At 58.3% G+C, this 56,212-nt stretch carries 55 protein-coding genes (1 of these 55 cut by a window edge); 30 read left to right on the plus strand and 25 right to left on the minus strand.

The genetic code is table 11. The annotated features are described in order from the left end of the window. The 3 genes from EAH74_RS22320 to EAH74_RS22330 all read left to right on the plus strand — a co-directional run. The coding region (locus EAH74_RS22320) for a carbohydrate ABC transporter permease (protein WP_140678727.1) at positions 1–545 on the plus strand (545 nt) is incomplete at its 5' end. A 116-nt stretch (positions 546–661) separates the two neighbouring features. Beyond that, positions 662–1,759, plus strand: a complete 1,098-nt coding sequence (locus EAH74_RS22325) for an ABC transporter ATP-binding protein (RefSeq protein WP_140681147.1) — start codon at positions 662–664, stop codon at positions 1,757–1,759. A gap of 64 nt (positions 1,760–1,823) precedes the next feature. Next, positions 1,824–2,597 carry an L-iditol 2-dehydrogenase gene (locus EAH74_RS22330; protein ID WP_140681148.1) on the plus strand — a complete coding sequence of 258 codons (774 nt, stop codon included), beginning with the start codon at positions 1,824–1,826 and terminating at the stop codon, positions 2,595–2,597. A 114-nt stretch (positions 2,598–2,711) separates the two neighbouring features. Here EAH74_RS22330 and EAH74_RS22335 read toward each other — a convergent pair whose 3' ends face one another. Then, on the minus strand, positions 2,712–2,912 hold the full coding sequence (locus EAH74_RS22335; RefSeq protein WP_140681149.1) for a hypothetical protein: 201 nt from the start codon (positions 2,910–2,912) through the stop codon (positions 2,712–2,714). A gap of 196 nt (positions 2,913–3,108) precedes the next feature. Between EAH74_RS22335 and EAH74_RS22340 the strand changes: the two genes are divergently transcribed. The 3 genes from EAH74_RS22340 (at position 3,109) to EAH74_RS22350 (ending at position 5,949) form a co-directional block, all read left to right on the plus strand. Further along, a complete protein-coding gene (locus EAH74_RS22340) occupies positions 3,109–3,339 on the plus strand; it encodes a hypothetical protein (RefSeq protein ID WP_140681150.1) in 231 nt (76 codons plus the stop codon). A 261-nt stretch (positions 3,340–3,600) separates the two neighbouring features. After that, the gene (locus tag EAH74_RS22345; RefSeq protein ID WP_140681151.1) at positions 3,601–4,755 is read left to right on the plus strand and encodes a hypothetical protein; all 1,155 of its coding nucleotides are present in this window, start codon (positions 3,601–3,603) and stop codon (positions 4,753–4,755) included. A 75-nt stretch (positions 4,756–4,830) separates the two neighbouring features. Next, positions 4,831–5,949 carry a glycosyltransferase family 61 protein gene (locus EAH74_RS22350; RefSeq protein WP_140681153.1) on the plus strand — a complete coding sequence of 373 codons (1,119 nt, stop codon included), beginning with the start codon at positions 4,831–4,833 and terminating at the stop codon, positions 5,947–5,949. Positions 5,950–5,981: 32 nt separating this feature from the next. Here EAH74_RS22350 and EAH74_RS22355 read toward each other — a convergent pair whose 3' ends face one another. Further along, positions 5,982–7,199, minus strand: a complete 1,218-nt coding sequence (locus EAH74_RS22355; protein ID WP_140681446.1) for a DUF3422 domain-containing protein — start codon at positions 7,197–7,199, stop codon at positions 5,982–5,984. Between the two features lie 256 nt (positions 7,200–7,455). Continuing rightward, positions 7,456–9,135, minus strand: a complete 1,680-nt coding sequence (locus EAH74_RS22360) for a thiamine pyrophosphate-binding protein (protein ID WP_140681448.1) — start codon at positions 9,133–9,135, stop codon at positions 7,456–7,458. Between the two features lie 300 nt (positions 9,136–9,435). On the opposite strand from EAH74_RS22360, the gene EAH74_RS22365 reads away from it, so the two are divergent. From EAH74_RS22365 to EAH74_RS22385, 5 genes are all read left to right on the plus strand, one after another. After that, a complete protein-coding gene (locus EAH74_RS22365) occupies positions 9,436–10,017 on the plus strand; it encodes a TetR/AcrR family transcriptional regulator (RefSeq protein ID WP_140681154.1) in 582 nt (193 codons plus the stop codon). A 225-nt stretch (positions 10,018–10,242) separates the two neighbouring features. Then, on the plus strand, positions 10,243–11,493 hold the full coding sequence (locus EAH74_RS22370; protein ID WP_140681450.1) for an MFS transporter: 1,251 nt from the start codon (positions 10,243–10,245) through the stop codon (positions 11,491–11,493). An 82-nt stretch (positions 11,494–11,575) separates the two neighbouring features. Further along, positions 11,576–11,842, plus strand: coding sequence for a ParD-like family protein (locus EAH74_RS22375; RefSeq protein ID WP_140681155.1), 267 nt, complete (start codon positions 11,576–11,578; stop codon positions 11,840–11,842). Next, positions 11,839–12,630, plus strand: a complete 792-nt coding sequence (map, locus tag EAH74_RS22380; RefSeq protein ID WP_140681156.1) for a type I methionyl aminopeptidase — start codon at positions 11,839–11,841, stop codon at positions 12,628–12,630. Before EAH74_RS22375 ends, map begins: the two co-directional genes overlap by 4 nt. A gap of 157 nt (positions 12,631–12,787) precedes the next feature. Next, entirely contained in the window at positions 12,788–13,801 is a 1,014-nt protein-coding gene (locus EAH74_RS22385; RefSeq protein ID WP_193560143.1) for a GlxA family transcriptional regulator, read from the plus strand. Positions 13,802–13,917: 116 nt separating this feature from the next. Here the strand turns inward: EAH74_RS22385 and EAH74_RS22390 are convergent, their stop codons facing one another. Continuing rightward, positions 13,918–14,358: a hypothetical protein gene (locus tag EAH74_RS22390; protein WP_240050541.1), complete on the minus strand. Its 441-nt coding sequence runs from the start codon at positions 14,356–14,358 to the stop codon at positions 13,918–13,920. 782 nt (positions 14,359–15,140) lie between these two features. On the opposite strand from EAH74_RS22390, the gene EAH74_RS22395 reads away from it, so the two are divergent. Continuing rightward, entirely contained in the window at positions 15,141–16,016 is an 876-nt protein-coding gene (locus EAH74_RS22395) for an alpha/beta fold hydrolase (RefSeq protein ID WP_140681157.1), read from the plus strand. Here the strand turns inward: EAH74_RS22395 and EAH74_RS22400 are convergent. Together EAH74_RS22400 and EAH74_RS22405 are read right to left on the minus strand one after the other, a co-directional pair. After that, positions 15,990–16,757, minus strand: a complete 768-nt coding sequence (locus EAH74_RS22400; protein ID WP_140681158.1) for a metallophosphoesterase — start codon at positions 16,755–16,757, stop codon at positions 15,990–15,992. The genes EAH74_RS22395 and EAH74_RS22400 overlap by 27 nt on opposite strands. A gap of 105 nt (positions 16,758–16,862) precedes the next feature. After that, entirely contained in the window at positions 16,863–17,780 is a 918-nt protein-coding gene (locus EAH74_RS22405) for a LysR family transcriptional regulator (RefSeq protein WP_140681159.1), read from the minus strand. A 109-nt stretch (positions 17,781–17,889) separates the two neighbouring features. Here EAH74_RS22405 and EAH74_RS22410 point away from each other — a divergent pair, with 109 nt between their 5' ends. From EAH74_RS22410 to EAH74_RS22425, 4 genes are all read left to right on the plus strand, one after another. Then, complete coding sequence (locus EAH74_RS22410) at positions 17,890–18,729, plus strand: HalD/BesD family halogenase (protein ID WP_140681161.1); 840 nt, start codon at positions 17,890–17,892, stop codon at positions 18,727–18,729. Positions 18,730–18,881: 152 nt separating this feature from the next. Further along, complete coding sequence (locus tag EAH74_RS22415; protein WP_140681162.1) at positions 18,882–19,850, plus strand: ABC transporter substrate-binding protein; 969 nt, start codon at positions 18,882–18,884, stop codon at positions 19,848–19,850. A gap of 131 nt (positions 19,851–19,981) precedes the next feature. After that, positions 19,982–21,100, plus strand: coding sequence for an S-(hydroxymethyl)glutathione dehydrogenase/class III alcohol dehydrogenase (locus EAH74_RS22420; protein WP_140681163.1), 1,119 nt, complete (start codon positions 19,982–19,984; stop codon positions 21,098–21,100). Positions 21,101–21,193: 93 nt separating this feature from the next. Further along, positions 21,194–21,577 carry a VOC family protein gene (locus EAH74_RS22425; RefSeq protein WP_140681164.1) on the plus strand — a complete coding sequence of 128 codons (384 nt, stop codon included), beginning with the start codon at positions 21,194–21,196 and terminating at the stop codon, positions 21,575–21,577. A gap of 21 nt (positions 21,578–21,598) precedes the next feature. Here the strand turns inward: EAH74_RS22425 and EAH74_RS22430 are convergent, their stop codons facing one another. The 4 genes from EAH74_RS22430 to EAH74_RS22445 all read right to left on the minus strand — a co-directional run bounded on the left by EAH74_RS22430 (position 21,599) and on the right by EAH74_RS22445 (position 24,038). Continuing rightward, positions 21,599–22,072, minus strand: coding sequence for a GNAT family N-acetyltransferase (locus EAH74_RS22430; protein ID WP_140681165.1), 474 nt, complete (start codon positions 22,070–22,072; stop codon positions 21,599–21,601). A gap of 89 nt (positions 22,073–22,161) precedes the next feature. After that, positions 22,162–22,548, minus strand: a complete 387-nt coding sequence (locus EAH74_RS22435) for a DUF488 domain-containing protein (RefSeq protein ID WP_140681166.1) — start codon at positions 22,546–22,548, stop codon at positions 22,162–22,164. A 100-nt stretch (positions 22,549–22,648) separates the two neighbouring features. Further along, positions 22,649–23,365 carry a phosphatidylcholine synthase gene (gene pcsA, locus EAH74_RS22440; protein ID WP_134104210.1) on the minus strand — a complete coding sequence of 239 codons (717 nt, stop codon included), beginning with the start codon at positions 23,363–23,365 and terminating at the stop codon, positions 22,649–22,651. Between the two features lie 247 nt (positions 23,366–23,612). After that, entirely contained in the window at positions 23,613–24,038 is a 426-nt protein-coding gene (locus EAH74_RS22445; protein WP_140681167.1) for a GNAT family N-acetyltransferase, read from the minus strand. Positions 24,039–24,204: 166 nt separating this feature from the next. On the opposite strand from EAH74_RS22445, the gene EAH74_RS22450 reads away from it, so the two are divergent. After that, positions 24,205–24,930 carry a tellurite resistance TerB family protein gene (locus tag EAH74_RS22450; RefSeq protein WP_140681169.1) on the plus strand — a complete coding sequence of 242 codons (726 nt, stop codon included), beginning with the start codon at positions 24,205–24,207 and terminating at the stop codon, positions 24,928–24,930. Positions 24,931–24,982: 52 nt separating this feature from the next. Here the strand turns inward: EAH74_RS22450 and EAH74_RS22455 are convergent, their stop codons facing one another. Next, complete coding sequence (locus EAH74_RS22455) at positions 24,983–25,435, minus strand: cupin domain-containing protein (RefSeq protein WP_140681170.1); 453 nt, start codon at positions 25,433–25,435, stop codon at positions 24,983–24,985. Positions 25,436–25,628: 193 nt separating this feature from the next. Between EAH74_RS22455 and EAH74_RS22460 the strand changes: the two genes are divergently transcribed. From EAH74_RS22460 to ligD, 3 genes are read left to right on the plus strand one after another with little or no spacing between them, the layout of a single operon-like run. After that, complete coding sequence (locus EAH74_RS22460) at positions 25,629–27,014, plus strand: iron-containing redox enzyme family protein (RefSeq protein WP_140681171.1); 1,386 nt, start codon at positions 25,629–25,631, stop codon at positions 27,012–27,014. A gap of 10 nt (positions 27,015–27,024) precedes the next feature. Then, positions 27,025–28,020, plus strand: coding sequence for a methyltransferase (locus EAH74_RS22465; protein WP_140681172.1), 996 nt, complete (start codon positions 27,025–27,027; stop codon positions 28,018–28,020). Continuing rightward, positions 28,017–30,608 carry a DNA ligase D gene (gene ligD / locus EAH74_RS22470; protein WP_140681173.1) on the plus strand — a complete coding sequence of 864 codons (2,592 nt, stop codon included), beginning with the start codon at positions 28,017–28,019 and terminating at the stop codon, positions 30,606–30,608. The genes EAH74_RS22465 and ligD overlap by 4 nt, the downstream gene beginning before the upstream one ends. On the opposite strand, the gene EAH74_RS22475 is transcribed toward ligD, so the two are convergent. The 6 genes from EAH74_RS22475 to EAH74_RS22500 all read right to left on the minus strand — a co-directional run bounded on the left by EAH74_RS22475 (position 30,609) and on the right by EAH74_RS22500 (position 36,033). Further along, positions 30,609–31,298 (minus strand): DUF3313 domain-containing protein, encoded by a 690-nt coding sequence (locus EAH74_RS22475; RefSeq protein ID WP_140681174.1) that lies wholly within the window; start codon positions 31,296–31,298, stop codon positions 30,609–30,611. A 48-nt stretch (positions 31,299–31,346) separates the two neighbouring features. After that, positions 31,347–32,615 (minus strand): OmpP1/FadL family transporter, encoded by a 1,269-nt coding sequence (locus EAH74_RS22480; protein WP_140681175.1) that lies wholly within the window; start codon positions 32,613–32,615, stop codon positions 31,347–31,349. 69 nt (positions 32,616–32,684) lie between these two features. Then, positions 32,685–34,301: an arylsulfatase gene (locus EAH74_RS22485; RefSeq protein WP_140681177.1), complete on the minus strand. Its 1,617-nt coding sequence runs from the start codon at positions 34,299–34,301 to the stop codon at positions 32,685–32,687. Between the two features lie 290 nt (positions 34,302–34,591). Next, positions 34,592–34,873, minus strand: a complete 282-nt coding sequence (locus EAH74_RS22490; RefSeq protein WP_140681178.1) for a DUF3303 domain-containing protein — start codon at positions 34,871–34,873, stop codon at positions 34,592–34,594. A gap of 208 nt (positions 34,874–35,081) precedes the next feature. Continuing rightward, on the minus strand, positions 35,082–35,639 hold the full coding sequence (locus tag EAH74_RS22495; protein ID WP_240050542.1) for an HD domain-containing protein: 558 nt from the start codon (positions 35,637–35,639) through the stop codon (positions 35,082–35,084). Next, entirely contained in the window at positions 35,632–36,033 is a 402-nt protein-coding gene (locus tag EAH74_RS22500; RefSeq protein WP_140681179.1) for a hypothetical protein, read from the minus strand. Before EAH74_RS22500 ends, EAH74_RS22495 begins: the two co-directional genes overlap by 8 nt. Positions 36,034–36,150: 117 nt before the next feature. On the opposite strand from EAH74_RS22500, the gene EAH74_RS22505 reads away from it, so the two are divergent. From EAH74_RS22505 to EAH74_RS22525, 5 genes are all read left to right on the plus strand, one after another. Next, positions 36,151–36,921 carry a DUF2092 domain-containing protein gene (locus EAH74_RS22505; RefSeq protein WP_140681180.1) on the plus strand — a complete coding sequence of 257 codons (771 nt, stop codon included), beginning with the start codon at positions 36,151–36,153 and terminating at the stop codon, positions 36,919–36,921. Between the two features lies 1 nt (position 36,922). After that, on the plus strand, positions 36,923–37,588 hold the full coding sequence (locus EAH74_RS22510; protein ID WP_140681181.1) for a hypothetical protein: 666 nt from the start codon (positions 36,923–36,925) through the stop codon (positions 37,586–37,588). 44 nt (positions 37,589–37,632) lie between these two features. Further along, positions 37,633–38,025, plus strand: coding sequence for a GFA family protein (locus EAH74_RS22515; RefSeq protein ID WP_140681182.1), 393 nt, complete (start codon positions 37,633–37,635; stop codon positions 38,023–38,025). A gap of 33 nt (positions 38,026–38,058) precedes the next feature. Continuing rightward, complete coding sequence (locus EAH74_RS22520) at positions 38,059–38,517, plus strand: metallophosphoesterase family protein (protein WP_123369203.1); 459 nt, start codon at positions 38,059–38,061, stop codon at positions 38,515–38,517. 85 nt (positions 38,518–38,602) lie between these two features. Beyond that, positions 38,603–38,983, plus strand: a complete 381-nt coding sequence (locus EAH74_RS22525) for a RidA family protein (protein ID WP_140681184.1) — start codon at positions 38,603–38,605, stop codon at positions 38,981–38,983. 81 nt (positions 38,984–39,064) lie between these two features. Here the strand turns inward: EAH74_RS22525 and EAH74_RS22530 are convergent, their stop codons facing one another. Beyond that, positions 39,065–40,630, minus strand: coding sequence for an aldehyde dehydrogenase (NADP(+)) (locus EAH74_RS22530; protein ID WP_140681185.1), 1,566 nt, complete (start codon positions 40,628–40,630; stop codon positions 39,065–39,067). Between the two features lie 6 nt (positions 40,631–40,636). Then, positions 40,637–41,266, minus strand: coding sequence for an isochorismatase family cysteine hydrolase (locus EAH74_RS22535; protein WP_140681186.1), 630 nt, complete (start codon positions 41,264–41,266; stop codon positions 40,637–40,639). Positions 41,267–41,366: 100 nt separating this feature from the next. Here EAH74_RS22535 and EAH74_RS22540 point away from each other — a divergent pair, with 100 nt between their 5' ends. After that, positions 41,367–41,876: a winged helix-turn-helix transcriptional regulator gene (locus EAH74_RS22540; protein ID WP_123369196.1), complete on the plus strand. Its 510-nt coding sequence runs from the start codon at positions 41,367–41,369 to the stop codon at positions 41,874–41,876. On the opposite strand, the gene lipA is transcribed toward EAH74_RS22540, so the two are convergent. The 6 genes from lipA to EAH74_RS22570 form a co-directional block, all read right to left on the minus strand. After that, complete coding sequence (lipA, locus tag EAH74_RS22545) at positions 41,851–42,867, minus strand: lipoyl synthase (RefSeq protein ID WP_140681187.1); 1,017 nt, start codon at positions 42,865–42,867, stop codon at positions 41,851–41,853. The genes EAH74_RS22540 and lipA overlap by 26 nt on opposite strands. Positions 42,868–43,076: 209 nt before the next feature. Further along, on the minus strand, positions 43,077–44,333 hold the full coding sequence (gene glyA / locus EAH74_RS22550; protein ID WP_140681188.1) for a serine hydroxymethyltransferase: 1,257 nt from the start codon (positions 44,331–44,333) through the stop codon (positions 43,077–43,079). 158 nt (positions 44,334–44,491) lie between these two features. Next, positions 44,492–47,347: an aminomethyl-transferring glycine dehydrogenase gene (gene gcvP / locus EAH74_RS22555; protein WP_140681189.1), complete on the minus strand. Its 2,856-nt coding sequence runs from the start codon at positions 47,345–47,347 to the stop codon at positions 44,492–44,494. Positions 47,348–47,357: 10 nt separating this feature from the next. Beyond that, positions 47,358–47,735 carry a glycine cleavage system protein GcvH gene (gcvH, locus tag EAH74_RS22560; protein ID WP_140681190.1) on the minus strand — a complete coding sequence of 126 codons (378 nt, stop codon included), beginning with the start codon at positions 47,733–47,735 and terminating at the stop codon, positions 47,358–47,360. Between the two features lie 418 nt (positions 47,736–48,153). Next, positions 48,154–49,662 (minus strand): sigma-54-dependent transcriptional regulator, encoded by a 1,509-nt coding sequence (locus EAH74_RS22565; protein ID WP_140681192.1) that lies wholly within the window; start codon positions 49,660–49,662, stop codon positions 48,154–48,156. Between the two features lie 56 nt (positions 49,663–49,718). Beyond that, positions 49,719–50,633, minus strand: a complete 915-nt coding sequence (locus tag EAH74_RS22570) for a LysR family transcriptional regulator (RefSeq protein WP_140681193.1) — start codon at positions 50,631–50,633, stop codon at positions 49,719–49,721. 151 nt (positions 50,634–50,784) lie between these two features. On the opposite strand from EAH74_RS22570, the gene speB reads away from it, so the two are divergent. The 4 genes from speB to betA form a co-directional block, all read left to right on the plus strand. Continuing rightward, positions 50,785–51,789 (plus strand): agmatinase, encoded by a 1,005-nt coding sequence (gene speB / locus EAH74_RS22575; protein WP_123368824.1) that lies wholly within the window; start codon positions 50,785–50,787, stop codon positions 51,787–51,789. A gap of 27 nt (positions 51,790–51,816) precedes the next feature. Next, on the plus strand, positions 51,817–53,325 hold the full coding sequence (locus tag EAH74_RS22580; protein WP_140681194.1) for an aldehyde dehydrogenase family protein: 1,509 nt from the start codon (positions 51,817–51,819) through the stop codon (positions 53,323–53,325). A gap of 173 nt (positions 53,326–53,498) precedes the next feature. Further along, complete coding sequence (locus EAH74_RS22585; RefSeq protein ID WP_140681195.1) at positions 53,499–55,067, plus strand: purine-cytosine permease family protein; 1,569 nt, start codon at positions 53,499–53,501, stop codon at positions 55,065–55,067. Between the two features lie 2 nt (positions 55,068–55,069). Next, positions 55,070–56,212, plus strand: the 5' portion of a protein-coding gene (gene betA / locus EAH74_RS22590) for a choline dehydrogenase (RefSeq protein WP_140681196.1). Its footprint extends 546 nt past the window's final position; the window shows 1,143 of its 1,689 coding nt (coding positions 1–1,143); its start codon is at positions 55,070–55,072; its stop codon lies off the right edge, out of view.

The raw sequence follows: 56,212 nt of genomic DNA on the forward strand, positions 1-56,212 counted from the left end.
CGATGGCGTTCTACGAAACCAAGCGCACCAAAGGCACGTTGCTGTGGATGCTCTCCACCAAGATGCTGCCGCCGGTGGGCGTACTGATGCCGATCTACCTGCTGGCCAAAAGTTTCGGCCTGCTCGATACGCGCATCGCGCTGATCGTGATCTACACGCTGATCAACCTGCCGATCGTGGTCTGGATGATTTACACCTACTTCAAAGACATCCCCAAGGACATCCTCGAAGCCGCGCGCCTCGACGGTGCCACGCTGTGGCAGGAAATGGTCCGGGTGCTGCTGCCGATCGCCAAGGGCGGCCTGGCGTCCACGGTGCTGTTGTCGCTGATCCTGTGCTGGAACGAGGCGTTCTGGTCCTTGAACCTGACTTCGTCGAAAGCCGCGCCGCTGACCGCGTTGATCGCCTCCTACTCCAGTCCCGAAGGTCTGTTCTGGGCCAAGTTGTCGGCGGTGTCGACGCTGGCCTGCGCGCCCATCCTGATCTTCGGCTGGATCAGCCAGAAACAATTGGTCCGCGGCCTGTCGTTCGGCGCCGTGAAATGAAGATCGCCGACTCAACGCGATCCACTGTGGGAGCGAGCCTCATCGCGAGCAGGCTCACTCCCACAAAAAAAGCCCGCACGGCTCAACTGAATAACAACAAGTGGAGGCCCATCATCATGGCCAACCTGAAAATCAAGAATCTGCAAAAAGGCTTCGAAGGTCTGTCCATCATCAAGGGCATTGATCTCGAAGTCCGTGATAAAGAATTCGTGGTGTTCGTCGGCCCGTCGGGCTGCGGCAAATCCACCTTGCTGCGACTGATCGCCGGCCTGGAGGAGGTCACCAGCGGCACCATCGAACTCGATGGCCGCGACATCACCGAAGTCAGCCCGGCCAAGCGTGACCTGGCGATGGTGTTCCAGACGTACGCCCTGTACCCGCACATGACGGTGCGCAAGAACATGTCCTTCGCGCTGGATCTGGCGGGTGATAACAAGCAGGACGTCGAGCGCAAGGTGACTGAGGCTGCACGGATCCTGGAGCTGGAACGCCTGCTGGAGCGCAAGCCGAAGCAACTGTCCGGCGGCCAGCGTCAACGCGTGGCTATCGGTCGCGCCATCGTACGTAACCCCAAGATTTTTTTGTTCGACGAGCCACTGTCCAACCTCGACGCCGCTCTACGGGTGCAGATGCGCCTGGAGCTATCCCGGCTGCATAAAGAACTGCAGGCCACGATGATCTACGTGACTCATGATCAGGTCGAAGCCATGACGCTCGCCACCAAGGTGGTGGTGCTCAACGGCGGTCGTATCGAGCAGATTGGCTCGCCGCTCGAGCTTTATCACCAACCGGCCAATCTGTTCGTAGCAGGTTTTTTGGGCACCCCGAAAATGGGCTTTCTCAAGGCCACCGTGGTTGCCAACAGCCATCAGGGCGTAGAGGTCGAACTGGCCTCCGGCCGACGTCTGCTGATCCCTCGTGACGGCAGCACGTTGGGCAAGGGCAACGAGGTCACCGTGGGAATACGTCCCGAACACCTCAGCCTGGATGATCAAGGGCAACTGCCCATCACCACGGACGTCACCGAACGCTTGGGCAGTGACACCTTCTGCCACGTCGTCGCCAAGTCCGGTGAAGCACTCACCGTGCGAGTCAATGGCGACTGCGACGTCGCTTATGGAGAGCAGCGGTGGGTCGCGCTGGACGTTGCGCATTGCCATTTGTTCGATGAACACGGCAAGGCTGTCGCCCCGATGGTGCGTCGCGCCGCCTGATCTTAATCCTCTCAATGCCCTCGGTTGGGCGTACCCGACATTCAAGAAAACGGATGAACACTCAATGAAACGACTAGAAGGTAAAAGCGCGCTTGTCACCGGATCCGCCCGAGGCATCGGCCGTTCTTTTGCTCAGGCCTATGTTAATGAAGGGGCGACGGTAGCCATCGCTGACATCAACCTTGAGCGCGCCCGGGCCACGGCTGCCGAACTCGGACCAAACGCTTACGCTGTCGAGATGGACGTGACCGACCAAGCGTCTATCGATGATGCGATTGCAGCTGTGATTTCACAGACAGGCAAGTTGGATATCCTGATCAACAACGCCGCATTATTCGATCTCGCGCCCATAGTCGACATCACCCGCGACAGCTTCCAGCGTTTGTTTTCGATCAATGTTGCAGGAACATTGTTCACCCTCCAGGCAGCGGCTCGTCAGATGATCAGGCAAGGGAATGGCGGCAAAATCATCAACATGGCCAGCCAGGCAGGTCGCAGAGGGGAAGCTCTGGTGGGTGTGTATTGCGCGACGAAAGCGGCAGTGATCAGCCTTACACAATCAGCAGGTCTGGATCTGATCAAGCACGGGATCAATGTGAATGCCATCGCGCCAGGCGTGGTAGACGGCGAGCACTGGGATGGCGTCGATGCGATGTTCGCTCAATACGAAAATCGGCCATTGGGCGAAAAGAAAAGGCTCGTGGGTCAAGAGGTGCCTTTCGGACGGATGGGGACTGCTGATGACCTGACGGGAATGGCCATATTCCTCGCGTCGTCCGAGAGTGAATACGTGGTGGCTCAGACCTACAACGTCGACGGTGGAAACTGGATGAGTTGACGTCAAAGCCTCACAGGCACTTGCAACGGTTACGCGCCCCAACAAGGTTAAAAAGCGGCCAACTCGACCCACGTCTATGGCCGCTTTTGACGCCAGCCAGCGTCAAGCATCGGGCTAGTTACCGTCTGCCACTTTGCGTTCTATCTCAGCTATTTTCCGACTGAGCTCCTCAGCTTCCTGCTCCCTGGTTTGAGTTGAAGAGGGCGTATTGGTCTGATCGACACCTTTGACGTCAGGGTCCTTGTCCTCAAGATCTCTTTCGGCATTTGACGCTGCATCTGAATCGACGTCGTTAACACTGTCATCGTTGTTCATATCGCTAACCTCCATTGACCTGAACATTGGATTCAATGCCATGGCTTGAGTTCGAGATTTTTTGTCGGCGTCGATCAGTTTGGGCAATGAAACGTACCGGTGGTCAGGCTGCCTGAATTTTCCCTCCTGGCGATACTCCATCGTCCGAGGAGCAGTCGCTCCTTAATAGCGGTGTAATCTGCCGGGGGAACATGTAATGCCATCGGTCGAAGACTTCAGAATCCAGTCTCACGCATTCCTGATCGAGCTGGACGCCGCAACGATAGGCATGATGACGCTGGTCTCCTCCAAATGTGTTTCAGGGCCAGAATGGGAAGAGGCGACCAAACGGCATCACGATGCTTACGAGCTCTGGAATGCCTTTCTTAATGTCTCTCCTTCAAACGCTGAAGTCGTCACTCCGTTAAATACTTCGTGCGCTGACTAAGGACGGCTGGACGAAAACACGACCACTCCATATTGACCGCGCTTCTACTGGGGCTGGAAGAAAAATTGGCGTCATGAAATAGATGACTGGCGTCACCCATGTCGCTTGCAAAGTCCCTACCTTGAACTTTACTCGTCACTGAACGAGGGAGCGTTCCTCATCAAATATGTCTTTTATATCAAGGTTTAAGCACTCCTCTTGAAGTTCCGCCTTGATCTTTTTCTGATCTACCCAAAAGAAAGCTCAAAGGATGACGAAGAAATGAAAGAGAACTTGGCGGCAGTTGTTCGCAAACTCATATCTCCTTCAACGCGGTATGAGATAAGAAACGCTTCAAACTGGTTGCGAGACATTCTTGGACGTGCGTGTTTCTGGCGCTGGGAGATTGCCAGGTTCAGAGTGCAGAACGAAAGTCCTTACGAAATCCTCTATATCGGAAGGAAAAAGAAGCGGGAGATGGCCAAGCTTCTCATAAGGGGAAAGCCCCAAGGTGATTCCCCCATGGTCGACGGCGAACCGGAACCTGGCGCGTCGAATCATGTGGTAGTGGTCAGTGAAATGCCGACCTCGGGGGCCTTGTATGTACCCTTGTATTTGAGCGCCGTCGTACCGCTAGGGCGATCCATCGAGGAGATCACCACAAAATACGATGGCGAATTGCGTCGAAATATACGCAAGAACCGACCGCGCTACCGAATGGTCCAGACGCAGTTGGATGAAGACATTGAAAAGGCAGACAGGGAAATGCTTCGACCTTATGCCAAGGCAAGGCAAGGCATCCACGCTGCGCAATTTGCCACGCAGGAGGTTTTCAGGATCGCCAAGACTGTCGGCCGGCTCGACCTGATCATGCTGGAGGATGAGGTTGTGGCCTGTCACCTTGGCTGCGTAATAACCCGGGGCGGAAAGCGCTACTGGCGCACGCTACGTTTCGGATATACCGAGGCGATTTTTTCAGATGCCAAAAGACTGCGTGAAGTGAACTCGATTACCACCTTCATGGCACTTGAATGGGCGATAGACAATGGCTTCGATTATTACGACATCGGTCTTTGCCTGGCGCGGCCAGATGACGGACTTCTGAAATGGAAAAGAAGGCGCGGCGGTGATATTGATTCCCTGGGAAACCACGCTTATATGTTTGTCCGGCTGCCCAAGACAGGGGCAGCCAAATTCCTTTGGGATACGCCGCTATTCGCTGTTGAAGGAAAGGAATTGACCCTTCACCTTGGCTTGCCGGATGGGCCAAGCGACGAGGAGGTCGCCAGCCGTTATCATGAAATGGTATTTGGCGGGCTGCACAAGATTTATCTTTATTGCGCCAAGAGCTCGGGCGAACAGTTTCTCGAAACCTTGCGTACTCGCTACGCCAATTTGCAGACCCCACCCATTATGAAAAGGATTGCATCCAGCTGAACAATTTCCAGGACTGAAATAAACAGAGCGCTTCGCGTCTGACTATTTGACCCTGTCCCGCAGGGAGGACTTTTCATGGAAAGCGATGTCTCGCAAATAAGCACTTCGACCACTGGCAATCGGAAAAAATGGACCCTTGCCGCCTACAGGTATATGGCAAGAAAAAGACTCGCACGAAACGCGGAGATCAACTTGAAAAGCCTGGCGGCGAAAACCTGGGATGTTGCTCCGGGTGGGACATCCTATTCTCCGCCTGCATTCTTCCTGCCCAATCAAATGGACCGCGTCACAGGATGGGAGGCGAAGCGCTTTTATCCTTTTGAGCATCCCGCTCGCACAATGGAAGGGCTGGGCAACGTAGTGCAAGGCCCGACACGTGGCTACCTGATCAAGGATGTCTGGCTGATTGATGGAGCACTCTACAAGAACAAGGCAAGTCACTGGTTGTCTCTCAAGCCTGGTTTGTTTCCGCGAATTATCGTGGAAAACGAGATTGAGCGCGGTGCCGCCTACTGCACGCAAAATGGAAATACATGGTTTGGTACATGGTTGATGGAAGACTGCCCGACCTATTCATTGGCCTGCGATGAAGGCGTACCGGTAACCACCGCGCCATCCGCCAGGTTTCCCTTATTTACCCAGGCCTCCGCTTACGAGGACTGGTTTGGCATGAAACCGGTTCGCTTGAACGGTGCGTTCTTTCGTGAGCTCGTGCTGTTCGACGATGTGAGCAACAATCAAAGCAGGCATTTACGTTTCCGTGCCATGGGCGAAAAGCTACTGTCGCACGTGAGCTATGAGTCTCACCCTGGCGTGTTCATTCTCCGGGGTGGCGACGGTGACTTGCGCTTTTTGCGCAATGAAATGGAGCTCGCTGAACATCTGCGCAAGACCAGGGGTTTTCGCATAATCAATCCTTTGAAAACCGATGTCCCGACCATCGTGGCGACGTGTGCCGGGGCGCGGACCGTGATGGGGGTCGAAGGGAGCCAGCTTGTACATGGTGTCAATGTACTGCCGCAGGGTGGTTCGTTGCTGGTACTGCAGCCACCGAACCGTTTCGTCAGCTACTTCAAGTACCTGACGGATCGCGACAACCAGAATTTTGGCTTTGTGGTCGGAACGCCAGAGGGTGATGGCTTCAATATCGACATTCAAGAGGTTGAACGCACATTGGACCTGTTCCCATCCTGATGGGTGATGGCGCCTCCCTGCGATTCACCGTATCAGTGCTCTTTGACTTTCTTGATGCGGAAAATAATCAGCGCAAGGATCGCGATCGCGAGGGGTGTCATGGCCAGCATGGCCTCTCGCGGAGCCACCTCGGCGCCGAGCAGGTGCAACCCTGAGTAGCCAAGCTTGAGCAGGTTCAGCAGGTAGTAAGTAATGGCGATAATCGACAGACCTTCCACGGCACGCTGGATCTTGATCTGGGCATCGGCGCGGGCGTTCAGGCTTTTGAGAATTTCCGAGTTCTGTTCTTCCATTTCCACCTGAACCCGGGCTTGCAACAGGTCGCCCAGGTTGGCCACGCTTTTGGCCAGGTGCTCAAGGCGTTGTTCGGTGGCGGTGCAGTACCTGACGGTGGGTTTGAAACGGCGTTCGATAAACACCCCGAGGCGCTGGCAATCGCCTACGTGACTTTCCCGCAATTCGCCCAGGCGCTCGTACACGAGTTGGGCATAGGCCTGGGTGGCACTGAAGCGGTGGCGGGTTTTCGCGGTACTGCTGACCACTTGGGCTGACAGGTTGGAGATGTCCGCCAGCAGGGCTTTCGCGTTGCCGCTGTCGGCGTCGGCGTTACGCTCGGAGAGGGTGACCAAGGTCTTGTCAAAGACATCAAGTTGCGCGCTCAAGGTCTTGGCTGTGGTCAACGACAGCGAGGCCATCATGCGATAGGTCTCGATTTCCAGCAGACGGCGGATCATCCGCCCTTGGCGGTAAGCGTTGAGGCGGCGGTTGATGAACAGGATGTGGTTGTTGCCATCCTCGCTGAGACGAAAATCGCTCCAGACCACCGCATCGCCACCACCCACGCAGGAACCGCACGGGTCCTTGAAACCGTAGCCGGCGAGGTCCAGGCCGGACTCTCCACGCACGACGATCTGCACCGAGTTGATCAGCTGCGGCAAATGCGCTTCGACCTTTTGCGCCAGCACTTCGGGCAGCGATGTCCAGGACAAGTCATCGCAGGACGAAGTGACCACCAGGGTCAGGGTGAAGAACTCGGCGTGGCGTTCCCATTTCAGGGCGTGGCCATTGAGTTGGGTGATGCCCTGGGCGGCTTGAGGATCGATCGGAGCAGGGCAGCAGTGCTCCAGCAGCGCATTGCACTCCGGTTCCCCGCCGAGAAAAGCCAGATGAAACACATGGGCCGGCTCGTCGAAATACAGTGACGGGCGCGCGTGCAGTTCGTTGTGCAGGGTTTGTCTTTGCGGATGCATGCTGTTCAGGCCCTGTTGGTATTGTTCTTGGCGTTTGCGATAAAAGGCCTTCAGGGCATTCATCGACTGCTGTTGTTGATGGGACAGGTCGATGAACTCACGAGTCACAAGCAGCAATCCATGGGTTTTCGCAGGGTGGTAACGCACTGCTGTCAATTCAGTAGCGGGCAGGCGAACCATTGTGTGGGAGGGAAGAACTAAAAAAAGGCGCCTTTTACAGCGTGAACCAGGCGCCCAAAACAGAAGAAATTACCGCTCACTTGTTGCTTGATTGTTCTCTGATCTGAGTCAGGCTAAGTCGAGGGGTCAATGCCTCAGGGTCGACTCTGACCTCAATCAAGGATGGCCGGGACATACCAAGGCAGCGTTCAAACGCTGGGGCAAATTCCGACGTGGCGGTGACCACCTCGCCATGCAGTCCATAGGCTTGGGCCAGTGCGGCGAAATCCGGGTTGTGCAATTCAGTGCCTGACACGCGTCCAGGGTAATTGCGTTCCTGATGCATTCTGATGGTTCCGTACATTCCGTTGTTGATCACAATGAAAATCACATTGGCGCCGTATTGCGCTGCGGTCGCTATCTCCTGACCGTTCATCAAGAAGCAGCCATCCCCGGAAAACGAAACCACCACTCTGTCCGGGCACGTCAGTTTGGCGGCCACCGCCGCAGGAACGCCGTAGCCCATGGAGCCATTGGTAGGGCCTAACTGAGTGCGGTATTGGCGGAACTGATAGAAGCGTTGAAGCCAGACGGCGTAGTTTCCGGCGCCATTGGTCAGGATCGCGTCGTCCGGAAGACTGCGATTCAACCACTCTATGATTTCGGCCATTTGCACATCGCCAGGGGAGGGCGAGTGTTGCAGATTTTCGCGGTAGTTTTTGTTCAGGGTGCGCGTCCATTCACTCTTTATTTGGCTGCTCACCGCCGGAAGTTTTGCGGCTGATTTGGCAAAGGTCGACATGCTGCTGTTTATCGCCAGCTCAGGTTGGTAAACCCGTCCCAATTCCTCGATGCCTTGGTGAACATGGATCAAGGTTTGCTTCGGTACAGGGATGTCCAAGGCCGCATATCCGCCCGTTGAAACCTCACCCATTCTGGAGCCCACGACCAACAACAGGTCGGCGTTTTTTACCGCTGAGGACAGCTGCGCTGACGCGGCGAAACCAAGATCACCGACATAGTTCGGGTGTCGATTGTCGAACAGGTCCTGGCAGCGAAAGGAGGCGGCAACCGGGATGTTTTGCTGTTCAGCAAAAAGCCGGATGTCGCGCACTGACTCGGTATCCCAACCGCTGCCACCCAGCACCATCAATGGACGCTCTGATTGCTCCAGCAGTTGCTGCATGGCGGCCATTTGCTCGGCTGCCGGGGTCATCAATACGCGATTGAAAGGCCCGGCATCACTGACTTCCGCCATTTCGGTCAGCATGTCTTCCGGCAGTGCAACCACTACAGGCCCAGGCCTGCCATTGACCGCTCGGTGGAACGCCTGGCTGATCAGTTCGGGAATTCTGCGGGTGTCGTCTATTTGCACGACCCATTTCGCCAAGGGGCCAAACATCTGGCGAAAATCAACTTCCTGAAAGGCTTCGCGATACTGCTGATCGCGAGCGACTTGGCCAATGAACAGAATCATCGGCGATGAATCCTGGAACGCGGTGTGAACGCCAACCGAGGCGTTTGTAGCACCCGGGCCTCGGGTCACGAAGCAGATGCCCGGCTCTCCAGTGAGCTTGCCGTAGGCTTCTGCCATATAGGCAGCCCCACCTTCCTGGCGGCACACCACCAGATCGATTTCTTCTTGCACGTCATGCAATGCATCGAGAACCGCGAGGTAGCTTTCTCCCGGAACACAAAAAGCTCTTTTGACGCCATGGATGCGTAAGGCATCCACCAAAATCTGACCTCCGCTACGACGAGAAATGGTTTTATTCATTGTTATCTCCTGAGTCGAATGGTGCGGTGTGAAAGGGTGAATCGCTCTCTTTCTGACAGGTACTGACTCGATCAATTGGAAGAACAACGGCTAACGTCTGCGCCACGAATTCTGAGCATCATCGAGTGGGGGTACAAACGATGATTGCTCAGCACTTCATTCCCTCAGCTATTGAAGTCGGACTTCAAGTCGCCAGGTTTTCCCGGTGAGACGGAGTAAGTGGGGGGACTCATACCATCCTTGACTGGCGAAAAGGAAGTCCGTACCTTTCTGGAATGATCATTCCAGAGTAGTAATCCGATGCGTCCCAAGGAATTTGAGCATGACGAAATTGTCGACGCTGCCATGCAGGTTTTTTGGCAACTCGGCTATTGCGCCACGTCGATACAGCATCTGGTTGACGGTACCGGGTTGTCTCGAAGCAGCCTGTACAACGCCTTTGAGAACAAGCATGGATTGTACGAGCATGCACTGCGCCGGTATCACGACCTGACTGTCACGAACGTAGCGCTGCTCCAGGAGTCCGGCTCGGTCAAAGGACTGATCCAGCAATTGCTGATGAGGATCGTGAATGATGAACTCAGCGATACCGGGCAACGTGGCTGCCTTGCCGCCAATGCCACACTGGAACTGGCCGGCCAGGACGAGTCCATTGCCGAGTTGGTCTCACGTAACTTCCTGCGTCTGGAGAAAGCGCTGGAGCGCGCGCTCATCCGTGGTCAGGCAGAAGGAGAAATCGCCATGCATAAGAACCCTCGCGCGCTTGCACGTTTTATCGTGAACACGATCCAGGGCTTGCGGGTATTGAGTAAAGGCAGCGCTCACCAGAATCGTCGGCAGCGCTTGCTGGATGTGGTCGATGTCGCGCTAGATTCGTTATAGCGCGCAAGCGATTGTTCTGGCGTCGTGAGCGCGATGCCTGGCATCGGCCAGGATTTTTTTGTCCAGTACTGGAACGATCATTCCAAGTAAGTTGAATGCAGTTTTGTTCATGTTGCAAGAAGCTTTGAAGATCAACAGAAGCACCGCCGCCGCTGCCTGAATTTACCTCAGGCGGCCGATCAGGAAACAGGAAATGAAGTCTTTATCAGGGATACCAGGATGACCATGCATCGCGACAATGGATTGATAACAACGGGGCTCGATGAAACGTCTTCTGCGAAAAGGCTGCCTGTGTGGAGACTGTTGGCATTTACGATGGCTGGCTTCATCACCATCATGACGGAAACCATGCCTGCCGGCCTGCTGCCCCTGATCGGGCAGGGGCTGGGCGTTTCGCAGGCCATGGCGGGTCAGTTGATTACGCTCTACGCCTTGGGCTCGGTGATGGCGGCGATTCCGGTCGTTGCTGCTACGCGAAAATGGCGCAGGAGGCCGTTGTTCCTGATGGCGATCGGCGGGTTGCTGGTCTTCAACACCGTGACGGCATTGTCCTCCCACTATGTACTGACCCTGGTCGCGCGCTTCATCGCCGGAATGGCGGCGGGCGTGATATGGGGACTGTTGGCCGGTTATGCACGCCGCATGGTGCCACATGATTTGCAGGGACGGGCCCTGGCGGTGGTCGGTATCGGTCAACCCGTTGCTTTGTGTCTCGGTGTGCCCCTGGGCACTTGGCTGGGTACTCTGTTTGATTGGCGTGGCGTGTTCTGGATCATGTCAGCCCTCGCGTTACTGCTGTTCGTGTGGGTGCGGTTTGGCGTACCTGACTACGCGGGACAAACTGACCGTCAGCGTCAGCCGATCCGCAGCATTCTTCTGACCCCAGGACTGCGTTCGATACTCTTTGTGATTTTCGTTTGGATACTTGCGCACAACATCCTTTATACCTACATAGCGCCATTCCTGGTTTCCGTCGGACTTGGCCAGCGAATAGACCTCGTGCTTCTACTCTTTGGTTTTGCCTCTATCGTCGGCATCGCAGTCACAGGAATGTGGGTGGATCGCGGGTTGCGCGCGCTGACGCTTCTTAGTCTGGCCGTCTTCGCGATGGTGGCGCTGGTGTTGGGAATGGCAAGCACCTCGCCCGGCCTTGTGCTCCTGAGCATTGCGATCTGGGGTCTGACGTTCGGTGGCGCGCCAACGCTGCTACAGACGGCCATTGCCGATACCGCCGGTGACGGCGCCGATGTCGCGCAGTCGATGCTGGTCACCATTTTCAATCTGGCAGTGGCAGCGGGTGGCATCGTTGGTGGGCTGTTGCTGGAGAAGGAGGGACCCAGTTCTTTTCCTCCCATACTGCTGATTTTGGCGCTGTTCGGTCTGGCCGTGGTTTGGCGAGCCAGAAACGATGGCTTCAAGTCTGGCCATCGAGCAAACTCGCTCGGATCTCTTATACCGAAAGCCGGAAAAATCTGAGTCGCTGTCAGTCGTGAAATTGCATTTTCACACGACTGCCGATTAATATACGATCCATATACATTTCATATTGGATTGATCAGTGGGTATCGTAAAAATTTCAGAAGCCATGCACGAGAATCTGCGCGTCGCCAGCGATGCGTTGAGTCGCTCGATCAACGCACAAGCCGAGCACTGGATGCGCATCGGGATGCTTGCGGAGTTACATCCCGACCTGGATCACAGCGACATCTGCCGCTTGCTGATTCGTGCCGAACTGGCGGGCGGCCTCGATGTAAAACAGCTGTGCGCATTCGCCGATTTTTCGCAAAGCGCCCAGGTTGACGCCGTACCAGGAGCCAAGCAATGAAGGCCAACGTCAAGCTCAATACCCAGGCAGAAATAGCCCTGTCTCGTGCTGCGGGCACGCTGGCCGCCGAGGTCCTGGCCATGATTGCTCCGCATGTCAAAGCGGGGGTCACCACCGACGAACTCGATCAGCTCTGTCACGACTACATCGTCAACGTGCAGAAAGCCATTCCGGGCAATGTCGGCTATCACGGTTTCCCGAAAACCGTATGTGCATCGGTCAACCAAGTGGTCTGCCATGGCATTCCTTCGGTCACGCCACTAAAGGATGGCGACATCTTGAATATCGACATTGCCGTTATCAAGGAGGGTTGGTACGGCGACACCAGCCGCATGTATTTCGTGGGTGAGCCCGGCCCGGATGCCCGACGTCTGGCAGAGACGACCTTTGAAGCGATGTGCGCCGGTATTCGCGTCGTCCGCCCCGGCGCTACGCTGGGTGATATTGGCCATGCCATTCAGAAGGTGGCCGAAAGAGACGGTTTCAGCGTCGTGCGTGAATACTGCGGTCACGGTATCGGCAAGATTTATCACGATGAACCGCAGGTCCTTCACTACGGCTACCCAGGCCAGGGCCTGAAACTGAAAGCCGGCATGATCTTCACCATTGAACCCATGTTGAACGCTGGCAAACGCCATGTGAAAACCCTGGCTGATGGCTGGACCGTGGTCACCAAGGACCACTCACTCTCGGCTCAGTGGGAGCACATGGTCGCAGTCACTGACGACGGCTTCGAGGTTCTGACCCGTTGGCCCGATAGTGTCGATGGGTATCCCGCCATCGTTTAGGCGCAGTTTGCGAGTGACACAAAGCCACGTCACGGCTTTCAGCTGGCCTGATCAATCGCAAAATGGCGCTAGTGGTTTTGAAACTTCTACAGTTAGCATTGGGGTTTATCAACGCACCCAACGACCTGTTGGGTAACGTAACCGAGTAGGTCGAACATTGATCGAACGACGCCAATTTAGCGGAGGCATGAAGGGGAAAAATCTCCGCTATCTGAATGAGAACCCCAACGAGAAGGCTCAAATGGTCCGGGCAGGATTTCTGCTGCTTGAGCATTTCTCGCTGCCCGCATTCACGCAAGCACTGGATACGATTGTCACCGCGAATCTTCTGCGCCCCGGGTTGTTCTCTTCCCGAACGTTCGGCTTGACCGAAGAAGAGGTCATCAGTGACCTGGGCCTGGTCATTCGGCCGGATACCCGTTTCGATGGCTCAACAATCCAGGACCTGGACCTTCTGGTCATTTGCGGCGGCTACAGGACAGAACTCAAAGCGACGGATGAACTCATCTCCCTATTGAGGGCTGCATCAGACCAGGGCGTCATTCTGGCCGGGTTGTGGAATGGCGCATGGTTCCTGGGAAGGGCAGGCTTGCTTGACGGGTATCGTTGCGCGATTCATCCCGAACATCGCCCCGCGCTCGCGGAAATCTCCAAGGCGACGCATGTCACCAGTGAGCCCTACGTCATCGATCGAGACCGGCTTACAGCGTCCAGTCCCTCGGGGGCATTCCACATGGCGCTGGACTGGATCAAAGGACTGCACGACAAAGCACTTGTCGAGGGTATCGAGGACATCCTGGCGTTCGAGGAGTCGCGTTATCGGCGTATAAAACCGACTGAAAATATCTGTGTAAGCGCGCCATTACGCGAGGTGGTGAAGCTGATGGATGCCAACCTCGAAGAGCCTCTGGAACTGGAGCAGTTGGCGGTTTACGCCGGCCGTTCGCGTCGACAACTCGAGCGCTTGTTCAAGGAGCAGCTGGGCACAACACCGCAACGGTATTACATGGAATTGCGGATTACCGAAGCGCGTCGGCTGCTCCAGCACACAGAGCTGTCCCAGGTGGACGTGCTGGTTGCGTGTGGCTTTGTATCGCCCAGCCACTTCAGCAAGTGCTATAGCTCGTACTTCGGATACAGGCCTTCCAAGGAAACGCGACTCGTCAAATAGAACGGCTTTTTGAGTCGGTGCTTACTCGTGATTTGCGCAGATTTACGCCGTCATCATTCAGTAGTTTTGAGGAAGCAAAAACGTCTGTTTTCGACCCTTTGCCTATCATGTTTTGGTTACGGACGGCGGCTTGCCCGATAGGTATATCGCAAACCGATCAACAGAAGCAGGGTGATCAGGCCGAGGGCTAGCCCACGAGTAATCGCCGGTTTAACCAATGGCACAGGGTTATCTTGTTTGCAGGCTGCGCTATCGACTTCCGCGACGGTGATTTGCCCGTAGTCTGTCAGGTGCCGCTTTTCGCCATTCAGGATCGCCGCCTGTTGTTCCAGATCCAAAGCCTGATACTTCCAGAGCGTTGGCGATCCTTCTCGGCAATAGGTGAACGTTTTCGGGTTTGAAGCGGCAATAATACAAGCGTCATTGATACCCCGTTTTTTCAGCGTTTCAGCAGCCGACCTTGTGAAGTCCAGGTCGAAGGCGGGAATAATCCCTGTAGCAGAAGCCGCGACTGAAACCAAAAGGCTGCCCGCAACGCAGATTGTTGAAATTTTCAAGGTAGGGTTTCCCTTGTTGTTCATTTATTTTTTGATTAACGCGCGGAGCGTGGCCAGTCTGCCTTTAATGAAGTTTGGCAATTAATAAGCCTGCCAGCTTTGGCGGGCGAAAGTCCCCAGCCTGGGGGGAATTCCTGAAAGTGGGGCGGCCTGTCGTCTAGATGCTTACCACAATCCACACCCTGTTCAGGTCCTGCATAAACGCCATGATCGTCGCCAGGCTTGCGGTCTGCATCAGCACCAGCGGTCGTCTACTCAGCCCTATCAGGCATGGACACACGAAATTCCGCAAAGATGACCAGGTGTCGCAAAAGATGCCAAAGCAAGGCCTGGGCCAATAGCCAAGTATTTCGACGGGACCGATGACTCGGGGGCGTCACCGAGGAAGTGATCCCCGAACATGGGATAGCGGCCCGTGGAGCTTTCGCGCGTCGCCTCGTCTTGGGTGACATCGTTCGACCATCACGCCGTCTTCGACGCAATAACTCGTCTTCGTTCTTGCAGACGGGGAAATCCCTGCTTAACTCTGAACATATGGTCAGTCAGTGACTAATTGGTCACGGATGGCCATCCGAGCACCCTCGCGCGTTTGTTGCTTGTCCGTGTTATCAGATTCAGCCCGAGGAGGCCTATGCGTTGACGCTTGAAAACCACCCTGAGTTATTAATGTATTGGCCTGACACTTCACTGTCAGGTCCACGTGTACTGTTTTCTGCGATAGGGCCCTGTGGGCATCCCAAACGCTGTGTGCTTAGTCCAATGGGTTCAAGGAAGTAAATGTCATGATGCCGAAAACTGCCATCGTCGAGATCTGCGGGAAGTACAAGGTTTATACCGAGCACTATCTCAACACAGCCGCTGACAAGACCATCATTCTGGTCAATGGCTCACTGGCAACGACCGCATCTTTTGCCCAAACGGTGCGTTACCTGCAGCCGCGATTCAATGTGGTTCTCTACGACCAGCCCTACGCCGGTCAGTCGAAGCAACACAACCTCCACGGCCAACCGATCCGAAAGGAAGACGAGGCCGCGATATTGCTGGATTTAATCGAACACTTTGGTGCGCACCACGTGCTGTCCTTTTCCTGGGGCGGTGCGGCCACTTTGCTGGCGCTGGCCCAGCGGCCTCGACGAATCGAGAAGGCGGTGATCAATTCATTCGCAGCGCGGATCAATACACCGATGCGCGATTACCTGGAGAGCGGCCTGAACCATCTCCAGGCTTGCGACCGCCTCAATGTCGGTCGCTTGATCAACAGCACAATCGGCAAGCACCTGCCATCGCTGTTCAAACGCTTTAATGATCGCCATGTCAGAAGCCTGGCCGAGCACGAGTACAGGCAGATGCATTTCCACGTCAATGAGGTGCTGACCCAAGACACCCATTGCTATGTCGCCTGTGCCGCTGCCATCGAAATACCGCTGCTGTTTATCAACGGCGAATGGGATGAGTACACCTCGGTCGAAGACGCCCGGCTGTTCGCCGATCATGCGTCTCAGTCCCGGTTCCATACCATCAAGAATGCCGGGCACTTCCTCGATATGGAACATCCGGCGGCCTGGCATGACACCCGGCAGGCCTTGCTCGGTTTTCTGGACCCGGCTTCCAGGAGGCAAGGCCGTGTTGCCTCAGATATCCAGGTCAATCACGTATGAGCCATTAAATTCCGGATTTTCACTAATGCCATTTTTTGCATAGCCGCGGGCGTTGCAAATGACGCGGGTTTTGCCCACCGGGTAGTCAAAGCTCCCGTGGGTATGGCCATGTAGCCAAAGTGCCGGCTGCCAGTCGTTGATCCGGTCTTCGAGGTCTGAAACAAAACTCGCGTTAATCGGCGAATTCTCAAACAGCGGGCCTATGCTCAACCGTGTCGGTGCAAAATGCGAAACCACCACCGTGGGAGTGGTTCTGTCGCGGGTGAAGCAGTCCTCCAGCCAGGCGACGGTCTGTAAAAAAATCAGTTGGGAAACTGCCGGGCTGAACAGATCTGGAAAATCTGGCGAGATTTTTATGTGGGTGAAGTCCCGCATGAGCTTCGTAGCCAGATCAACACCCTGTGCCCGATCCTCTGCAGAATCGAAAAGACGATAGTCAGACCATAGGGTGCAACCCAAAAACCGCACGCCGTTGTGGAGATACTCCGAGCGTTCCAATACGTGGATCTGTGTGCCTTCCGACAACCTGTTCAAATGTTCGTAGGTAGAGATCAAGTCACTGCCATAAAACTCGTGATTCCCTGCCACGTACACGATCGGAACAGGGCACGATTTTGCCCACTCAATGGCCGTGGCCGGTCGGGAGATGTCTCCGGCGAGGACGACAACATCGGCATCCATATCGGGAAAAGGTAACGCGTTGACGGACAAATGGATGTCTGACAGCAAGGCGATGCGCATCGATCAACTCCTACCTGTTTTGAATGGCCGCCCATTCTAATGACAAGTTGATAACGTCCTGCCAGGCGACGAGTGACGACGTCGAACAGCACGTGCAAGGTCTAGCTATGCATAGCCATTCTCGGATTTCCCAGCATGTTTAATCCAGCTGGTCAGCTCTGTGACCAGTTGATTGACTTCACTGCCTTCGGGCTCGGAGGGGCGAATAATCGCGTTCCAGGCGATATCCAGGCCGTCATTCAGGGCTGCCCATGCAAGCTCTCCGCGCTCAAGGCTGGGCGTCACCAAGTCGCGTTGCAATATGCTGATTCCGTATCCCGAACGCACCAGTTCGACGATGGCTTCAATCAACTCCACGGTAATCATTCGGCGCGGCAAAATACTCGCGGGCGCGAAGAACCGGTCATATTCCCAGCCGCTTGCGCGGTCCGTTGAATACGTCACCAGGTTGTAAGTTTTGAAGTCTTCGGCATAAATGTTTTTCCGCTGCGCCAGTGGGTGATCCGTTGCCATGATCGCAATCAGGTCGTCACGGAAAAGCGGCAACTTGGCGACGCCGCTCGGCACCATACCGTCATCAATAATCGATACATCGAGCCTGCCTTGCATCAGGCGGGCATACACGTCGTTACGGGGCACGGTCACCAGTGTTATTTCGATGTCTGGACGAAGACTGGAGTAATGCTTGATAAATTTTGGAATCCAGCGAAACGGCCCGTATGAGGTGACACCCATACGTACAAAGGCTGTGACCCCACCTGCCATGGATCTGGCCTCCGCCTCCGCTTCGTTAAGAATCGCGATGATGTCTCTTGCTGCTCGCTCCAGGCGCACCCCCGCAGGGCTGAGGCGCAACTTTCCCCCTGAGCGCTCTGTCAGGGTCACGCCAAGCCGGCGTTCCGCCTCCCGCATGCGATGACTGACGGCTGAAGGGGTCAGCCATAGACGCTCGGCCACAGCGGTCACCGAATCGACTTCCGACAGGGTTTGCAGCATCACAAGGTGATCCAGGGTGAGTCTCATAGGGCGCGACCTGAAAATAATTCACAAAATAGCGTAAAAATATGAGCGTGACTTGTTTTTGCCTCCGATGCAATCTGACTCCAGCAAGAGCCAACGGAGACCAATAATCATGCCTATGCTGCCTCTCACACCCGCTGTAACCCTGGGCGATGTCATCGACCTTGAGCGTTATCCCATTACCGATCGAACCCACCCCGCTTACCGGGCGCTGGTCACTCATAGCCAATCATTGCTCGGGCAGGAAGGCGTCGCGATCTTCCCGGGATTTGTCCGTGATGAGTCGGTTGCGACGATGGCGGATCAAACGCTTGCACTGCACCCGCGCATGTTTCATTTCCGGGAAAACCACACGGTTTATTTCAAACCTCAAGAGGAAAGCGTCGATTCAGGGCATCCTCTGCGGCGTTTGATGAAAACCGAAAAAGATACCGTCGCCTACGCGGATATTCCTGCCGACAACTTGATCAGGCAGATCTATGAATCGGACGAAGTGCTTTCTTTCATCAAAGACGTGTTGGGTCTGGACACGCTCTATCGCCATGCAGATCCGTTAGCAGCGCTTAACTTGCAGGGCTTTACGACGGGACAGCAATTGGGTTGGCACTTTGATCGCTCCGACTTCAGCGTCACGCTGTCACTCCAGGCCGCAAGTGCCGGCGGGGATTTTGAATATGTACGCATGCTTCGCAATGAGGACGACGACTGTTATGACGCGGTCAGGCAATTCCTTGATAACCCCGAAACCCAGCAAATAGAGGTTCTGCCTCAAGTGCCTGGAACACTGACATTGTTTCGCGGCCGCTATTCACTGCATCGTGTTACGCCGGTGGTGGGCGACAGGTTAAGACTCAACGCTGTATTTGCTTACGTGGATCAGCCAAATGTCGAGTTCAGCGCTTATGCCCGTCAATTGTTTTACGGGCGTACCACGGTAGAGCCTTTGAATTAAGTTACCCAATCAACAATAAAACTATTCACTCACTCCATCGCTTCACGTGTATGCACAGGCACCTGTCCACGTTAGATCTGATGGCACTCGCTTGCCTCTTTTGTAGCAAGCAAGAGCTCCTTGCCCCCAATAATGTTTCGGAGCGTCTGATCATGAAATACAAGAAGAACTTGCTGGCCTCGTTACTTACCCTTGGCTTACTCGTCGGTAGCGCTTCAAGTCAGGCTTCAGGGTGGTGTGAGTCAGGCAAATCGGTGAAATTTGCCGGTCTGAATTGGGAGAGCGGGATGCTCCTCACCGACATCATGATGATCGTTCTCAAGGAGGGCTACGGTTGTGCAACTGACCAGTTGGTGGGGAATACCATCATTCTTGAGACCGCCTTGGCCAGCAACGATATTCAGGTATTTGGCGAAGAGTGGATGGAGCGTAGCGAAGTCTGGAAGAAGGCAGCGGCAGCCGGAAAGGTCGTCGGGGTCGGCGCTCCGATCATTGGTGCGACTCAGGGCTGGTATGTGCCGCGTTATGTCGTGGAGGGAGACGCCAAACGCAACAGGCCAGCACAAGCACCCGGCCTCAAGACCGTTGCCGACCTGAGCAAATACCCGGGCATTTTTAAAGATTCGGAGGAACCGTCCAAAGGCCGTTTCTACAACTGTCCCGCTGGTTGGATTTGTGAGCAGGACAATACCGAGATGCTGAAAGAGTACGGTCTTGAAAATACCTTCACGAATTTCCGTCCAGGCACCGGTGCGGCATTGGATGCAGCAGTCCTGTCCAGCTATAAACGCGGTGAGCCGGTACTGTTTTACTACTGGTCACCGACACCGCTGATGGGCCAGATTGACGCGATAAGGCTCGAAGAAAAGACCGGAGCCAACAAAGACGTCATTACCATGGTCGGACTCTCCAAGGCTTTTCATGAGCAGGCTCCTGAACTGGTCGCGGTTCTGGAGAAGGTCAACATTCCCATCGGTCTATTGAATCAGAACCTGGCGAGGATGACCCGGGAGCGCATCGAATCTCCGAAGCTGGCCAGGATTTTTCTCAAGGAACACCCGGAAGTCTGGCACGCCTGGGTCGATGAAGCCGTCGCAAAAAAAATCGACGCAACGCTCTAATCGGTTCTTGGGGCAAGGAAGCCCTGACCCTTGACATGTCACTAGCGCGACCTGCGTAAACACTATCTCACTTCTGATTTTTCTTGTTTCTACAAAGAGGCGGCCCCTCTTTGCGCCCGGGAATTATGAATATGATCAAATCACGAGCTGCCGTAGCTTTTGCAGCCAATCAACCCCTGCAAATTGTCGAAGTCGATGTGGCTGCACCACAAGCCGGGGAGGTGCTGGTACGCATCATCGCAACCGGTGTCTGCCATACCGATGCGTTTACCCTGTCCGGCGCTGATCCTGAAGGCCTCTTTCCGGTCATTCTCGGTCACGAAGGCGGCGGTATCGTCGAGGCAATCGGCGAGGGTGTCACTTCAGTGGTGGTGGGCGATCACGTGATCCCGCTTTACACCCCGGAATGCGGAGAGTGCAAATTCTGCACGTCCGGCAAGACCAACCTCTGCCAGAAAATTCGCGCGACTCAAGGCAAAGGCCTGATGCCGGACGGCACCAGCCGCTTTTCCTACAAGGGCCAACCCATCTTTCACTACATGGGCACTTCGACGTTCTCCGAGTACACGGTACTGCCAGAAATCTCGCTGGCCAAAATCCCGAAGGAAGCTCCGCTAGAGAAGGTTTGCCTGCTCGGTTGCGGTGTAACGACCGGTATTGGCGCGGTGCTCAACACGGCCAAGGTAGAGGGGGGCGCCAGCGTGGCCATCTTCGGGCTTGGAGGTATCGGCCTGGCAGCCATTATCGGCGCCACCATGGCCAAGGCGGGTCGAATAATCGCGATCGATATCAACCCGGCCAAGTTCGACATCGCCAGGCAACTGGGCGCCACCGACTTCATCAATCCGAAGGATTACGACAAGCCGATCCAGGACGTGATAGTCGAGATGACCGAGGGGGGTGTGGATTACTCTTTCGAATGCATCGGCAACGTCAACCTGATGCGTGCGGCCCTCGAGTGCTGCCATAAGGGCTGGGGCGAGTCGGTCATTATCGGGGTCGCCGGCGCCGGCCAGGAAATCAGTACCCGACCGTTCCAGCTGGTGACCGGCCGTGTTTGGCGCGGTTCGGCCTTTGGCGGTGTGAAAGGTCGCAGCGAACTGCCCAGCTATGTCGAGAAAGCTCAACAGGGTGAGATTCCGCTGGATACCTTCATCACTCACACCATGGGTCTGGATGACATCAACAAGGCCTTCGACCTGATGCACGAAGGCAAGAGCATTCGCACCGTTATCCATTTCGATCGCTGACTCAACCGGCTTGGCGATGGCCGCCGGGGCGAGTCTCGCCCTGACGAAACTGCAATACCCACCCACTGCGTTTCTACCAAAGAGAACATTAAGATGACCATCTTCACTCACGTCACCGTCGGTACCAACAATCTGCAAAAAGCCCGCAGCTTTTACGACAATGTGCTCGGAGCGCTAGGCCAGAAGCGTATCGCTGACCTGGATGACAATGGCTCGATCTGGGGGCAGAACGCCCCGTCCTTCTTCGTGCTGAAACCGGCCAACGGCGCCCCGGCCAGTGTGGGTAACGGCGTCACCGTCAGCTTTGAAGCACCGGATCGAGCCGCCATTGACGCGTTCCACGCCGCCGCTCTGGCCAACGGCGGCACTGACGAAGGTGCGCCGGGGCCACGAGGCTGGGCCCCTAATGCCTATGCCGCTTACGCCCGCGACCTCGACGGTAACAAGCTGGCCGCGTACTGTTTCAAGCCAGCCTAAGCTTCAGGAGCGACGCTGGCGTTAGTTTGAGTCGTCGACAACGGGCGTCGGACGCCGCTCCATAATGATCGTGCGCTCGGCACCGTGAAATTCGTCGCGGACCTTTCGATAGCCCAGCTTGAAGTAAAAGGCTTCTGCGGTGATGGAGGAGGGGACGCGCAGTACTTCGATTCTTGCGTCTTGGGCGACAGATTGAAGGGTTGCCATCAACTGCCTGCCGAATCCGACACCCTGATGGCTGGGCTCGACGAATACGCTGCGCACAACGTCTTGATCAAGGCTGGCCGTGGCGACTACACGATTATCGATGGTCGCGACAAAGACCTGGCGTTGGTTCAACAAAGTGCGGATGGCCTCGGCAGAAAAACTCTTCTCTACCTGCGTGATGACTTCGGGAGGGTAATCTAGGGCATTGGACTGGCGCAGCGACTGAATGATGACCTGGCTGATGGCTGCCGCATCCTTAGGCGTTGCGAGTCGAATCCGGTTATTCATTTCAAGACCTTAATCCTTGTGTCTTATATCTATCTCAAATCCTTTAGCCCGATCTTGAGGGTCAATGTCGGAGTAGCCTGCGCCAGCGTCTATGTGATCTGCGCACCGCGAGCCTCTAACAACGCCCGCAATACCGACCGATGGCAATGCGCTTCATCTTCGCAATAACAGCCAATGGCCAGTGACGTTTGATGGGACAACGCCGCCAACAAATCGAGCAATTGGCTGGGCGCCGGATGGTTCATTTCGGTCTTGAACTTGCGCTTGAAGACTTCCCACGCCTTGGCATCTTCCGCCGCTTTGGCTTCTGCGACCAGTTCTGCACTGGGAGACAGCAGCGGCTGCCACACGTCATAAAAATCCCGACTGGCAAACTCGGCTTTCGGCACGCCACGCGGCGGGCGACGCACCGTGCCCAGGCGCAGGCCTTCATTGGCTGCGCGCGGCGAACCGAGGCGCACGATATGGATGGGCATGGTCGAGATGTTCCCCCTCAAACCTGGCAACCACAGAGCCGGCGGGATATGGCCGATTTCTGCAGTTGTTGGAGAAATCGGCCACGTTCTGGGTCCTTTATTACCGCGAGTTTTCGAACCACTCCAGCGCCGTGCGCCAGATGCAGATCCCCAGGAAGTAAGCCGACATCAGCAGCCAAAGCCCCATCACCAGTGGGTTGATCACCGGATGGTTGACCACCAGCGACAAGCTGCACAGCAGCCAGATGGCCGTTACCGCGATGTTGATCGGCATGAATTTGCGCACGCGGAACGGGTGGAGGAATTTCATCCGGGTCACGGTCAACAGCGCCAGGCCGATGATGGTGAGAAAGGTGATCCACGGTGACGGGGCGATAATGTACAGGCACAGGGCTACCACGTTCCAGGCGGCGGGGAAGCCCTGGAAGTAGTTGTCCTTGCTCTTCATGTTGACGTTGCAGAAGCAAAACAGTGACGAGACCAGAATCAGCGACACGGACAGCAGCAGCGTGTAGTCCGGCAAGGGGATGTAACGATAAATGAACAGCGCGGGGATAAATACGTACGTCAAGTAGTCGATGACCAGATCGAGGATCGAGCCATCGAAACTTGGCAGTACCGACTGGACATTGACCTTGCGTGCCAACGCGCCATCCAGCCCATCGACGATCAGGGCGACGCCCAGCCACAGCAGGCAGTTTGTGGCCTGGTTTTCCAGCAGGGCGAGGGTCGCGAGGAAGGCAGTGACCACGCCGGTGGCGGTAAAACCATGGGCGCCCCATGCTTTGAGCCTGGCGATGTGTAGGGTCGATATCACGGGGGCGTTCTCCAGAAAGTGAAGCAAGCCTGTTATCACCCCTTCAATGGGGGGTGTCGGCAAACCAAGTCAGGTTGCATGTATCGACCGGGTATCCGGGGATAAGGTTCACCATCTGTAAATCTTAGCTGGGCCGCAAAAAAATACCCCGGATAAATCCGGGGTATTAAATGAAACATCGGCGCAGGGCGATACGTTTTACTCAAGCGCAGTGATCGGCGGATTGATCGGCTGCAGACAGGCTCATTCACAGTGCCTTGCTCATGAACACTCGACTCGTGCCTGGCGGGTCGCAAGGCACTTCGCCGAAGCGCTGCCAGCCGTGTTTTTCATAGAACTGCGGGGCCTGGAAACTGAGGGTATAGAGCACCGCCGAGCGGCAACCGCGACGACGGCCTTCGTCCTCGTACGCTTTTAGCAGTCGAGACCCAAGCCCGGAGCCGCGCAGGGACTCGGGCAAGTAGAACAGATCAAGAAACAGCAGACCGAGCGACGTACGCCCGGTAATACCGCCCAGCACCTGACGGGTATCCGGATCGCGGACCGTGACCGCCAGCGACTGGCGGTCGTTGATACCGGTCATCTGATCATTGAAGGCACTCAGCCCGGCGCTGAGTACGTGCTCGACTTCAGGTTCGATGACGTCGCTGACGACAATCAGATGGCGGTCCATGTGTTCGTTGATCCTGTGGAGGTTAGCGAGGGTGGAACACTCGCAGCCGAGGGTCATCGGGGTCAAGTGCGATAAGGGTTTCACGTCAGCCAAACGGTGGTGGCGCATTTGCCGGCGAGGACTATCGTTGCCTGACTGGATCACTCCAACCGATGAGGACATCGTCATGAACACCAGCGATCTGCTCGAACAACTTCTGCGGGCCGGCCAGGGCTCAATGTCGCAACAGGGTGGCGGAGGCTCGTCGGCCCAAGGTGGTCTCGGCGGTCTCGGTGGATTGCTCGGCGGCCTGTTGGGCGGTGGTGCCGGGTCAAGTGCCGGGGGCGGTGGCCTGGGTGGTTTGCTCGGTGGTCTGCTGGGCGGTGGCTCAACCATGGGCGGTTCGACCCAGACCCGCTCGGGAGGCGGCACCAACTACGCGGCGCTGGCTTCGCTCGGGATGATGGCATTCCAGGCCTATCAAGCCTGGCAACGCAGCCAGGCCTCGGCGCCGCAACAGGCACCGCGTACCGTCGATCTGTTGTCTGGCCCGGAAGTCGAGGACCACAGCCACGCGATCCTTCGTGCATTGATTGCGGCGGCGAAGGCCGACGGACGGATTGATGACGCCGAGAAGCAGATGATCAGCACCGAAATCGGCCGTCACACGGATGACCCAGAGCTCCAGCAATGGCTGGATGACGAAGTTGCACGGCCACTGGACGCCGCCGATGTGGCGCAGTCGGCCACGGATTCCGGCATGGCGGCGGAGATGTACCTGGCCAGTGTGATGCTGGTCGACGATCAGCAGGACGCCGAGCGTAGCTATCTGGATGAGCTGGCTGCGGCGCTGAGTATCGATCCGCAGCTGCAAGTGCATCTGGAGCAACAGGCCAAAGGTGGTGTGGCCTGATGATCGTTCCCAGTTCACTCTGCGTGGGTACGATCAGCGAGGGTGCTGGCCTCTACCGGGTTTCAGGGGTTTTCGGCACCAGAAACGTAACGCCGAAGCTCTCGGCGATTGCCAGTATCCGCGGCAAATCCTGCGGCACTTTGAGCTGATCCACCGCGGCAAAGAACTGACCACCGCGCGGATCAGACACCACGCCGATCATCTTCGCCGTCGCGCTGACGTTCTTGTAAGCATGAATAGTCCCACCGGGAATATGCACATAACCCCCGGGGAAAACGGTGGTGGCCTTGCCCGCAACCGTCACTTCCACCTGCCCGTCAATCACGTAGAACGCTTCATCCCACGGGTGAAAGTGCAGGGGTGGCCCGCCGCCTTGCACGCCTTCCTGGATATGCACTTCAAAAGGTTTGCTCAGATCCCCGCCCGCGAGAATGGTGATGGTCTCACCCACGACGTTGACCGGGTCGGGTTTTTTTTCGGGCTCGATGACATGAACCGTTCGCATGATTGCTCTCCGAAGGATGAGTCCACACCCGTTGAGTATATTCACTCGAACCTACGCAAGAGCCTCGCCACAAGCCCGTCTGTCCGGGCAATTTCAATGCCGATTGAATTATTTTCCGGGCGTGTCGCTCTGCTGATGTAGAGACGTGCTGATTCAGCGTCCTGCCACTGGCCTCAGACCGAGAGACGACCCCATGACTGCCCTGACACGACTTGAATCCCAGCCGGCCCACGAACGCGCGATCCTGACCGCCGGCAGCCTGAAACCTATCTACGAACAGTTATTGCTGAGCGACGATATCGAACACCAGCGCGCACTCGGCCAAACCTTCCTCGAGGCTCAACTTGCGCAAGCAAGGGACCTGCCGGAAGACATGCCACGAGACCTGTCGGCGCTGCCAACCTTTGTCGAACAGCACTGCGCCGACGTGGCATGCCAATACGCCGATTACCTGCAACAGCGCAAGGACGGCGGGCCGCGGCAGTTCTTCACCAACAAGGCGCACGCATTGTTTTTCCTGCAAGCCGTTGCCCCGACCAAACTGGTGGACGGCGCGTGGCTATATGGCCTGCTGCGGCACTGGCATGACCCTCGTTTTGAAGGGCTGATTTGCACCTACCTGGAAGAGCTGGGCGACGGCAACCCGGCGCAAAATCATGTGGTGATTTACCGCAAGTTGCTGGCCGAACATGGCTTACTGGACAACGCGTTCATCCCGGACGAGCGTTACTTGCAAGGCACGGTGCAATTGGCGCTGGGTTATTGCAGCAACGATTTTTTGCCGGAAGTGATTGGCTACAACCTCGGTTATGAACAACTGCCGCTGCATTTGCTGATCAGCGCCTATGAACTCAGCGAGCTGGGCATCGATCCGTATTACTTCACCTTGCACGTGACCATCGACAATGCCAGCACCGGCCACGCGCAAAAGGCCGTGCAGTCGGTGCTGCAATTGCTGCCGGTGGAAGCCGACCGCGAAGACTTTCTGCGCAGGGTTGCGTTGGGTTATCGGCTCAACGATCTGGGGCAGGGCAGTCGCGCGATCATCGAGTCGTTCGACCTGCACGGCGAGTTGCTGAGCATGCTTGAGCGCAAGCGCCCGTTTGGTCAGCACATGCATTCTGACTATTGCCGGTTTGAAGGCAAGACCGTCAATCAATGGCTGTCGTCGCCGGAGCAGTTGCCACGCTTCCTCATCGCCATGGAAAACAAGGGCTGGATCAAGCGTCACCAGGACCCGCAAGCCAGCCGTTTCTGGCAATTGGTCGAGGGCGACGGCGCGGCCATGTTCGGGGTGTTCAGCCCCTACGAAAAACAACTGCTGCACGACTGGATTGCCGGGGACTGGCGACCTGAGCGAGCGCCGGCCGCGGTTCGACGCGGTAGCAGTGCCGCGACCGAACCACCAGTGCCCGTCAATGACCCGGATGTCCAAAGCCTGCACGCTACACTTAAAGGGCTTGCCGCCGACGAGCAAATGCAGGTCTTGATTCCATGGATGTCTGCCCATCGGCACGCCCACCCCGCTGGCCTGATGGCCACGCGACGGTTCATCGAACTCAAATCCGGTTTTCGATAGGGAGCCCTTCATGAATCAGGAAGAACACCTTAGCGCCCCCGATCTGGCCTTACTGCAACTGGGGCGCCGCTTGCAGGCCGACGGTTATCGTTTCATCACGCCAACGCCGCTGACCCATCAGCGGGTCAATGATCGCTCCTTTGGGCAAAGCGCCCGGACCCTGCGCGAGGTCTTCGGCTGGTCGCGGCCGTTTGAGCCGGGTCTGTTGTCGGTGGATGAGCAGCGGCAGTTGCAACAGGCCGGCGTCCTCGAGGAATGCAATGGTCGACTGAAAAGTCATGTGCGCTGGTCAAGCCTCGATGACCTGTTGTTCGTGCATTCGGGTTACCCCACTGATGCCGCTGACGCGGTGTTCTTCGGTCCGGACACCTACCGTTTTGCTCAGCTGATTCACACCCATCTGCAACAGAGCTTCGCGCCAATCAGGCGCGCCGTGGACATTGGTTGCGGCGCCGGCGTCGGAGCGATTGTGATTGCCCGCGCGCGCCGTGAAGCCGAGGTTCTGGCCGTGGACATCAACCCGTTGGCATTACGCATGACGGCGGTCAACGTCGCGCTCGCCGAGGTGGCCAACGTCAGCATCGAGGCCAGCGACGTGCTGCAGGACGTCGACGGCCACTTCGACCTGATCGTCGCCAATCCGCCCTACATGGCCGACCCGGCCGAGCGTGCTTACCGGCATGGCGGCGGCGCGCTTGGCGCGCAATTGTCGTTGCGCATTGTCGAGCAAGCCTTGTATCGGTTGGCCCCCGGTGGGTCGCTGGTGCTGTACACCGGCGTGGCGATGATCGATGGCCTCGACCCGTTTCTGGATGCGGTGACTCCGTATCTGGAATCGCCGATGTTCGGCTGGACTTACCGCGAACTCGACCCTGATGTGTTCGGTGAAGAACTGTTGACCCCTGGCTATCAGCGGGTGGAACGAATTGCCGTCGTCGCCTTGATCGTCACGCGGATCGGCCCGGGCATCGGGGGCACCGTTACGTCGTCAGCCGGTGCGCCATGAGCAGGAGCCTGGACGATTACAATCGCATGCGCGATTTCTCGGCGACCTCTGAACCGGCCGCCGGTAAACGTTCGGGCAAAAAAACCGCGAAAGACCATGCCTTGCAGTTCTGCATCCAGAAGCACGACGCTTCGCGCCTGCATTACGACTTTCGCCTGGAGCTCGATGGCGCACTGAAAAGCTGGGCAGTGCCCAAAGGCCCGTCACTGGACCCCAAGGTCAAGCGCCTGGCGGTCCACGTCGAAGACCATCCGATTGATTACGCAACGTTCGAGGGCAGCATTCCCGAAGGGCATTACGGTGCCGGCGACGTGATTGTCTGGGACCGTGGAGTGTGGATTCCTCAGGACGATCCGGCCGAGGCGTATGCCAAGGGCAAGCTTAAATTCGAGTTAAAAGGCGAGAAGCTCGGCGGTCTGTGGAACCTGGTGCGTACGCACATGCCAGGCAAGCAGGAGCAATGGTTTCTGATCAAGCATCAGGACGGCGCGGCCAAACCCGAAAGCGATTACGACGTGGTCGTCGCCGAGCCCGACAGCGTGCTCAGTGACCGGACCATTGTTGCCAAAAAGCCGAAGACCGCTGCCAAACCCAAACCCGTCAAAAAACCCGCCGCCCCGGCGCGAAAGGAGAAGTCGACGCCATTGACGGGCGCCCGCAAAGCCAAATTGCCGGAGCTGCTCAAACCGGAACTGGCGACGCTGGTCGAAAAGGTCCCGGGCGGCGAGTGGAGCTATGAGATCAAGTTCGATGGCTATCGGATCATGGCCCGCATCGACCACGACGAAGTCAAACTGTTCACCCGCAACGGCCACGACTGGACCCACAAACTGCCCAGGCAAGCCGAGGCGTTGGCGGCGCTAGGCCTCGAATCGGCCTGGCTCGATGGGGAAATGGTGGTCGCCGACGAGCAGGGTGTGCCGGACTTCCAGGCCTTGCAAAACGCCTTCGACTCGGGCCGCAGCGGCAACATCGTCTACTACCTGTTCGACATGCCTTACCTCAACGGCGTGGACCTGCGCGAGGTGCCGGTCGAGGAGAGAAGGGTTGCGCTGTCGACCGTGCTCAACCCCAACAAAGACCCGCTGCTGCGCTTCTCCGATGCGTTTAGTGAAGAACCGGAAGCCCTGCTCAACAGCGCCTGCCAAATGCAGATGGAAGGGCTGATCGGCAAGCGTCTGGGCTCGCCTTACGTGTCGCGGCGCAGCAGCGACTGGATCAAGCTCAAGTGCAAGCATCGGCAGGAATTTGTGGTTGTCGGCTTCACCGACCCGAAAGGCTCGCGCAATGCCTTCGGTGCGCTGCTGCTGGGGTTGCATGACCGCGACAGCGGTGAGTTGCGTTACGCGGGCAAGGTCGGCACCGGGTTCAACGAGATGACGCTCAAGCGCGTCTACGAGCAACTGAAACCGCTGCAAAGCAAAAAGATTTCGGTGGTCAACCCGCCGAGCGGTTTTGACGCCAAGGGTGTGCACTGGCTCAAGCCGACGCTGCTGGCTGAGGTTGCTTTTGCCGAAATGACCAAAGAAGGTTCAGTCCGTCATGCGGTGTTCCATGGCTTGCGTGACGACAAACCTGCCGAAGACATTACCGAGGAGCGTCCGAAAGCCGTGAAGACTTCAGCCGCGAAAAAAACCACTGCCGAAAAACCTTCCACCCCTGCCAACAAAAAGGCCGCGCCCGCGCCCTCACAAATCGGCCTGGGCGAGGGCAAGGTCCGCATCACTCACCCGGACCGGGTGATTGACGCCAGCAGCGGCACCACCAAAGTGCAACTGGCGGAGTATTACGCCAGCGTCGCCGAATGGATTTTGCCCGAGCTCAAGAACCGGCCCGTGGCGCTGGTGCGCGCGCCGGACGGCATCGCCGGCGAACTGTTTTTCCAGAAGAACGCCGAGCACCTGGCCATTCCGGGGATCACCACCCTGGACAAGGCACTCACCGGCCAACCGGTGATGATCATCAACAACGCCGAAGCCCTGGTCGGCGCCGTGCAGATGAGCACCGTCGAGTTGCACACCTGGAACGCTACCTCGGACAACCTCGACAAACCCGACCGCTTCGTCCTCGACCTCGACCCGGACCCGGCGCTGCCCTGGAAAAGTATGGTCGAGGCGACTCAACTGACCCTCTCGGTGCTCGATGAACTGGGGCTCAAGGCGTTCCTCAAGACCAGCGGCGGCAAAGGGATTCACCTGGTGGTGCCACTGACTCGCAAGCTGGGCTGGGATGAGGTGAAAGACTTCAGCCACGCGATCGTCAGCCATATGGCCAAGTTGCTACCGGAGCGTTTTTCCGCCGTGTCGGGCCCGAAGAACCGGGTCGGGCGGATCTTCATCGATTACCTGCGCAACGGCCTCGGTGCCACGACCATCTGCGCCTACGCCGTGCGCACCCGCGAAGGGTTGCCGGTGTCGGTACCGATCTTTCGCGAGGAGGTGGGCGAGCTCAAGGGCGGCAATCAGTGGAATATCCACACTGTGCATGAACGCCTGGCCGAGGTCGGGGATGAGCCTTGGGCGGATCTTAAGAAAACCCGTCAAACCGTCACCGCCGACATGCGTCGGCGGGTTGGAATGAAGAAATAATCAATAGCCCTGGGGCTTGCTGATGAACGCCTGGAAGTCGACGCCCAGTTTATCGATCGCCGCTTTGAAATCCTTGGCGGTAACCTTCTGGCTTTCGTTCGAAAGCTGGGTGCCGAACACCTTGCGCACCACTTTGGCCACCGTCTGATTGGTTTTCGCGTCGATGAACTCGGCTTCGATGAACAGGTTGGTGTCCTGGTCGCGGTGACCGGTCGCTGCCTGTGTCGCCCCGACCACAGCCGCGATCGGTACCACTTCATACCACTTCATGCCTTCGTTGGAGGTACTCACGCCGGTGATTGCTGCGCGCATGATCAGGGTTTTTGAGCCTTTGGGCGCCGAGCCAGCGCTGGAGACCACGCGGTATTTCTGCCCCAGCGTACTTTTGGCTTTGCTGGTCATGTAGTTCTGAATGTCGCTGAGCGTCTGCTGGTTAACCTGCTCAGTGGGCTTGGGCGCCGGGTAGAGCTCCAGTTTGTTGAAAACCACCGTGTCATACGCATTCGGGTTCCACGACGGGCTCACCCAGCGCATCGCTGTTCCGCCGCTGGGGGTGGTCACTTCTTGCAGGTTGTTATAGCTGGACAGGTAGCCTGAATATTGCTCCTTATCCGTCACTTTCGAAGTGCAACCGCCGAGCAGCAGGCCGGCCATTGCAGCGCCAACGAACAATTTGCGGGACAGATTCATAGTGGTGTGTGCTCCATGGATTAAGTCGTTTTTTTCGGTCGCAGGGCATCAGAAACGCCAGGTCATATTGCCGGTCACGGCTTGAATCCAGGCATTGTCGAACTGACCTGAAATTCGATTACCGGATGTTGATTTGGTCTGGTCGACCGGCATATCACCGAGCCAGACCATCGCCCAACTGACGTTGACGTCGGTGTCCTTATTCAGAGCATAGGTGGCTCCTGTCGCAATGCGCCAGGATTCGGCCATTGGCACAGTTACAGTGCGATTACTGTCCGAGACGGCGCTGCTGTCGTAAGCCACTCCGAAGTTCCACAACAATTGTGGCGTGGCCTGGTATTGCGCGCCGAGCGCCAGTTGCCAGGTGTCTTTGTAGTTGGCATCAATCGTGGTCGATCGGGCATCGAGCGCTGTGGTGTCGACCTGGACCCCGACCTCGCCGAACTCTGACCAGTCCTGCCAATTGACCGAGGCGAGCAAGGCCCACTGCCGGTCGAGTTGCTGGAACAGGCTCAGGGTGACGGTTTGTGGCACGGTTATGTCGAGTTGGGTGTTCAGTCCGTTCAATCGATCCAGCGCCGGGCCATTACCTTTGACGTCTAGCCCGTCCTCAAACTGCAGATCGACCTTGCTGGTGTAAGCCAGGCCAATGCGCGTGCCGACTTGCGGAGCGTAGATCACCCCCACATTCGCGCCAAAACCCCAATCCTTGTCTTTGTACTTGAACTGGCCGTCGCTGCGGTCGGTAAGGCCGAACGGCGAGCGGTCAATCGCGGTGTCGGATTGCAGCATGCCGTACATGGCTTTCACGCCGACGCCCACCGACCATTGCTCGTTAAAGCGATAAGCCACGCTGGGTACAAAAGATAAACCGCCGAGGCTGGCGTTCTGCGCGAAATAGCGCCCGGACCAGTCGTTGTCGTAATTCTCCGCCAACCCGAAGTCAGCATACTGGCCGAAGCCAACGCTCCAGTGGTCATCGAGTTGGTGGCTGATGAAGAAACTACCGCCGGGAATGGGGTCGAGGGCGTTGCCACTGCCGCTACCCGGGACGTTGGTGTCGTCGTCGCGATTGAACTTGAGGTTGCCGTAGAGCACTTGCAAGCCTCCGGTGATTTGCGTGCCTGGCAGGTAACTCATGCCTGCCGGGTTACTGGCGATGGTCGAGGGGCCTTGAGCACGGGCCGCGGCGCCGGCGTTGGCCAGGCCGGCGTTATCAGTGCCGATTTCGTAGAGCATGAGACCGCCGGCACACGCTGGCTGACAACACAACGCAAGCAAGGTGAAGGCGGGCAGGGCGGATGTTTTTATCTGCATTGGGTTACCTCAGCAAATGTCCTTCCCGAACGCGGGTGGCCAGCGTTGGCCACCCGTTGACTCGACTGCTTACTTGGCCATTTCCGCCCGGGCGGCTGCGATCTTGGCTTTGACGGAATCGAGGTTGAAGCTCGCGCCTTTTTGCATCGGCGGGAACTCAATCGCAGTTTCAGCCAGCTTGGCGACCTGCTGCTGGACGAACACGAACCGCCAGAACTGGAACTTGAACCAGTCGAAGTATTGCTGGGACCCTTGCGCTGACTGGTTTTCCGGCCAGCCCATACGTTCGAACGGGTCGAGACGAAGGTTGGTCAGGATCGGTACATCGACCGCCAATTTGGCGCCCATCCAGCCACCTGGTTGTTCAATGAAGCGGTACTTGTAGTCATCGATCCGTACCGCACCGAGCGAACTCTCGCCAAAGTAGAAAATTTCATGCCGGTTCGACGGACCTTTGCCGGTGATCATCGGCGTCTGGTCGTAGCCGTCCAGATGCACCTTGTACGTGGTATCGCCCAATTGTTTACCCTTGAGCAGTTCGGCAGTGATGTTCGGGTTGCCGGCTGCCGCGACCAGGGTCGGGAACCAGTCCATACCGGACATGATGCCGTTTGCCACCGTATTGACCGGTACTTTGCCCGGCCAGCGAATGATCGCCGGTACCCGGAAACCACCTTCCATCACTGTACCCTTGCCCATGGCAAACGGGGTGGTGCCGCCATCCGGCCAGGTGAAGTTTTCCGCGCCGTTGTCGGTGGTGAAAATCACGATGGTGTTGTCATCCATGCCGTCTTTTTTCAGCTTGGCCGTCAGGTCGCCGACGATATCGTCGAGCTGTGCCATGCCTGCTTCCTGTTCTGACCAGCCATTTTGCGCATTGCGCATGGCCTCATATTTGTCGGAGAGGTGCGTGACGATGTGCATGCGGGTGGGGTTGAGCCAGAGGAAGAACGGTTTATTGTCCTGCTTGGCCTTGTCTACAAATGCAAATGCCTTGTCACGAATCTCTTCGTCGATGGTTTTCATCCGTTCCGGGTACAGCGTACCGGCGTCTTCGATCTTCTGTTTGCCGACCTTGCCCCAACGTGGCATCACCGTCGTATCGTCAGTCGCCGCGGCCCAACTGTGAACCATGTTGCGCGGCCCCACGGTGGCGAGCAGTTCCTGCGGATAGTTGGGGTGCGCCGGGTCTTCCATGGCGTCCAGGTGGTAGAGGTAGCCGAAGAACTCGTCGAAACCGTGGACGGTGGGCAGGAATTCGTTGAGGTCGCCCAAGTGATTCTTGCCAAACTGGCCGGTGGAATAACCCATGGCTTTCAGTGTGGTGGCAATGGTCACGGCTTCAGCAGGAATACCAACGGGGGAGCCGGCCTGGCCAACCGTGGTCATGCCGGTGCGGATCGGCAGTTCACCGGTAATGAAATTGGCGCGCCCGGCCGTGCAACTGGCCTCGGCGTAGTAGTCGGTGAAACGCATGCCTTCAGCAGCGAGCTGGTCGAGGTTGGGTGTTCGACCGGCCATCATGCCCTGGTTGTAGACACCGATATTGGACCAGCCGATATCGTCGCCCATGATGACGACAATGTTGGGGGCTGTTTTGTCGGCAGCTTGAGTGATGGCGGGGACAACCATTGCAGCCAACAGTACTGATACAGCGAACGCCGAGGATAACGTTGTCCGGTTCATGTCGAGCTCCTGCGCACTAGTGTTAGTACTCTGAGGCGAGCCCCCAACCGCCCACGAAAAAATTGGATCCCCCGCGATGAGCGTAGGTACGTATTGTGAAATATCCAATAATTGTTTTTCGGCCTCAGCCCCCTTGTTTCATGGGCTTTACAGCTTGTCGTGGATTCGGATGATTACTGACATCTCAACCAGACGAAGTCCTCAATCCGTGCCTGGGTCGGCCATAGGGGATGTGTTGTTCGAAATGCGGGAGGACATGAGGCGGCGAGCCCAACTCGCCGCCCCAACGACTATTGCTTGCCAACAGCGGCCGCCAGCAGCGGCCCCATCTGTTCATCGGTCAGTGCCGCCTGGACCTCCATGGTCATGAGGTCGCTCCATTCCAGCACCCACTTCTGAATGGCTGCCGGATCACTGGCCTCTGCCACGCCAAAACCGGCGGCACCACCAACGGCGTGCCAGCGTCCCAGCATCTTGACGCCAGCGGGTGGAGCACCCCCGGTCTTGAGGAAACGCTCGATCGCGCTGTTACGATTTGCCGAACTGATAGACCAACTGACTATGAATAACATTTGCCACCTCCTGCTACGGATTGGCACCTGTTGCTCTTCGCGCACCTGGCGGGTGCCGGGACCACGGTCACGCTTTGAGTGTCCAGCTTCATCCTGACTGGCTTGAAACCATTGCTCCCATGAGAAGGCATAGCAGCGGGCCAGACTCTGCGTATGACCGCTGATCCTGTTTCGTTGCCTTTGTATCAGTCCGTGGATGATGCCTGTTTCACCAACGAAACATTGGCAGTGGGCGGAGCGGGGAGCGAAGGAGTTGTCGCGCAGTCAGCCTGATCAGCATCCCGTGAAACCCACGATTGGGAAACGTCGACTTCACCGTTTTGATGAAGTCCCGTGGCAGGCCGAATGTCACCGCGCCGAGGGATACATCGATGACATCGGCTCGCCGGAAGGGCTCGACGCTCAGTGCATGGGCGGCACCATAGGGCCGCACTTTGTGGTGTTCCAGGATCAGTGCCCTCACTTCGCTGTTCAGGTGCGACAGTTGCCGGTCGGCGAGATAACCCTCAGCCAGGCGAACCGACGGTTCCAGGTAGTCGAGGGTCCGGTCGGTCCAGATGCCCAGATCATGAAAGGCCGCCGCGATCTGCACGGTTTCGGACGGCAGACCGGCGATGCCGCTGATTGCGATATAGAAGTTCAACACCCGATAAATGTGATTGCGATAGCCCGGCAGATCAGCGCCGATCACCAGAGCGAATGACGTCAGTATGTCGTCCGTGACGGGGAATTCGAGGACGATGTTCATGGGGCTGATTTCACGCATCGCGCAACAGGTCGTTGGCGTTGAGCAACTCGTAGGCAATCTCCGGGCGCTTCTCCAGTGCGCGACGAATCGCGGCCGGGATCGACTGACGTGTTTTGCGGCATAGCCCCGGTTGTTCGCCGAGGTTAATACCGATACCACGCATGGTGCGTACTTCGTTGTAACTGGGGACGATGTCGACGCGGATGCCCAACTGTTCGTACATTCGCTGTTGCAGGCGTTCCAGATCACTCAGGCTCTGGAGGTTTTCCAGGCGTTCAACCAGGCGCTTTTCTTCCGAACGGGTCAAAAACAGGATGCGCACGTCCGCCCCCGGTGTTTCCAGCAGCGGGTCACGCCCGCAGTCGCAGGCGCCGGGTGGGCAGGGTTGGCGGATCGGAGGCGTGGTGGTCATGGGGTTCAATCATAGAGTGCTGCAATCGGGTTTGCCCATAGGGTTTTTGCCCTTCTGGCGAACGGGTCACGCCGGGTCTAGGCTTAAGAGTCGTGCACAGGCCCAGGAGCGGGATCAATGAAAGCCAACGCGAGTGTTTTCTGCCTGCTGTTCACCCTGGCGCTGATCCCCGGGGCTCGTGCCGACGATCCGCCAACCCCGGACGCCACCCCGACGATCAACCCGCAAGTGGTCGATAAACTCATCGATATGGGCACTTACCTACGCAGTCTGCCGACGTTTCAGGTCGACGCCGAAGTGTCCCGGGATACCGTTCTGGAGTCTGGCCAGAAGATCAAGACCGAAGCCTCGACTGTCTTGAAAGTGGTGGGTCGCGATCGGATGTATGCCAAAACGGAAGGCGATGTTCGAACGCGAGAGTTCTTCTACAACGGCAAGAAACTGACCCAGTATTCACCGTTTCTCAAGTACTACACCACCGTGGATGCACCGCCTGAAGTCTCCGATACGCTGCACTTGATAGAAAACCATTACGGGATTCAGGTGCCCATGGAGGACCTGTTTCTGTTTGGCAGCGATCAGGCACAGATCGATGCGCTGAAAGAGGCGCTGTACGTCGGCCCGTCGACGATCAAGGGGCAGTTGTGTGATCACCTGGCCTTTCGGCAGGAGGGCGTTGACTGGCAGTTGTGGATCACCCGATCCGACAAGCCACTGCCGTGCAAACTGGTGATCACCACCACCGATGAACCGGGTTTTCCGGAATACAGCGCGGTGTATCGCTGGAACCTGAAGCCGGGCATCAAGAACTCGATCTTCACCTTCGCGCCGGCTAAAGGCGACGTGGCGATTCCGTTGAAGAAAGCCAGTGATCAGGGAGGGGAATGACATGAACAGGACGATGTCGTGGAGCCTGTTGTTATCGCTCGCAACCACTTCGGTACTGACGCTGAGCCTGGTCACTTATGTGGATGCCCGACCCCAGCGCGCCCAAGGGCAAGCCAGGGCATCGGTCAATCGTGCGCCGCCGCCCAGTGCCCAAAGGGCTCAGCGCGTCAACACCGGCAATACCGCGCAACGCGCTACCAACGTCAATGCGGGCAATCGGGTCAATGCCGGCAATAGAGTCAACTCTGGGAATCGGGCGAATGCCGGTAACACAGTCAACTCTGGAAATCGGGCGAATGCCGGTAACACAGTCAACTCTGGAAATCGGGCCAATACCGGCAACACGGTCGGCAACCGAACCAACATCAACAACAGCACCCGTAACGTCAACATCGACAACAGCCGCGACGTGGACATCGACGTAGACGGCCAAGGCCGCTATGGCTACGACGATCACTACCATCCGATTGCCGCGGCGGTGGCCGTCACCGCAACGGTCGCGGTGACAGCGGCGGTGGTCGGGTCGATCTTCACGCCAGCGCAATTGCCCCCCAGTTGCGTGCAAGTCATCCAGTACAACACGGCTTACATGCAGTGCGGTTCAACCTGGTATCAACCGCAGTATCAGGGCAGCGATGTGACTTATGTCGTGGTTAATGCGCCTTGAGTCGGGGGGGCGTTCCGGCTGCTTGATTTTAGAGGAGACGCAGCATGGAACGATTCACGGGGGGTTGCCTGTGCGGCAACGTCCGAATTGAGGCGTCAGGACTCCCGTATCGGGTCGGCCTTTGTCACTGTCTCGACTGCCGCAAGCATCATGGGGCGCTTTTTCATGCTAGCGCGATATTCCCTCAGAGCGCGGTGGCGATCGAAGGCGAAACACGCGACTACGCCGGGCGGTTTTTCTGTCCCCGCTGCGGCTCGTCCGTTTTTGCACGCACCGACGACGAAATCGAAGTGAACCTGGGGTCCCTGGATGCCCCTGACCAACTGATGCCAACCTACGAAAGCTGGATCATGCGTCGTGAGTCCTGGTTGCCGCCGTTTCCGCTCACAAAACGATACGAGCGCGATCGTGATGCCACGGGTCGCTTTGAGGAATAGGTGCCAATACATGAACCGGACCTGGAGCGCTGCGTGAAAGTGGGCGTGATTTCCGATACCCATGGCTTGCTCCGCGCCGAAGCCCTTGCTGCACTGCAGGGGTGTGAGCGGATTATTCATGCGGGCGACATCGGCAATCCCGACATTCTCGATCAACTGGCGTCAATAGCCCCGCTGCACGTGGTCCGCGGGAACAATGATCTGGACGCCATTTGGGCGGAAAATCTCGCCGACTGCCTATGTTTCGACCTGAACGGATGGCAGACCTTGCTGGTACATGACAGTGCCGATGTCCCCGCCGTGCTTGATGCAGGCATCAAGCTGGTGATCACCGGCCATTCGCACAAGCCCCGCATAGAATGGCGCGGCGAACAGCTCTACCTCAATCCCGGCAGCGCGGGACGCCGGCGTTTCAAGCTGCCGGTGACGCTGGCTCTGCTTGAGGTGTTTGAGACCTCAATTGAGCCGCGCCTGGTCTCGCTACTGGAATGACTTTTCCCTGGATGGTAGTTTTTTCTGAGTTTTCCAGCCGCTATATACTCGACGGCCCCTTTACCACCCCATGCATGAGATCCCCATGGCAAACCACGACCTCACCTTTGTCCCCGACCCCGATCCGCAATCCATCTCCTCGGATGTCGCCGGTTTCGGCGGCCTACTGGTCTCCACTCAGATCCCCACCCGCGCCGACGGCAGTCTGGAATTGGGCGACATCGCCCTGCAAAGCGAGTGCGCGCTGCAGGCGCTCAAAGTTGCGCTGGAGCACGCCGGCAGTTCCATGGACCGGGTTCTGCATCTGACCATCTACCTCACCGACATGGCCGACCGCGCCGCCTTCAACGAGGTCTACCAGCGCTTCTTCGCCAAGCCCTGGCCGGTTCGGGCCGCCGTTGGCGTGGCCTCCCTGGCGGTTGAAGGCATGCGCGTGGAAGTCACCGCGATGGCGGCCAAGGGCTGAGTCCGCGGGCTTGACCGGCGGCCTCGCTCAACGAGCGGGCGCCGCCGGGCGGGTTGGCAAAGACTGCTTCAAGGATGGCTTTTATTGGCCGTCTACGAGGCGAGGCAGCCCCAAGGGATCAAACTCGCGCAATGACTCAGGCAATAGCTCATCAGGAAAACCCTGGTACGACACCGGGCGCAAAAAGCGTTCAATCGACGTCATGCCAACCGAGGTGAAGCGGCTGTCCGACGTTGCAGGAAACGGTCCACCGTGGATGGTGGCGAAAGACACCTCCTGAGGATGCGCGAAGGCGTTGACAACGATTCGCCCGGTGCGCCGCTCCAGGACCGGCAGCAAGCGATGAGCCAATGGCATATCGCGCTCATCAAGATGCATGGCGGCGCTGAGCTGGCCCTTGAGCGAGCGAGCGACGGCGATCAGTTCATCCTCATCCTTGACGTTCACCAGCAGTGCTGAAGGACCGAATACTTCTTGCGCAAGTACCGTCTCGGTCAGGAAGCGTTGACCGTCGACCTCATGCAACACCGATTGGCCATCAACATCAGCGTTGGATAGCGAGCCTTCGGCGACGCGACTTGCACCAACGCTCTCCATTGTGGCTAGGCCGTTCAAGTAGGAGGCATGAATACCCGGCGTCAGCATGGTGCGCGCCGATGCTTCGGTGACGCGCTTGATCATGGCGGCGCGCAGCGCTTCAAAGCCAGCCCCTTTGATGGCGAAGAGGATGGCAGGTCTGAGGCAGGCTTGCCCCACATTGACCAGCATGCGCTCGACAAAGCCATCACCGATTTGCGCGCCACGCGCGGCCAGCGCATAGGGCAGGATGAACGTGGGGTTGACGCTGGTCATCTCGGTGAATACGGGAATGGGGTCGGGGCGTTGCTGCGCACGCCGGTACAGCGCCATGCCGCCATGCTCCGAGCCGGTGAACGTCACAGCCTTGATCAACGGATGATCGACCAAGGCTTCGCCGATCGTGTTGCCGCTGCCACGTACCATCGAGAAAACACCCTCTGGCAGTCCGTTCTCTTGCACCGCCTTGCGGATGGCACGCGCCTGAATTTCTGATGCGCCGGGATGAGCGTTATGCGCCTTCACGATGACGGTCGCGCCGGCTGCCAACGCTGAAGCGGTATCGCCACCTGCGACCGAATATGAAATGGGAAAGTTGCTCGCACCGAAAATAGCCACAGGGCCGATCGCCATTTTCTGAAGTCGATGATCCATGCGTGGGCGGGGTTGACGATGAGGCTGTGCCGGATCGATGGCCAACTGGAGGAAGCGTCCTTTGCGTACGACATCCGCAAATTGGCGAAACTGGGTGGCGGCTTTTGCCGCTTCGCCCTCAAGCTGAGTCTCAGGCAGGCCCGTTTCGAGCGCGGCCCGTGCGGCAAGCTCATGGCGGACAGCGTCGAGATTGTCGGCAATGCTTTCCAGGAACGCCGCGCGCCGGGTGAGCGAGGTATGGCTGTAACGGTCAAATGCTTCGTCGGCGAGCGTCGCAGCCTGGTCGACTTCCGCCACGCCACCGAATGCGAAATCCGGTTCGATCAACTGGTTGGATGCGGGGTTGAGTGCCTTCATGGTCCCTTCAGTGGCCGAGACTTCGTTTGCACCAATGATGAGGTTTCCAGTCAATTTCATGGCGTGTTACCCCTGCTGTGCCAGAGACGCGATCAGCTCGTCCGTCGCCACAATGGCGTGGGCGAACGTGGGGCCGTTGAGTTCATGCGCGGCCTGCATCATTTCCGGCTTGAAGGCAGCGGTCGCATCACGCACCAGTGTGACGTGGTAACCGAGTTCCACGGCGTAGCGCGCTGTTGCCTCGATGCAGGTATTCGCCAGCAGGCCAACGATGATCACGTGCGTGATGCCTTTCTGCTTGAGGCGAAAATCAAGGTCGGTATTGGCAAATCCGCTCGAGCCCCAATGTTCCTGAACGACGATGTCGCCATCCTTTGGCGCGAAATCGGGGTGCCATTCGCCACCCCATTCCCCGCGTGCGAAGTGATGCATGTGCATGACCTTGCATTGTGTGGGGCTTGGATGATCCCAGCCTTCGTAGTCGCCTTGCTCCCAACGGCGGTGCGGTACGATGACCACCGGAATATCGAGTGCACGGACGGCGCGGTCGAGGGCGCGCAGATTGTCGAGCAGGCCGACTTGCTCGGCAATCGGCTCGATCAAGGGGTAGACCTTTCCGCCTTCCGACAGGAAATCATTGTAAGGATCGACCAGCAGATATGCGGTTCTGTTGAGGGGATAAATGGCTTTGGACATGGCGATTTTCTCCAGGGATTTGGGATGACCCGTGCCGAGGGCTTGCTCTGGCATGCTGTTGATATGATAATCATAGCAACTGTAGAAGAGGCAAGTCCTTATGTCGGTAAACACAAGTGCTGTTCAAACCCTGTGCCCGATTGCACGGGCTGAGGCGGTCGTGGGGGACCGCTGGACCGTATTGGTCCTGCGTGAGTTGTTCATGGGGAGCCATCGATTCGACGAGATCCAGGCGCAGACCGGAGGAACCCCGCAAATGGTCGCCGCACGTCTGAAAAATATGGAGGCTGACGGGCTCGTCGCACGCCGTCCTTACAACGAGCGGCCGCCACGCTACGAATATCACCTCACCCCGAAAGGGCAGGCGTTCTATTCGGTGGTCCTTGCGCTGCGGGCGTGGGGAGAAACCTGGTGCAAGTCGCCGGAAGAGGCGTTGGCGGTCGTTTATACCCACAAAACCTGTGGCCAACCCGCAGGGCTAGGGCCGCTTTGCGAACATTGCGGCGAACTCTTGCGCCGTGAAGAGCTGATCAGCGAGCCGAGCGCCGCCTATATCGAAGAACGCAACGCACGGCGCGAGGCTTTCAAGGGGAATCGAATCCAGCAGTAAGGAGGGAATCCACAGTACTCGTTGCCCGCTGAACTTGTTGGTCAGCATGGTAGGACGAGCGCACCAGAGGACCGGACGCAACGTTCTTGAAGCCCATCCGCGTACCTTCCTCGGCGAACCAGGCGAACACGTCGGGGTGGACGAAACGCTGGACCGGCAAGTGACTGCGCGACGGTTGCAGGTATTGGCCGAGGGTGAGCATGTCGACATCGTGCTCACGCATGCGCTGCATGACTTCGATGACTTCCTCGTCGGTCTCGCCAAGGCCCAGCATCAGGCCGGATTTGGTCGGTACATGCGGGACCATTAGCTTGAACTTCTGCAGCAGATCCAGTGACCACTCGAAATCCGAACCCGGCCGCGCGGCTTTGTACAGGCGCGGGACGGTCTCCAGATTATGGTTGAACACATCGGGTGGCTCAGTGGCGGTGATCGCCAGGGCGACGTCCATGCGGCCGCGGTAATCCGGCACCAAAGTTTCCAGTTGCACACCCGGCGACAGCTTGCGGATTTCGCGCAGGCAATCGACGAAATGCTGGGCGCCGCCGTCGCGCAAGTCGTCGCGGTCCACCGAGGTGATCACCACGTACTTCAAGCGCAGATCCGCGATGGCCACGGCGAGGTTCATCGGCTCGTCGGCGTCCAGCGGTTTCGGCCGGCCGTGGCCGACGTCGCAGAACGGGCAACGGCGGGTGCAGATGTCACCCATGATCATGAAGGTCGCCGTGCCACCGGAAAAACACTCACCGAGGTTCGGGCAGGAGGCTTCTTCACAGACGCTGTGCAGTTTGTGTTTGCGCAGCAACTGTTTGATCCGGTCGACCTCGGGGGAGATCGGAATGCGTACGCGAATCCAGTCGGGTTTGCGTGGGAACTCATCGGTCGGGATGATCTTCACCGGAATTCGCGCAACCTTTTTTGCACCGCGCAGTTTTACGCCGATTTCCATTTTTACCGGCACTTTGCCGGTCGTTTCCACAAGAGTACTCATGTCGTTTTTCCTTTAGCGCGAGCGGGGGGGCGGCCGGCACTTTGTAGCAGCTGTCGAGCTTGCGAGGCTGCGTTCGGCTGCGCAGCAGTCGTAAAACCTGAGTGCGAGGTTTTTCTGAAACACCGCATCGTCTGATTTCACGACTGCTTCGCAGCCGAACGCAGGCTTCGCCAGCTGCTACAAAGTGCGGGCCTGCCTCCCGCTGCGGATCAGTCGCGGTAGACAGGGAAATCAGAGCACATCGCGGCAGCCTGTCTGGCGACGTTGGCCTCGACATCGGCATCGCCGAGGTGATCGAGAATGTCGCAGATCCAGCCCGCCAGCTCGATGCTCTGGGCTTCCTTGAAACCACGGCTGGTGATCGCTGGCGTGCCGATGCGCAGGCCAGAGGTCACGAACGGCGATTGCGGATCGTTCGGTACGGCGTTCTTGTTCACGGTGATGCCGGCACGACCGAGGGCAGCGTCGGCGTCTTTGCCGGTCAGGCCCTGACGAATCAGGCTGACCAGGAACAGGTGGTTGTCGGTACCGCCCGACACGACGTCGTAGCCTCGATCAATAAAGACTTTTGCCATCGCCTGGGCGTTACGGATCACTTGCGCCTGATAGGACTTGAAGGCCGGCTCCAGCGCTTCTTTGAAGCACACAGCCTTGGCCGCGATGACATGCATCAACGGGCCACCCTGACCGCCGGGGAATACCGCAGCGTTGAGTTTTTTCTCCAGTTCCGGATTGGCCTTGGCCAGGATCAGGCCGCCGCGCGGACCGCGCAGAGTCTTATGGGTTGTGGTGGTGACGACATCGGCAAAGGGAATCGGGTTCGGGTACAGACCAGTCGCTACCAGCCCGGCAACGTGGGCCATATCAACAAACAGGTAAGCACCGACCTTGTCGGCAATCGCCCGGAAGCGTGGGAAGTCCAGGGTCTTCGAGTAAGCGGAGAAACCGGCGATGATCATTTTCGGCTGGTGCTCGACGGCCAGGCGTTCGACTTCGTCGTAATCGATCAGCCCGGTCGCGGTGTCGATGCCGTACTGAACGGCGTTATACAACTTGCCGGAAAAGCTGACTTTGGCGCCGTGGGTCAGGTGACCGCCGTGGGCCAGGCTCATGCCCAACACGGTGTCGCCGGCTTGCAGCAACGCCAGATAGACCGCCGCGTTGGCCTGGCTGCCGGAGTGCGGCTGGACGTTGGCGTAATCGGCGCCGAACAGCTGTTTGGCGCGGTCGATGGCCAATTGTTCGACCACGTCGACGTGTTCGCAGCCGCCGTAATAGCGCCTGCCCGGATAGCCTTCGGCGTACTTGTTGGTCAGGCCGCTGCCTTGCGCTTCCATCACCCGTTGACTGGTGTAGTTTTCCGAAGCGATCAGCTCGATGTGATGCTCTTGACGTGCGTCTTCGGCGTTCATCGCTGCCAGCAGTTCGTCGTCGTAGCCTTTGATCTGGTCGTGCTTGCTGAACATGGTGGAGTCCTCTGTTGTTCTTGGATGGATAGACGTACACCTGTAGGAGCTGCCGAGTGAAACGAGCTGCGATCTTTTGATTTTTAGAATCCAAGATCAAAAGATCGTCCGAACGCGGCCCGAACCTTCGGCAGCTCCTACAGGGTTAAGCGGTGTTTTCAGGCGTCCTGGTAGTCCGCAATCGACGGGCAGGCGCAGATCAGGTTGCGGTCGCCAAACACGTTGTCGACCCGACCTACAGGCGGCCAGTATTTGGCGTCGATCAAGGTTTCGAGTGGGTACACCGCTTGCTCACGGCTGTACGGATGCGTCCACTCGCCAACGATTTCCGCCGCGGTGTGCGGGGCGTTTTTCAGGGGGTTGTCGTCCTTGTCCAACGTGCCGTTTTCCACCGCGCGGATTTCTTCGCGGATGCGGATCATGGCGTCGCAGAAGCGGTCCAGTTCTTCCCTGGATTCGCTTTCGGTCGGCTCGATCATCAGCGTGCCGGCCACCGGGAACGACATGGTCGGGGCGTGGAAACCGAAGTCGATCAGGCGCTTGGCGACGTCATCGACGCTGATGCCGCTGCTGTCTTTCAGCGGACGCAGATCGAGGATGCATTCGTGTGCCACCAGGCCGTTGCTGCCGGTGTAGAGCACCGGGTAGTGCTCTTCGAGGCGACGGGAAATGTAGTTGGCATTGAGGATCGCCAGTTGCGATGCGCGTTTCAGCCCGGCGCCACCCATCATCCGAATGTACATCCAGGTAATCGGCAAAATGCTCGCGCTGCCGAACGGTGCCGCGCAGACCGCGCCTTCTTTGCGCTCCATGGTCCCGTGACCCGGGAGGAAAGGCGTCAGGTGCGATTTGACGCCAATCGGGCCAACGCCCGGGCCGCCACCGCCGTGGGGAATGCAGAAGGTTTTGTGCAGGTTCAGGTGCGACACGTCGCCGCCGAACTTGCCCGGCGCGCAGAGGCCGACCATCGCGTTCATGTTGGCGCCGTCGATGTACACCTGGCCGCCGTTGTCGTGAATGATGCCGCAGATTTCGCGGATGCCTTCTTCGAACACGCCGTGGGTCGACGGGTAGGTGATCATCAGCGCGGCGAGGTGTTCTCGGTGCTCGATGGCCTTGGCGCGCAGGTCTTCGATGTCGACGTTGCCGCGGGCATCGCAGGCGGTCACCACCACGCGCATGCCGGCCATGTTGGCGGTGGCCGGGTTGGTGCCGTGGGCCGAGGACGGGATCAGGCAGATGTCGCGACGGTCTTCGCCACGGCTCTGGTGATAAGCGCGGATCGCCAGCAGACCGGCGTATTCACCTTGCGAACCGGCGTTCGGTTGCAGCGAGATCGCGTCGTAACCGGTGGCGGCGCAGAGCATCGCTTCCAGCTCGTCGGTCAGCTGCTGGTAGCCGGCGCTTTGCGCGGCCGGGGCGAACGGGTGCAGGGCGCCGAATTCAGCCCAGGTCACCGGGATCATTTCGCTGGCGGCGTTGAGTTTCATGGTGCAGGAACCCAGCGGGATCATGGTGCGATCCAGGGCCAGGTCCTTGTCGGCGAGCTTGCGCAGGTAGCGCATCAGCTCGGTTTCCGAGTGATAACGGTTGAACACCGGGTGGCTGAGGATTGGCGACTGGCGCACCAGGGCGGCCGGGATCGCGCTTTGCACGGTTGCAGCCAATGCCGCGAAGTCCGGCAGGGGCTTGCCGTCGGCCAGCAGGGCCCACAGGGTTTCCACGTCGGCTTGCGAAGTGGTTTCGTCGAGGGACAGGCCCAGACGCTCAGCATCGACCACGCGCAGATTGATCTGTTTTGTACGTGCTTTTTCGTGCAATGCGGCAGTGTTGGCGCCGGTCATGATCGTCAGGGTGTCGAAGAAGTTTTCCTGTTCGACGCTCAGGCCCAGTGCGCTCAAGCCTTGGGCCAGAATAGCGGTCAGGTGATGCACGCGGTTGGCGATCTGCGTCAGGCCTTTTGGCCCGTGGTACACGGCGTACATGCTGGCGATGTTGGCCAGCAAGACTTGCGCGGTGCAGATGTTGCTGGTGGCCTTCTCGCGACGGATGTGTTGCTCGCGGGTCTGCATCGCCAGGCGCAGGGCCGGCTTGCCGAAACGGTCCACGGAGACACCGACCAAACGGCCCGGCATGTCGCGCTTGAACGCATCCTTGGTGGAGAAATACGCTGCGTGTGGACCACCGAAGCCCAGCGGCACGCCGAAGCGTTGCGCGCTGCCGATGGCGACGTCGGCGCCGAATTCACCCGGCGGGGTGAGCACGGTCAGGGCCAGCAGGTCGGCGGCGACCGCGACCAGCGCATTGACGGCGTGGAAACGTTCGGTCAGTTCGCGGTAGTCGAATACATCACCGTTGCTCGCCGGGTATTGCAGCAGGGCGCCGAAGAACGGCGTCACGTCCGTCAGTTCGCGCTCGTCACCGACGACCACGTCGATGCCCAACGGCTCGGCACGGGTGCGCAGTACATCGAGGGTTTGCGGGTGGCAATGCACCGAGGCGAAGAACGCGTGGCTGCCCTTGTTCTTGCTCAGGCGTTTGCAGAAGGTCATCGCTTCGGCGGCGGCGGTGGCTTCATCCAGCAGCGAGGCGTTGGCGATCGGCAGGCCGGTGAGGTCGCTGATCAGGGTCTGGAAGTTCAGCAGCGCTTCGAGACGGCCTTGGGAAATCTCCGGTTGGTATGGGGTGTAGGCGGTGTACCAGGCCGGGTTTTCCAGCAGGTTGCGCAGGATCGGCGACGGCGTGTGCGTGCCGTAGTAGCCCTGGCCGATGTAGGTCTTGAACAGCTGGTTTTTGCCGGCGATGGATTTGATCAAGGCCAGGGCGTCGGCTTCACTCAGGCCGTCTTCGAGGCCGAGGACGCTGGTGCCCTTGATGCTGTCGGGGATGACGCTGGCGCTCAGGGCTTCCAGGGAGTCGAAGCCGAGGCTGTTGAGCATGGCTTGCTCGTCGCCAGCGCGCGGGCCAATGTGGCGGGCGATGAATTCGTTGCGGGTGTCGAGGAGGGTGGTCATACGCAAATCCTCAAGCGTCGTCGTTGGTCAGGCGCTCGTAAGCGGCCTGGTCGAGCAGGGCGTCCATTGCACGCGTGTCGCTGGGGCGCATACGGAAGAACCAGCCCTCACCCAGTGCGTCTTCGTTGATCAATTCGGGAGAGCTTTCCAGCGTCGAATTCACCTCGACCACTTCGCCGTCCAGCGGCATGTACACGCTGCTGGCAGCTTTCACCGACTCGAGCACCGCTACTTCATCGCCAGCGCCGAAGGTGCGCAGCTCAGGCATCTGAACGAAGACCACGTCACCCAGCGCCTGCTGGGCATAAGCGGTGATCCCCACAGTGATCAGGCCATCGCTCTCAAGACGCAGCCATTCGTGATCGACGGTAAAACGCAATTCGCTCATATCAACTCCTCATTGTTCAGACTCATCCACTGCTGGTGGCGGATGGCGATTGGCAGGCTCGTGCCGGGCAGCGAGCGTGGCTTGAGGGTTGAAAGCAAGGGCGGTGCCAATCTTATTTATTTATTAAAAATCAATGAGTTGAGATGTTTTTAGCAGGATTGGTGCGCAGCTTCCGTATTGAAATCAATACAGACATGCGCAGAGGAGGGAGCGAAGTCTATGGCAGACACGTCGAGAGGGTTTTGTCTTGATTTCGATACGCTGTATCGATTTTAAGACGCCTATCTCCGTGGGAGCGAGCCTGCTCGCGAAGAGGGAGTGTCAGTCGATATTTATGTCGCCTGTCACACCGCTTTCGCGAGCAGGCTCGCTCCCACAGGGTCAGTGTTGGTGGCGGGATTGTGTTCCGGTAGAGGCTTCACGGCTTGTTCGGAATGCCGTATTTACGCAGCCGGATAGCGATGGCACTGTGCGAGGTTTGCAGGCGTGCCGCCAGTAAACGGCTGGAGGGATAACTGCTGTAAAGCTGCTCCAGCAAATTCTTTTCAAACCCTTCGACGGCATCCTCCAGGCTGCCGACCTCGCCGTCGTTTTTGCGCTCGACGGCGGTGCGGGCGATGTCGAGGTCGTCGATGTCCACCAGCGGGTTTTCGCAAATGGCAGCGGCGCGGAAGATCACGTTTTGCAGTTGCCGCACATTGCCCGGCCAGCGGTTGCCGAGCAATGCCGGATAGGTCCCGGGCGCCAGGCGACAGACCGGACGCTGGATCTGCGCGCACGCCTGCTGCATGAAGTGGTTGGCCATCAACAGGATGTCGTGACCGCGCTCGCGCAACGGTGGCACTTGCAGGTTGAGCACATTGAGGCGGTAGAACAGGTCCTCGCGAAAGCTGCCTTCGCTGACCATTTTTTCCAGATCACGGTGGGTCGCGCTGAGGACCCGCACGTTGACCTTGACCTCACGATCGCCACCCACCCGACGGAAGCAGCCGTCGCTTAAAAAGCGCAGCAACTTGGCTTGCAGGTAGGGCGACATTTCGCCGACTTCGTCGAGGAACACCGTGCCCTGGTCGGCCAGTTCCAGCAGGCCGAGTTTGCCGCCGCGCTGGGCACCGGTGAAGGCGCCCGCGGCATAGCCGAACAGCTCGCTTTCGGCGAGGCTCTCCGGCAGTGCCGCGCAGTTCAGGGCCAGAAAGGGTGAGTCATGCCGTGCGCTGATCGCGTGGCAGGCGCGGGCGACCAACTCTTTCCCGGTGCCGGTTTCGCCCTGAATCAGCAGCGGTGCGTCGAGTGTTGCCACGCGCTGGGCACGGGCCTTGAGGGTCCGAATCGCCGGTGACTCGCCGAGCAGCGCGTCGAAACCTTCGGCATGGTCATGATGCAGCGCCGAGAGGCGTTCACCGATGCGGTTCGGTTGATACAGGGTCAGCAGGGCGCCAGCATCGGTGATCGGCATGGCGTCCAGCAGCAGCGTCTGGCCACCGAGGCTGACCTCATGCATGGGCAGGCGAAAACCGTGTTCGATCAATGTGCGTTGCAAGGCGGGATCATCGAAGAGCGCCGTCAATGGCTCACCGGCCGGTTCTCGACCGCACAGAGAAATCAGCGCTGGATTGGCCAGCAGCACATGACCACGCTCATCCACCGCCAACACCGGGTCGGTGCTGGCAGCCAGCAAGGCATCGAGTTGCAAGCGTCGGCGCTGCCCCGGGAGGATGTCGACCATCGTCACCGCTTGCACGCCCCGCACCCCAAGAAAAGCCTCGCGCAACTCCTCCAGCACATCGGTGCCGAGGGTGGGCGCATCGATGTAAACGTTGGGCGGTACCATCTCGACGGCATCCAGGTTGAAACGGCGCCCACCGAGCAGGGCCAGCACTTCCTGGGTGATGCCGACTCGGTCGATGAAGGTGACGTGGATGCGCATAGGTGGCCTGCAAGGGTTACGAACAGAGTGAGTATGACCGGCACCAGCAGTGTCTGTCAGGTGGTGCCGGTGGTGCGCGAACAGGCGGCCAGATCCTCAAGGAACGCCTGAAGGATCGGCGGCGGGGCAGTGCCCCGTCGGGTGATCACGTCGAACGGCGACATCAGTTGCAAGCTGGTGGGCGCCAGTTGGTGCATCTCGCCGGTCTTGATCCACTGGGCGGCGAAGTGCATCGGCAGAAAGCCCAGATAGGCGCCGGAGATCAGCAGAATGGCCAAAGCCTCGATGTTGTCCACGGTCGCGGCGGCCTTGCTGACGCCCAGGTGCTCCAGGTCGTATTGCTGCATGTAACCCCTGACGACAATCCGGCTCGCGGCAATCTCTTCGAGCAGTTCGTCGCCCTCGGCCTTGCTGCCATACAGCGGATGCCGCCGCCCGCAATACAACCCCAGTGCTTCCTGATACAGCGGTGAGTGCAGCAGGCCCGGAACGTAGATCGGGAAGTGCCCGATGGCCAGGTGCAGGCGGCCATCGAGTACGCGTTCTTCCAGTTCCGCGGGGGTGCCGACGTACACGTTCAGGTGCACATCATGCCCTCTGGATACGAAGCGCTGGGTGGTGCGCGGCAGTGGAGAATCGGGGTCGGTAATGGTGGTGTCGATGATCCCCAGATTGAGCTTGCCGCTGATGTGCTGCTTGAGCACGTCAGCGTCCATGCAGAAATTTTCGACCGCCGAGAGCAGACGCTGAGTGGCTTCGTGGATCGCCACGCCTTGCTCAGTCAGGCGAAAGCCGCTGCGCCCGCGTTGACAGAGCTTGACCCCTAGCCGGGTTTCCAGATGAGTCATCTGTTCGCTGATGGTTGATTGGCCGGCATTCAACGCCGCCTGCGCGGCGGAAAAGCCCCCGCACCTGACAATCGTGGCAAACACCCTGAGCAGTTTCAGATCGACATCGTGCAGCGGGATCACCTTGAACCTCCCGCGTGTGGATGCATCGGTAATGCCGATATGAGTATCTGATGTTTAGCATTTTTTCCACGAAAACCTGCGCCCATAGTCATTTCAACGGCGGTCGCCTTCCAAGTCCGCCAGCTGATAACAAGAATTGGAGATGCCTGAAATGTCGAACAACGGTTATGAATCCGGTCGCCTGAACCTGCCATTCGTGGGTCACTGCACCTTTGGCAAATCCCCGGTGTGCACCGATTGGGATGCATTGGATGCGGACGTGGCGGTCCTCGGCGTGCCCAACGACATGGGCACCCAGTGGCGTTCCGGCGCACGCTTCGGACCACGCGGCATTCGTGAGGCATCGACCCTGTTTTCCTTCGGCCATGCCGGCGCCTACGACCACGAAGACGACGTCATGTACTTGACCGCCGCCGATGTGCGCATGGTCGATGTGGGTGACGCCGATATCGTGCACACCGACATGGTCACCAGTAACGAGAACACCGAGTACGCCGTGCGCAAGATTCTGGATGCCGGCGTCATGCCGGTTGTACTCGGTGGCGATCACTCGGTTCACGCGCCGGTGATCAAGGCGTTCGAGGGCCGTGGCCCGATCCACATCATCCACTTCGACGCGCACCTGGACTTCGTCGATGAACGTCATGGCGTTCGCTACGGCCATGGCAACCCGCTGCGCCGCGCGTCGGAAATGAACCACATTGTCGGCATGACCCAGATGGGTATCCGCAACGTGTCTTCGTCCAATCGCGATGACTACGAAGCGGCCCATGCGGCCGGCTCGAAGATCCTTTCGGTCCGTGATGTGCGCCGCCTCGGCGTCGAAGGTGTGCTGGCGTTGATCCCGCAGAACATCAACTACTACATCACCATCGACATCGACGGTTTCGACCCGTCCATCGCCCCTGGCACCGGCACCCCAAGTCACGGCGGCTTCCTCTATTACGAAGTGCTGGAAATCATCCAGGCCCTGGCCAAACGCAGCAAAGGCAACATCGTTGGCATGGATCTGGTGGAGGTTGCACCGGTCTATGACCCTTCCGGCATGACCTCGATTCTGGCGGCGCAACTGCTGCTCAACAGCATCGGTTTCATCTTCCACGAGCGGGCTCAAGCTCGGCAAGTCACGAGCGAAACCACCACGGCCACGGCGTGATCCGACCGCCGCACAGAGGGAATAAAAATGGACACGATCGTTAAGCAGTATCTCCAGAAATTTGGTGTATCCGAAGCCACCCAGACCTTCCTCAGCAAGGTTCAGAGGATGTTCATCGGTGGCGCCTTTGTCGAGGCCAGCGACGGGCAGACATCCGATGTTATCGAGCCGTCGACCGAGGGCCTGATCACGCGCATTCCGATGGGCACCACACAGGATCTGGATCGCGCCGTGCAAGCCGCCCGGGCACAGTTTGACGGTGGCGCCTGGCGTCAGGCCAAACCGGCAGAACGCGAGCGGATGATGCAACGCCTGGCGGACTTGATTGAAAGCAACGCCGCCGAACTGGCGGAAATCGAATCGATCGACATGGGCAAGTCAGTCGCCTTCGCGCGGGATGTCGATATCCAGGGTACGGTCGATACGCTGCGTTATTTCGCCGGTTGGGCGACCAAGCTGCATGGCCGAACCGTTGAACCGTCGCTGCCGGGCAATTACCTGGCCTATACGCGCAAGGAAGCGGTAGGTGTGGTCGGGGCCATCGTGCCCTGGAACTTCCCGCTGCAAACCATGGCCTGGAAGCTCGGCGCGGCGCTGGCAACCGGTTGCACCGTGGTGGTGAAACCCGCCGAATTGACCTCGCTGTCGGCCTTGCGCTTTGCCGAACTGGTTCAGGAAGCCGGCATCCCGGACGGGGTGATCAACATCGTGACCGGACGCGGCAGCGTGATCGGTGCGGCGATGGCCACGCACCCCGGTATCGACAAGCTCACCTTCACCGGCTCGACCCCGGTCGGCCGTACCGTCGGCCGCGCCGCGCTGGACGAAATGAAGCGACTAACCCTCGAACTCGGAGGAAAATCACCGGTAATCGTATTGGCCGATGCCGACGTGCCGGCCGCCGCCCAGGCCATTGCCAACGGCGTGTTTTTCAACTCGGGTCAGGTGTGCGATGCCGGTACGCGGGCCTATATTCATCGCAGCGTCTACGACGAATTCCTGCGCGAACTGATCGCCTACACCCGCACGCTGAAAATCGCACCGGGTCTGGATCCAGACTGCTTCATCAGCCCGTTGGTCTCGGCGTTGCAGAAGGAGCGAGTGACCGATTACATCGAAACCGGCAAGCAAGAAGGTGCCGAACTGGTCTACGGCGGCCAGCCTGTCGAAGGCCCCGGTTTCTTCGTCGAACCGACCATTTTTGCCCATTGCCGCAACGACATGCGCATCGTCCAGGAAGAGATCTTCGGTCCGGTGCTGGTCACCGCACCGTTCGACGATGAAGAAGAGGCCTTGGCCCTGGCCAATGACTCGCCTTACGGCCTGGCGGCGGCACTGTATTCCAATGACCTTGGAAAGGTGCACAGCCTGATCCCACGGTTGAAAGCGGGTTCGGTCTACGTCAACGCCCACGGCACCCTCGACCCGTCGATGCCGTTCGGTGGCTACAAGCAGTCCGGATTCGGCAAGGATCTGGGTGCGGAGCAGCTCGATTACCTGCTGGAGACCAAGGCGGTCTGGATCACACTTCCCTGAGTCAAGGCTGACTCAAATCCCATGTGGGAGCGAGCCTGCTCGCGAAGATGCCGGCACATTCAGCATCAATGTCGCCTGACACATCGCCTTCGCGAGCAGGCTCGCTCCCACAGGGGTGTACACCAAAACAATGCAGTTATCTCGTCATGATCTTCCAACAATAAGAGACCATCATGAACACTAACGCCAAGTCAGCCCTGAGCGTGTCGGTCCTGGACGACAAACCCGTCGTCGAAAGCCATTCAATTGACTTCATCCCGGAGAGCGAGCGCACCGACAAACTGTCTAGCCAAGGCCCGTTCTGGTTCCTCGGCAATTTCACTTTCTTCACCATGACCATCGGCTTCGTCGGACCGAGCGTCGGCCTGACCGCGCTCTGGACCACACTGGCCGGCACGCTGGGCATCATGTTCGGCACGCTGTTCATGGCCTTTCACGGTTCGCAAGGTCCGCACCTTGGCCTGCCGCAAATGATCCAGTCCCGTGCGCAGTTCGGCTATCGCGGTGTGATCCTGGTGCTGCTGGCGACGCTATTTGTGTTCGCCGGTTTCAACATCGTCAACCTGGTGTTGATGATGCAGGGGTTGCACACGTTATTCGGTTTCAACCCCGCAGTGATCGCGGTGGCGGTGACGATACCGGCGGCCGTATTGGCGATCCTCGGGCATGACTGGATGCACCGCAGTTTCAAATGGGCGTTGTACCTGTCGCTTCCGCTTTATGGCCTGGTGACGTTGGCCGTGCTGATGGGCTGGGTTCCCGATGCCGCGGTGCCGGTACTCGCGGCCGGTGAAGTGGCCCCCGCGCCGCTGGGCTTCAACTGGACCGGTTTCATTGCCCAGTTCGCAGCAGCGGCGAGTTACAACATCGCTTACGCCCCGTATGTGTCCGACTATTCGCGTTACCTGCCGAAGAACACTTCCTGCGGCAAACTGATCGCCGTGGTGTTCCTGGGTGCCTCGTTGTCCGGCGCATGGATGATCTCTGTCGGTGGCTGGCTGGCCGATCACCTGCACTCCACGGACGTGCTGGTGGCCCTTGGGCAAGTCGGCAACACCGTGTCGCCACTGATGGGAACTGTGGTGGTGGTTGTCACGATCCTGGCGTTCCTGCCGGTCATCGCCATGAACATCTACAGCGCGAAGTTGACCACGCTGACCTGCGTCGACTCCATCAAGCACATCGAGCCGACCCGCAAGGCACGCATTCTGGCGATTGGTTTCGTGATCCTGCTGCAACTGGGCGTGGCCCTGAGCATCCAGAGTTCGGGCAAAGGACTGTCAGTGTTGGGCATCTACCTGGTGGTGATGCTGTACTTCCTGGTGCCATGGACCTCGGTCAACCTGACCGACTACTTCTTCGTCCGCAAAGGCCGCTACGCCATCCCGCACTTCTTCATGCCCCACGGCAACATCTACGGCAGCTGGGGGCTGCGCGGCATCGCGGCGTATGCCATCGGCTTCATTTCGATGATCCCATTCTTCTACATCTACGATGGCGTTGAACAGCGTGAGGTCTATGTCGGCCCGCTCGCCAAAGCGCTCGGCAGCATCGATATCGCCTGGCTGGTCGGGCTGATCGTGTCAGGGCTGGTCTACTACTGGTTCAGCCGTTCAATCGACCTCAAGCGCGAAGAAGCCGTCATCCAGCACATCGAAAAAACATCCCCGCAATACACCACCGGCGACAAGTTGACCCTGCCTTCGTTGCACGTTTTCAACGAATCGGCGGTCCGGAGATAATCATGGCTACGCAAAAATACGACTACATCATCATCGGTGCTGGCTCGGCAGGTTGTGTGTTGGCCAACCGCCTCAGCGAAGACCCGGCCACCTCCGTGCTGGTACTGGAATTCGGCGGCAGCGATCGCAGTGTGGTGATCCAGATGCCGAGTGCATTTTCGATCCCGATGAACACCAAGAAGTACAACTGGCGCTACGAAACCGAGCCTGAGCCTTTCCTCAACGGACGTCGCATTCACTGCCCAAGGGGCAAGGTGCTGGGTGGCTCTTCGTCGATCAATGGCCTGGTGTATATCCGTGGCCACGCTTATGACTTTGACGAATGGGAGTCCCTCGGTGCAGAGGGCTGGGGCTATCGCAATTGCCTGCCGTATTTCAAACGGGCCGAACATTACGAGGAGGGCGGTGACGGCTATCGCGGCGGCACCGGCCCGTTGCACACCACCAACGGCAATCACATGAAAAACCCGTTGTACGGAGCCTGGGTCGAAGCCGGCGCAGAAGCAGGCTACATCAAGACCGATGACTGCAACGGCTACATGCAGGAAGGCTTCGGTGCCATGCACATGACGGTAAAAAACGGCGTACGCTGCTCCACGGCCAACGCTTACCTGCGTCCGGCCATGGGACGTCCGAACCTGACCGTGATCACCCATGCAATGACCCGTCAGATCATCCTTGAAGGCAAGCGAGCCGTCGGCGTCATGTATGACCACGAAGGCCAGACGCACCAGGTCTATTGCAACCGGGAAGTGCTCGTATCGTCCGGGCCCATCGGCTCTCCACACTTGTTGCAACGCTCCGGTATCGGTCCGGCCGAGGTCTTGCGCAAAGCCGGGATCGGCGTGCGTCATGACCTGCCGGGAGTCGGGGAGAACCTGCAGGATCACGCCGAGGTGTATATCCAGTTCGGCTGCAAGGAACCCGTGACGCTCAATAGCAAAATGGACCCGCTGAGCAAACTGTTGATCGGTCTGCGCTGGCTGTTGTTCAAGGACGGGCTCGGCGCCACCAACCATTTCGAGGCCGGTGGTTTCATCCGCTCGGACAAGGGCCTGCGCTGGCCGGACATTCAGTTCCACTTTCTGCCCGCGGCCATGCGTTATGACGGCAACAAACCGATCAAGGGCCACGGCTTCATGGTG

The sequence above is a fragment of the Pseudomonas mandelii genome (genome assembly GCF_006438925.1).
Taxonomy (GTDB): Bacteria; Pseudomonadota; Gammaproteobacteria; order Pseudomonadales; family Pseudomonadaceae; genus Aquipseudomonas; species Aquipseudomonas mandelii_C.

What these genes read in the sequence shown, in the direction of transcription:
- EAH74_RS22515 (WP_140681182.1), top strand. Translation starts at nt 37,633, where the DNA reads ATGGAACGATTCACGGGGGGTTGCCTGTGCGGCAACGTCCGAATTGAG.
- EAH74_RS22350 (WP_140681153.1), top strand. Translation starts at nt 4,831, where the DNA reads ATGGAAAGCGATGTCTCGCAAATAAGCACTTCGACCACTGGCAATCGG.
- EAH74_RS22345 (WP_140681151.1), top strand. Translation starts at nt 3,601, where the DNA reads ATGAAAGAGAACTTGGCGGCAGTTGTTCGCAAACTCATATCTCCTTCA.
- EAH74_RS22530 (WP_140681185.1), bottom strand. Translation starts at nt 40,630, where the DNA reads ATGAAATTGACTGGAAACCTCATCATTGGTGCAAACGAAGTCTCGGCC.
- EAH74_RS22525 (WP_140681184.1), top strand. Translation starts at nt 38,603, where the DNA reads ATGGCAAACCACGACCTCACCTTTGTCCCCGACCCCGATCCGCAATCC.
- map (WP_140681156.1), top strand. Translation starts at nt 11,839, where the DNA reads ATGAAGGCCAACGTCAAGCTCAATACCCAGGCAGAAATAGCCCTGTCT.
- gcvP (WP_140681189.1), bottom strand. Translation starts at nt 47,347, where the DNA reads ATGACCACCCTCCTCGACACCCGCAACGAATTCATCGCCCGCCACATT.
- EAH74_RS22465 (WP_140681172.1), top strand. Translation starts at nt 27,025, where the DNA reads ATGAATCAGGAAGAACACCTTAGCGCCCCCGATCTGGCCTTACTGCAA.
- gcvH (WP_140681190.1), bottom strand. Translation starts at nt 47,735, where the DNA reads ATGAGCGAATTGCGTTTTACCGTCGATCACGAATGGCTGCGTCTTGAG.
- speB (WP_123368824.1), top strand. Translation starts at nt 50,785, where the DNA reads ATGTCGAACAACGGTTATGAATCCGGTCGCCTGAACCTGCCATTCGTG.
- lipA (WP_140681187.1), bottom strand. Translation starts at nt 42,867, where the DNA reads ATGAGTACTCTTGTGGAAACGACCGGCAAAGTGCCGGTAAAAATGGAA.
- EAH74_RS22540 (WP_123369196.1), top strand. Translation starts at nt 41,367, where the DNA reads ATGTCGGTAAACACAAGTGCTGTTCAAACCCTGTGCCCGATTGCACGG.
- EAH74_RS22580 (WP_140681194.1), top strand. Translation starts at nt 51,817, where the DNA reads ATGGACACGATCGTTAAGCAGTATCTCCAGAAATTTGGTGTATCCGAA.
- EAH74_RS22490 (WP_140681178.1), bottom strand. Translation starts at nt 34,873, where the DNA reads ATGTTATTCATAGTCAGTTGGTCTATCAGTTCGGCAAATCGTAACAGC.
- EAH74_RS22330 (WP_140681148.1), top strand. Translation starts at nt 1,824, where the DNA reads ATGAAACGACTAGAAGGTAAAAGCGCGCTTGTCACCGGATCCGCCCGA.
- EAH74_RS22500 (WP_140681179.1), bottom strand. Translation starts at nt 36,033, where the DNA reads ATGACCACCACGCCTCCGATCCGCCAACCCTGCCCACCCGGCGCCTGC.
- EAH74_RS22360 (WP_140681448.1), bottom strand. Translation starts at nt 9,135, where the DNA reads ATGAATAAAACCATTTCTCGTCGTAGCGGAGGTCAGATTTTGGTGGAT.
- EAH74_RS22370 (WP_140681450.1), top strand. Translation starts at nt 10,243, where the DNA reads ATGCATCGCGACAATGGATTGATAACAACGGGGCTCGATGAAACGTCT.
- EAH74_RS22505 (WP_140681180.1), top strand. Translation starts at nt 36,151, where the DNA reads ATGAAAGCCAACGCGAGTGTTTTCTGCCTGCTGTTCACCCTGGCGCTG.
- EAH74_RS22485 (WP_140681177.1), bottom strand. Translation starts at nt 34,301, where the DNA reads ATGAACCGGACAACGTTATCCTCGGCGTTCGCTGTATCAGTACTGTTG.
- EAH74_RS22455 (WP_140681170.1), bottom strand. Translation starts at nt 25,435, where the DNA reads ATGCGAACGGTTCATGTCATCGAGCCCGAAAAAAAACCCGACCCGGTC.
- EAH74_RS22460 (WP_140681171.1), top strand. Translation starts at nt 25,629, where the DNA reads ATGACTGCCCTGACACGACTTGAATCCCAGCCGGCCCACGAACGCGCG.
- EAH74_RS22585 (WP_140681195.1), top strand. Translation starts at nt 53,499, where the DNA reads ATGAACACTAACGCCAAGTCAGCCCTGAGCGTGTCGGTCCTGGACGAC.
- EAH74_RS22425 (WP_140681164.1), top strand. Translation starts at nt 21,194, where the DNA reads ATGACCATCTTCACTCACGTCACCGTCGGTACCAACAATCTGCAAAAA.
- EAH74_RS22395 (WP_140681157.1), top strand. Translation starts at nt 15,141, where the DNA reads ATGATGCCGAAAACTGCCATCGTCGAGATCTGCGGGAAGTACAAGGTT.
- EAH74_RS22420 (WP_140681163.1), top strand. Translation starts at nt 19,982, where the DNA reads ATGATCAAATCACGAGCTGCCGTAGCTTTTGCAGCCAATCAACCCCTG.
- EAH74_RS22415 (WP_140681162.1), top strand. Translation starts at nt 18,882, where the DNA reads ATGAAATACAAGAAGAACTTGCTGGCCTCGTTACTTACCCTTGGCTTA.
- ligD (WP_140681173.1), top strand. Translation starts at nt 28,017, where the DNA reads ATGAGCAGGAGCCTGGACGATTACAATCGCATGCGCGATTTCTCGGCG.
- EAH74_RS22495 (WP_240050542.1), bottom strand. Translation starts at nt 35,639, where the DNA reads ATGCGTGAAATCAGCCCCATGAACATCGTCCTCGAATTCCCCGTCACG.
- EAH74_RS22325 (WP_140681147.1), top strand. Translation starts at nt 662, where the DNA reads ATGGCCAACCTGAAAATCAAGAATCTGCAAAAAGGCTTCGAAGGTCTG.
- EAH74_RS22445 (WP_140681167.1), bottom strand. Translation starts at nt 24,038, where the DNA reads ATGGACCGCCATCTGATTGTCGTCAGCGACGTCATCGAACCTGAAGTC.
- EAH74_RS22410 (WP_140681161.1), top strand. Translation starts at nt 17,890, where the DNA reads ATGCCTATGCTGCCTCTCACACCCGCTGTAACCCTGGGCGATGTCATC.
- glyA (WP_140681188.1), bottom strand. Translation starts at nt 44,333, where the DNA reads ATGTTCAGCAAGCACGACCAGATCAAAGGCTACGACGACGAACTGCTG.
- EAH74_RS22450 (WP_140681169.1), top strand. Translation starts at nt 24,205, where the DNA reads ATGAACACCAGCGATCTGCTCGAACAACTTCTGCGGGCCGGCCAGGGC.
- EAH74_RS22405 (WP_140681159.1), bottom strand. Translation starts at nt 17,780, where the DNA reads ATGAGACTCACCCTGGATCACCTTGTGATGCTGCAAACCCTGTCGGAA.
- EAH74_RS22355 (WP_140681446.1), bottom strand. Translation starts at nt 7,199, where the DNA reads ATGCATCCGCAAAGACAAACCCTGCACAACGAACTGCACGCGCGCCCG.
- EAH74_RS22340 (WP_140681150.1), top strand. Translation starts at nt 3,109, where the DNA reads ATGCCATCGGTCGAAGACTTCAGAATCCAGTCTCACGCATTCCTGATC.
- EAH74_RS22435 (WP_140681166.1), bottom strand. Translation starts at nt 22,548, where the DNA reads ATGCCCATCCATATCGTGCGCCTCGGTTCGCCGCGCGCAGCCAATGAA.
- EAH74_RS22475 (WP_140681174.1), bottom strand. Translation starts at nt 31,298, where the DNA reads ATGAATCTGTCCCGCAAATTGTTCGTTGGCGCTGCAATGGCCGGCCTG.
- EAH74_RS22365 (WP_140681154.1), top strand. Translation starts at nt 9,436, where the DNA reads ATGCGTCCCAAGGAATTTGAGCATGACGAAATTGTCGACGCTGCCATG.
- EAH74_RS22535 (WP_140681186.1), bottom strand. Translation starts at nt 41,266, where the DNA reads ATGTCCAAAGCCATTTATCCCCTCAACAGAACCGCATATCTGCTGGTC.
- EAH74_RS22430 (WP_140681165.1), bottom strand. Translation starts at nt 22,072, where the DNA reads ATGAATAACCGGATTCGACTCGCAACGCCTAAGGATGCGGCAGCCATC.
- EAH74_RS22565 (WP_140681192.1), bottom strand. Translation starts at nt 49,662, where the DNA reads ATGCGCATCCACGTCACCTTCATCGACCGAGTCGGCATCACCCAGGAA.
- EAH74_RS22335 (WP_140681149.1), bottom strand. Translation starts at nt 2,912, where the DNA reads ATGAACAACGATGACAGTGTTAACGACGTCGATTCAGATGCAGCGTCA.
- EAH74_RS22400 (WP_140681158.1), bottom strand. Translation starts at nt 16,757, where the DNA reads ATGCGCATCGCCTTGCTGTCAGACATCCATTTGTCCGTCAACGCGTTA.
- EAH74_RS22480 (WP_140681175.1), bottom strand. Translation starts at nt 32,615, where the DNA reads ATGCAGATAAAAACATCCGCCCTGCCCGCCTTCACCTTGCTTGCGTTG.
- EAH74_RS22510 (WP_140681181.1), top strand. Translation starts at nt 36,923, where the DNA reads ATGAACAGGACGATGTCGTGGAGCCTGTTGTTATCGCTCGCAACCACT.